This is a genomic window from Pantoea sp. B270 (assembly GCF_018726825.1).
GTDB classification, from domain to species: domain Bacteria; phylum Pseudomonadota; class Gammaproteobacteria; order Enterobacterales; family Enterobacteriaceae; genus Pantoea; species Pantoea dispersa.
Genome location: NZ_JAHCSX010000001.1, coordinates 1,250,203 through 1,306,007 on the forward strand (window position 1 = coordinate 1,250,203; position 55,805 = coordinate 1,306,007).

A 55,805-nucleotide genomic window follows, 5' to 3' on the forward strand; every position below is an offset into this window, starting at 1 on the left:
TCGCCAGAGAGATCGCTCGGCACGCCAATCGCCGCCGCTTCGCGCACCTTGGCGTGCTGCATCAGCACATCTTCGATTTCGTTAGGATACACGTTAAAGCCGGACACCAGAATCATGTCTTTTTTACGATCGACGATGCGGATAAACCCTTCAGCGTCCACGGTAACAATATCACCGGTGTGCAGCCAGCCATTTTTCAGCACTTCCTCGCTGGCATCCGGCCGCTGCCAGTAGCCAACCATGACCTGCGGCCCGCGAATGCACAGTTCACCCGGCTCGCCCGGCGGTACGTCGCGGTCTTCATCATCGACAATACGCACGTCGGTGGACGGAACCGGCAAACCGATGCTGCCGGTGTGGCAGGTAATATCATACGGATTAACCGACACCAGCGGTGAGCATTCAGTGAGTCCGTAGCCCTCCAGCAGATAGTGTCCGGTGAGTTTCTCCCAGCGCTCGGCCACCGCTTTCTGCACCGCCATACCGCCGCCGGCAGACAGACGCAGCGTGGAGAAGTCCAGCTGGTTAAAATTGGCATCGTTCAGCAGGGCGTTGAACAACGTATTAACACCGGTGATGGCGGTAAAGGGAAATTTGCTCAGCTCTTTAACGAAGCCGGGAATATCGCGCGGGTTGGTAATCAGCAGGTTGGTGCCGCCCAGGTCGAGGAACAGCAGACAGTTCACCGTCAGGGCAAAGATGTGATAAAGCGGCAGCGCGGTCACCACCTGCTCCTGACCGGCGCGCAGCAGTTTACCGTAGGTGGCTTTGGTCTGCTCCAGATTAGCCTGCATGTTGCCGTGGGTCAGCATGGCACCTTTCGCCACGCCGGTGGTGCCACCGGTGTACTGCAGAAATGCCAGATCCTGATTATTAATCACAGGACGATGATAGCTCATCTGCTCGCCCTGCTGTAGCGCATGACGGAACGGTACCGCCCCTGGCAGATGGTATTTCGGTACCAGCTTTTTCACATATTTGACGACGAAGTTCACCAGCGTGGCTTTCACCGGCGCCAGCTGATCGCCCATGCGCGTCAGCATCACGTGCTTAACCGGGGTTTCCGCGACCACTTTTTCCAGCGTATGGGCGAAGTTGGAGACAATGACAATCGCACTGGCACCGCTGTCGTTAAGCTGGTGCTTTAGCTCGCGCGGCGTGTACAACGGGTTAACATTCACCACCACCATACCGGCACGCAGGACGCCAAACAGCGCCACCGGATACTGCAGCAAATTCGGCATCATCAGCGCGACGCGATCGCCCTGCTGCAAGCCTAATCCCTGTTGCAGCCAGGCCGCAAAAGCACGGCTCTGCTGCTCCAGCTGGCGGTAAGTCATTGGCTGGCCCATGTTAATGAAAGCCACCTGATCGGCATAACGTTGCGCTGCGTGTTCGAAAAGATCGACCAAAGAGGGATAACGGTCTGCGTTAATTTCCGCTGGTACATCTGGCGGATAGCGTTTCAGCCAAACCTTGTTCAAAGATTCACCCCGATATTCTTGTTGCGTAGCCATCGCCGCCTCTGCAATCAGTATTGTTAACAATATTTTAACTGATTGTACCAGTTTGCCTGTTCCGGCATTTTCAGGTTGCGAGGCGCATCACTAAATTTCGCGCATCGGTTGCGCGCCCAATAAAAAGGCCCGTTCGCGAGCACCGCGACCGGGCCGTAAAAAAACCTGTTTAGCGCTATTCGGTAAGAATGGTCTCGACCTGCGCCGGACCGCCGGTGTTCATGCCCCAGTAGGGGTTAGGACCCCAATAGCCGGGATGGCGACGCGTCGGCCCGTACCAAATCCACGGATCGATCGGTTGCGGCGGCGTCATCACCTGCTGAGTCAGATGCCAGCGCTGATAACCGCGCACATCAATCACCACAAAGTTGTAACTGGCTTTGCCAATTTCCCCTTTCTCAGTGCCTTTGATATTGCCCAGCACCGTGACGTATTGATTATTGACGTCGATCGGATCAACAAAACCATGAATGTCCGCATAAATGCGGCCAATGGAGGCAGCACCGAGGCGCGGTCGCGCGCTGTCATCCAGCGGCTGAGTGGCAATTTCCAGCCGGGTCAGGCCGTTGAGGTTGGTCACCTTCACGACTTTGCCGCCGAAGCGCGACTCCTGGCCGACATACAGCTGCGGCGCATTCATCACGCGTAATAAATCCTGCTGTGGAAGCTGAGAACTCCCTTTAATGGCATCCGGCACTGACACGCAGCCGCTGAGCAACAGCGCACAGGCTAACAGAGCGCCAGACATCCCTTTACGACTAATTGGCATAGCACTTCTCCTGTTATTTCTCCGTTAGACTGAAGGCGCAAAAATAAGTTGCGTGGGCGCCTAGCGTCCCGGCAACTTTTTCCATGCCACTTCATTGCGCAGATAAACCGGCTCAGCATTTTCCACCGCCACGCTATCGCCGCGCTGCCAGGCGCTGAGCGCCAGCGGCAGCATATCTTCTGCAGCTGGCAGCGTGACCGTGGTGGTCAGCAGTTGTGCCCCGGTCGTGCCAGCCAGCAGCTGCGGATAAGCCTGCCAGCCGGTGCCGACGGTGGCCCACTCGCCGCTCAGCTGCGCGATGCGCGCCTGTGCCGCTTCCGGCTTGAGTACGGCTTCGCTCTCAGCACCCTGCCACTCGCCCTGCTCATCACGCTGATACTCTGCCCAGTAGACTTCACCCATGCGCGCATCAATCGCCGCCAGCACGCGCGTTGCCCCGGTCAAACGCCAGGCGCCCTGCGCCATGGTTGCCAGCGAGGATACGCCAATCATCGGCAGATTTGCGCCCAGCGCCAGGCCCTGCGCGATGCCAATGCCGATGCGCACGCCGGTAAAACTGCCGGGCCCGCGGCCAAACGCCAGCGCGTCCAGCGCGCTCAGCGCCAGCGACTGCGCCTGCAGCAATTCCTGCACCAGCGGCAGAATACGTTGAGTATGATCGCGGGGCGCGATTTCGAAGCGGGCATCGATCTGCTGCTGATTCAGCAGCGCGGCAGAACAGGCTTCTGTCGCGGTGTCCAGGGCTAAAATTCGGGCGGACATAACAACCTCAGAGAATCAAAATGGCGCGCATCTTACCACAGCCTGGCACAAATTAGTGCTGCTCTGGCGGACGCACAAAGTCAATCGCACGCTGTAAATCGCGGGTGCGCGGTGTCGGCGGCAGGCTATTAAGGAACAGACCGCCATACGGACGCGACACCAGCCGCTGGTCACAAATCACCAACACGCCGCGATCGTCGGTATCACGAATCAGACGGCCCACGCCCTGCTTGAGGGTGATCACCGCGTCCGGCAGCTGCACATCGTTGAACGGATCGCCGCCGCGCAGACGACAATCCTCCATGCGCGCCTTCAGCAGCGGATCTTCCGGTGAGGTAAACGGCAGCTTGTCGATGATCACCAGCGACAGCGCATCACCGCGCACGTCAACGCCTTCCCAGAAGCTGCTGGTGGCCACCAGCAGTGCGTTGCCAGCATCAAGAAACTGTTTGAGCAGCTGGCCTTTGCTGGTTTCGCCCTGCAACAGCACCGGTAAGGTCATGGAGGCGCGGAACTCCGCCGCCAGCTCGCGCATCATTTTGTGCGAGGTGCACAGGAAGAAGCAGCGCCCTTTGTTGGCTTCAATCAGCGGTTTCATCATGCGTGCCAGCTGACGCGCACCGCCAGGATAGTTGGGTTCCGGCATGTTGCGCGGCACGCACAGCAAGGCCTGCTGCGCATAATCAAACGGACTTTCGAGGATCAGGGTGCGGGCATTATCCACGCCGAGCCGGCTGGCGAAGTGGCTCATCTGTTCGTTGACCGCCAGCGTCGCCGAGGTAAATACCCACGCCGCTTTGCGTCCGTCCATCACTTCGCGGAAGCGCTCCGCAACCGACAGCGGCGTCAGCGCCAGCGTAAAGTGCCGGCTGCTGCATTCGTACCAGTAGCTAAAGCCCGGTTCATCAATCGCACGTAAACGCTTGAGCCGGGTGCGATACAGCGCGGCACGCTCGAAGGCAGCGTCCAGCAGCGCGGAACGGCCCAGCGACAGCTTAATCACGTCGTAACACAGCTCGAGCGCATCATCCAGCAGCGTAAACATGCGCATGATGTTGTTGTCGCTCAGCAGGTCACGCAGATTGCCGCGAAAACCGGGCTCGCCCAGCGTCAGGCGGAAATCCTGTGCGCACTGCGCCAGCCGGTCGGCGGATTTCTGCAGCTGCTGCACATCGCGCACCTCGGTGCGGTAGGCAAGGATAATGTCTTTGGCGAGATCCTGCAGTTGCCGGCTCGACAGCTGCTGGCCAAAATACTGGCTGGCTATATCCGGCAGCTGGTGCGCTTCATCGAAGATCATCACGTCGGCTTCCGGGATCAGCTCGCCAAATCCCCCCTCTTTGACCACCAGGTCAGCGAGAAACAGGTGATGGTTCACCACCACCACATCCGCATCCATCGCTTTTTTGCGCGCCTTCACCACGAAGCAATCTTTATACAGCGGGCAATCGCTGCCGAGGCAGTTATCGTTGGTGCTGGTAACGTAAGGCCAGATCGGGCTGTCTTCCGCGACGCCGGCGCAGCTGCTGACGTCGCCATCAACGGTCTCCGATGACCAGCTGCGCACGTTAATCAAATCACCGAGCGCCTGCACGCTAAGATCGCCGCCGGTCTGATTTTGCTGCTCCAGCCGTTCCAGGCACAGATAGTTGGAGCGCCCTTTCAGCAGCGCGGTTTTGCCGCTGAACGCCAGGGCGCGGGCAATGGTCGGCAGATCGCGGTTGTAGAGCTGATCCTGCAACGCTTTGGAACCGGTCGACACAATGACTTTTTTCTTCGCCCGCAACGCCGGTGCCAGATAAGCATAAGTTTTACCGGTGCCGGTGCCGGCCTCGACCACCAGCTCGCCCGCCTGCTGCACCGCTTCGCTCACTGCCTGCGCCATTTCGCGCTGTGCCGCGCGCGGCTTAAAGCCGGGAATCGCCTGCGCTAACGCGCCATCCGCTGCAAAATCGTCTGCCACACATCCTCACCGATTGCTCTTAAAACTACTGTAATTATGTCAGGATTCACCGCAGGCGACCACAACAGATGACAGCCGGCCATGGGATATGGCAGGCTAACGCAGCAAAAATAAAGGAGAACAGCATGACCATTACGCGTATTGATGCCGAGCATCGCATGTCCGAAGCGGTTGTACATGACCAGACCGTGTATTACACCAGCGTGCCGGAGAATCTGGATGACGATGCGGAAGCGCAGACCGCCAACGCGCTGGCGGTGATTGACCGCATCCTGACGCGCGTGGGTTCGGATAAAAGCAAAATTCTCGACGCCACCATTTTCCTGGTGGACAAAGAGGACTTTGCCGCGATGAACCGCGCCTGGGATGCGTGGGTCTCGCCGGGTAATGCGCCGGTACGCTGCACGGTGCAGGCCGGCCTGATGAATCCGCGCTATAAAGTGGAAATTAAAATCATCGCCGCGCTATAACGCTCGCCGGGCGCTATTCGTCGTCTTCGTCCTCTTCGAAGCGCGCCCGAATCGCTTCGCCCTGATGGTTCTGGCGAATTTCCTGCGCCACCTGCGCAATCGCCTGCCCGCTGGACATGCCGCCGGCCATCAGTTCCTGAATACGTTCCACTGCCTGCTGCTGCTGTTCGTGCGATAAAGCCGGAAGACCTGAAAACATGATGCACTCCTGTAATGGGGGGACGCATTATTCCACGCTGAACAAACAGGTGCCAGCAGCAAAAAAATATGCCAGGCTACGCGCCTGCCTGCTGAACTGATTTAGCCAAACGAACGTGAAAACCCTCTCGCTACAGTATACGCCCGATACGCTTTTACACCGTTTTTCCACGCTGGCGCACCGCCCGTGGGCGATGCTGCTGACCTCAGGTCACGCCGAGCACGCGGATAACCGTTTCGATATTCTCACCGCCGATCCACGGGTAACGCTGACGACGCGCGGTGACAGCACCGCCATCGACGACGGCACCGGCATCAGCCACTCCACCGCCGATCCGCTGCAGCTGGTGCAGCAGCAGCTGGACGCGCTGGGCATCCGGCCGGCGTTTGATGCGAATCTGCCGTTCCAGGGCGGCGCGCTGGGTCTGTTTGGTTATGACCTCGGTCGCCGTTTCGAAACGCTGCCGCAGCGGACGCAGCAGGATTTACACACGCCGGATATGGCGGTCGGCATTTATGACTGGGCGCTGATTGCCGATCATCATCGCCAGACGCTGACGCTGATTGCCCTGCACGACGCGGAGCAGCGCTGGCAGTGGCTACAGGCGCTGGCGGTGCCGCAGCCCAAACCTTTTTCCCTGACCAGCAACTGGCAGGCCAATATGAGCTATGCGCAGTACGCCGCGCGTTTCCAGGCGGTGCAGGCCTACATTCAGGCGGGCGACTGCTACCAGGTTAATCTGGCGCAGCGTTTTCAGGCCAGCTATCGCGGCGATGAGTGGCAGGCGTTTTTACGTCTCAACCGCGCCAACCGCGCGCCGTTCAGCGCCTTCCTTCGTCTGCCGCACAGTGCCGTGCTGAGCTTGTCGCCGGAGCGTTTTCTCTCGCTGCAGCAGCAGCAGATTGAAACCCGGCCGATTAAAGGCACGCTGCCGCGTCTGGCCGATCCGCAGGCCGATCGGTTGCAGGCGGAGAAACTGGCTAGCGCCGAAAAAGATCGGGCGGAAAACCTGATGATTGTGGACCTGCTGCGTAATGATATTGGCCGCGTCGCCGAGCCGGGCAGCGTCAGCGTGCCGGAGCTGTTTGTGGTGGAGCCGTTCCCGGCGGTGCATCACCTGGTGAGCACGGTGCGGGCCAGACTGCCAGACGCGCTCTCCGCTACCGATTTGCTGCGCGCCTGTTTCCCCGGCGGCTCCATTACCGGCGCGCCCAAGATCCGCGCCATGGAGATCATCGAAGAACTCGAACCGCAGCGGCGCAATGCGTGGTGCGGCAGTATCGGCTACATCAGCCTGTGCGGGCGCATGGACAGCAGCATTACCATCCGCACGCTGATTGCCGAAAATCAGCAGCTGTACTGCGCGGCGGGTGGCGGTCTGGTGGCTGACAGCGATGCTGAGGCGGAATATCAGGAGACGCTGCACAAGCTCAACCGTATTCTGCCCTGTCTGCGTGATGAAGCGTGATATGGAGCTGACGCTGGCGCAGTTTCTCAGTCGCTTTGTGCTGCAGCCGCCGCTGGCGACCGCGCACAGCGTGATCAGCGGACGCCGTGCCGCGGTGCTGGTACCGGTGATTGATGGCGACCAGCCCGAACTGCTGCTGACCCGCCGCTCCGCGCTGCTGCGCAAACACGCCGGGCAGGTGGCGTTCCCCGGCGGCATGATGGATGCCACTGACGATTCGCTGATCGCCACCGCGCTGCGTGAAGCACAGGAAGAAGTGGGCATCGCGCCACAGCAGGTGCGGGTAGTCGGCGTGCTACCGCCGGTCACCAGCAGTACCGGTTTCGCCGTCACGCCCGTGGTCGGCATCATTCCGCCGCACCTGCCGCTGCGGCTTAACCCGGATGAAGTTGAAAGCGCCTTTTCCATGCCGCTCGCAGAGGCGCTGCGGCTGGGGCGCTACAGCGGACTAACGCTGCGCCGCGGTCATCGCCAGCACCAGGTGTGGCTGTCGTGGTATGAAGATTATTTTATCTGGGGCATGACCGCCGGTATCCTGCGCGCGCTCGGCCAGCAGATCGCCCTGCCCTGATCCCCCGTCCCGTTTCACCCTGGCCGAAAAATTGATCCCGTTCACATCCGGGGATACGGATAACTATTTCTGTGGTTTATAATTAGTTTATTTCATGCGAAAAGCTGCTCGCTGCCGCCCGCTGGCGATTACTATTAGCCGCATTAACGGCCTGCGCCGTAGAAAAGAAGATTTGTGAGGAGCGTCACCGGTGATAAGTGTTTTTGACATGTTCAAAGTGGGTATCGGCCCGTCCAGTTCGCATACCGTTGGCCCGATGAAAGCGGGCAAACAGTTTGTTGACCTGCTGATCGAACAGGGCAAGCTGCAGGACGTGACGCGCGTGGCGGTGGACGTTTACGGCTCACTGTCGCTCACCGGTAAAGGACACCACACCGACATTGCCATCATTATGGGTCTGGCCGGCTTTGAGCCTGCCAGCGTCGACATCGACAGCATTCCGGCGTTTATCAAAGATGTCGAAACGCGTGAGCGGCTGCTGCTGGCACAGGGCGCGCGCGAGGTCGACTTCCCGCGTGACGGCGGCATGGTATTCCGCAGCGAAAACCTGTCGCTGCATGAAAACGGCATGACTCTGTACGCTTTTGCCGGCGATCGTCTGCTTGAGCGCAAAACCTATTACTCGATTGGCGGTGGCTTTATTGTCGACGAAGCGCACTTTGGTCAGTCCGTGCTGGATGAGGTCGCCGTGCCCTATCCGTTCCATTCAGCCAAAGAGTTGCTCAGTCATTGCCGCGATACCGGCATGTCGCTTTCGGGGCTGGTGATGAAAAACGAGCTGGCGCTGCACAGCCGTGACGAGATTTACGCCTATTTTGGCAACATCTGGCAAACCATGCAGGCGTGTATCGATCGTGGCCTGAATACCGAAGGGGTGCTGCCGGGCCCGCTGCGCGTGCCGCGTCGGGCGGCGTCGCTGCGACGTCTGCTGGTCTCCTCAACCAAACATTCTAACGATCCGATGAACGTCATCGACTGGGTCAATATGTTTGCGCTGGCGGTGAATGAAGAGAATGCGGCCGGTGGTCGTGTGGTCACCGCACCGACCAACGGTGCCTGCGGTATCGTGCCGGCGGTGCTGGCGTATTACGATCACTTCATCGAAACGGTCACGCCGGATATCTTTATCCGCTACTTCCTCGCCTCGGGCGCGATTGGCGTACTGTATAAAATGAACGCCTCGATTTCCGGTGCCGAAGTCGGCTGCCAGGGCGAAGTAGGCGTGGCCTGCTCAATGGCCGCCGCCGGCCTTGCTGAACTGCTGGGAGCCAGCCCGGAGCAGGTGTGCGTTGCCGCTGAAATCGGCATGGAACACAACCTCGGACTGACCTGCGATCCGGTCGCCGGTCAGGTACAGGTGCCATGCATTGAGCGTAACGCCATTGCTTCGGTGAAAGCGATCAACGCCGCGCGAATGGCGCTGCGCCGCACCAGCGAGCCGCGCGTATCGCTGGATAAGGTGATCGAAACTATGTACGAGACCGGCAAAGACATGAACGCTAAATATCGTGAGACCTCGCGCGGCGGTCTGGCGATCAAGGTGCAGTGCGACTGACCGGCAACGTCGCGTTTCGCTGCTGACAATTGCAGCGATCAGCCATTATTTCTGCAATGGCCTCTACCTCCGCGTTATCAAACCAGATACATTATTTTTGCGCGCGACCTCTACCGGTCGCGCGATTTTTTAGTGCCGCTTTTTTTCTCCAGCCGCGCTAAATTTGGCCGCCGCCATGCCGATAACCTTCACGTTAATTTGGCCTCATTCTTTGTCTTAGCAAGGTGGTTACTGATGCTCCTTCCCCAGCAATTTGTGGGTCAATTTCGCCGTAAGCGCCTGCTTATTGCGTTGGTGATCGCGTCGCTGGTTCTCATTCTTACGCTGACTTTTCGCTACATCGAAGAGAAGTCACGCATTGAGCAGCAGTCCCTTAACTTTGCCACCCGCGCGATTGAACGCTTTGACCGCATGTTTTCGCCGCTGGACGTCTCCGCCAACAACACGCTGGGGCTGGTGGGCGTGCCCTGCACGCAGGTGCGCTACCCGCTGATTGAGAAGATCGCCGCGCTGCAAACCGTGCGCACCGTGCTGCTGGTGCAGGACGATAACATCTACTGTTCGAGTATTTATGGCCCGCGCCACATCTCGTTCAGCCAGACCTATCCCGAGCTGGCGATCAACAACCAGCGCATGATGCTGTCCACCGACGACTACCTGCTAAAAGGTTCGCCGGTGCTGCTGCTGTGGACGCCAAAGTCGCTGGATAACCAGGACGGCCTGCTGCAGATCATCAACATTGAGCTGATGACCAACTATCTGCTGGAGCCGCAGCTGCCGTGGGTGGAACGCGCGATCTTCAACGTAGGCGGACAGAGCCTCGAGTACGGTAATCCGCTGATCGAGCATACCGTGCCGTCCGATGACGAAGTGGCCTACGATCAGGCCTCGCTGCGTTATCCCTACAGCATTACGCTGTACGGCCCGTCCCCGGCGCGACTGGCGCTCAATACCCTGCCGTCTCAGCTGCCGCTGGCGGTACTGCTGAGCCTGCTGCTGGGATATATCGTCTGGCTGGCCACCGCCAATCGCATGAGCCTGAGCTGGCAAATCAGCTATGGCATCACTGCTAACGAATTTATGGTCTACTGCCAGCCGCTGATCAATGCCCGCAGCGGCGACTGCGATGGTATCGAGCTGCTGCTGCGCTGGCACAATCCGCGTCAGGGCTGGATTGCCCCGGACGTATTTATTCCGCTGGCCGAACGCCAGAACCTGATTGCACCGCTGACGCGCTTTGTGATTGCCAGAGTCGTCGCGGAGTTGCCTAATCTGCCACAGTACCCGGCATTTCATATCGCGATTAACGTCGCGGCCAGCCACTTCCGCGATCGCCTGATTGTTGAGGATTTACAGCGCTACTGGTGGCCCGCCAATCCCCTGCCGAAACTGGTGGTGGAGCTGACCGAGCGCGATGCGCTGCCGGTCATCGACCAGACGGTCGTGGCGCAGCTGCACGAAATTGGCGTGCGGCTGGCGATTGACGATTTCGGTACCGGCCACAGTTCGCTGGCCTATCTGAAAGACCTGAAGCCGGACGTGCTGAAAATCGATAAAATCTTTACCGCCGCGATTGGTACTGACGCGATCAACGCCACGGTGACGGATATGGTGATTTCACTGGCGCAGCGGCTGAATATCGCGCTGGTCGCGGAGGGAGTGGAAACCGCCGAGCAGGCGCATTATCTGCGCGAGCGCGGCGTGGATCATCTGCAGGGTTACTACTATGCGCGCCCGATGCCGATTGAGGACTTCCCGCAATGGCTGGCGCAGCATCAGGCGCAGCTGGGCGCCTGATGCCGGACGACATCAGGCGTCGCCCTCTTCCTCGTCATGGTGCGGCTTGTCTTTGGTGACGCGCACCAGATCGATACGGTAATCCGTGGCTTCGATAATCTGGAAGTGCAGCGGTGGCAAATCGATAATCTCGCCCGGCAGCGGCAGCTGCCCCTTCTGCTCAATCAACAGGCCGGCCAGCGACGCGTGATCTTCATCCGGATCGACCAGCTCATGGTGGTCGAGCAGCTGCTGCAGCGAGTGCAAATCGGTACCGCCCTTCACCAGCCAGCCGTCGCCATCCGCCACCACATCCGGCGTTTCGTCTTCGTCCGGGAACTCACCGGCAATCGCTTCCAGCACGTCCAGCGGCGTAATCAGGCCCTGCACCACACCAAATTCGTTGGTAACGATGACGAAGCTCCCTTTAGCGCGACGCAATACGCCCAGCAGGTTGATCGGATCCAGCGTTTCCGGCACCACAATCGGCGGCGTGTTGGCCGCGAAGGTCGCGACATCCATACCGTGCTCCAGCGCCACCAGCAGCTCTTTCGCGCGCACCACGCCGATGATCTCATCCAGCTCGCCACGACACACCGGGAACAGACTGTGAGGCGTATCCAGCAGCTGAATGCGGATCTCATCCAGCGGACGCGAGACGTCGACCCACGAGATATCGCCGCGCGGCGTCATGATGCTGCGAATCGAACGCTGTGACAGCGTCAGCACGCCGTTAATCATGTAACGCTCTTCGTCTTTAAACGCTTCCTGCGGTATCGCTTCGGTCAGTGACGCTTCTTCAGTATGCGCCGGCTGGTTACGCTGACGCCCGCCCATCAGACGCAGAATCGCTTCGGCGGTACGTTCACGCATCGGGCGGTGCGCCTGATGACGGATAAAGTTCCGGCGCGCAATCTGGTTGAACAGCTCGATCAGAATCGAGAAGCCAATTGCCGCGTACAGATAGCCTTTCGGAATATGGAAACCAAAGCCTTCCGCCACCAGCGACAGACCGATCATCAGCAGGAAGCTCAGACACAGCACCACCACCGTTGGGTGTGCGTTAACGAAGCGGGTCAGCGGTTTTGAGGCCAGCAGCATCACGCCCATGGCAATCACCACCGCCGTCATCATCACCGGCAGATGGTTCACCATACCGACGGCGGTAATCACCGCATCCAGGGAGAACACCGCGTCCAGCACCACAATCTGCGTCACGACCGCCCAGAAGCTGGCATAGGCTTTATTGCCCTGATGCTCCATGCCACGGTTTTCCAGCCGCTCGTGCAGTTCCATGGTGGCCTTAAACAACAGGAACAAACCACCAATCAACAGAATTAAATCTCGTCCGGAAAAGCTGAAATCGCCTACGCTGAATAGGGGTCGCGTTAGCGTCACCATCCAGGAGATCAGCGACAGCAGGCCGAGGCGCATCACCAGCGCCAGCGACAGACCAATCAGGCGCGCTTTATCGCGCTGTTTCGGTGGCAGCTTGTCGGCAAGAATGGCGATAAACACCAGGTTGTCGATGCCGAGCACAATCTCCAGCACGATCAGCGTCAGTAAACCCGCCCAGATTGAGGGGTCGAAGAGAAATTCCATCAATGACTCCTTGCTAAACGTAAGGGCGAACGCGACTGAGCCTGCGCCGGAAGGCGAGACGAGAGGGCGTTAACGGATGAGGCAACACCGGCAGGTGTCAGGGTGCGCGCTGAGCAGCGCGGGGAACAAGTGAAGCGACGTCGGTGACGGTCCATATAGGTGAGCTAAAGCCCGGTACTCCTGAGTAATAAACAGAAAGCTAATGTATCAGTTACATCAACAACGTCAAAAAATTTTCTTACATTTACAAATAACTGCGCCAGCGCAAGAAACTGCCATAAAAATGCCCGTTGCCGCCGGTACGCTCTGAATAGCAGAGCAACGTCACATATTTTATTTTTTCGCTCACTAAAATAAATCGCGACCTTACTGCTGTATCGCGGAATGTTTTGGGCCTTTTCCTGATGACTTTCTTCAATTTAGTCCCGGGCGATCCACAGAAAATAACAACGGTAATTCTCAATGATTCCCGGCCATGGTCGGGAACTCTCATGCGAACGGAGGTAGCAAGTGACCATTGCGCTTGTAATTGGTACACATGGCTGGGCGGCAGAACAGCTGCTGAAAACAGCAGAAATGCTGTTGGGCGAGCAGGAAAATGTCGGATGGATTGATTTCGTGCCCGGCGAGAATGCAGAAACGCTAATCGAAAAATATCAGGCTCAGCTCGCCCGACTCGACACGTCGAAAGGCGTGCTGTTTCTGGTGGACACCTGGGGCGGCAGCCCGTTTAACGCCGCCAGCCGCATCGTGGTGGACAAACCGGGCTATGACGTTATTGCCGGGGTCAACATTCCCATGCTGGTGGAAACCCTGATGGGGCGCGATGACGACCCATCGCTGGAAGAGCTGATCCACATCGCCGTCGAGGCCGGCCGCGAGGGGGTTAAAGCGCTCAAAACCGAATCCGCCGCGCCGGCAGCGGCAGCGCCCGCCCCGAAAGCTCCTGCCCAGCCGCAGAAACCGCTGGCACCGGGCGAACACATGAAAATTGGCCTGGCCCGTATCGATGACCGTCTGATCCACGGCCAGGTGGCCACGCGCTGGACCAAAGAGACCAACGTGACGCGCATCATCGTCGTCAGTGATGAAGTGGCTAACGATCACGTACGCAAAACCCTGCTGACTCAGGTGGCGCCGCCGGGCGTGACCGCCCACGTGGTGGATATCGCCAAGATGATCCGCGTGTGGAACAACCCGAAGTACGGTTCCGATCGCGTGATGCTGCTGTTTACCAATCCGACCGATGTTGAGCGCGTGGTGGAGCAAGGCGTGGATATCAAGTCGGTGAATATCGGCGGCATGGCCTTCCGTCAGGGGAAAACGCAGGTTAATAACGCGGTGTCGGTGGATGAGAAGGACATCGCTGCCTTCCGCAAGCTGAATGAGCGCGGTATCGAACTGGAAGTGCGTAAAGTCTCCAACGACCCGAAACTGAAAATGATGGACCTGATTGCGAAGGTCAATGCCTGATTCGCCTGTGCCTGCGCGCGTGGGCAAAAAGTTCTGATCTTGCTGAGGAAAAATGCAATGGAAATAACCTCGCTACAAATAGTGTTGATATTTATTGTGGCCTGTATTGCCGGGATGGGATCGATTCTCGATGAGTTCCAGTTCCACCGGCCGCTGGTGGCCTGTACCCTGATTGGTGCAGTGCTGGGTGATATGAAAACCGGCATCATCATCGGCGGTACGCTGGAGATGATCGCGCTGGGCTGGATGAACATCGGTGCGGCAGTGGCACCGGATGCGGCGCTGGCTTCCATCATCTCCACCATTCTGGTCATTGCCGGCGGTCAAAGCGTCGGTGCCGGTATTGCGCTGGCCATCCCGCTGGCCGCAGCCGGTCAGGTGCTGACCATCATCGTGCGTACCATCACTGTCGCCTTCCAGCACGCCGCGGATAAAGCTGCGGAGAAAGGCAACCTGACGGCGATTTCGTGGATCCACGTCTCTGCCCTGCTGCTGCAGGCGATGCGTATCGCTATCCCGGCGCTGATTGTGGCGGTCTCGGTCGGTACCAGCGCGGTACACAGCCTGCTGAGTTCAATTCCGGAAGTGGTCACCAATGGTCTGAACATCGCCGGCGGCATGATCGTGGTGGTCGGTTACGCGATGGTCATCAACATGATGCGTGCCGGTTACCTGATGCCGTTCTTCTATCTTGGCTTTGTCACCGCCGCGTTCACCAACTTTAACCTGGTGGCGCTGGGCGTGATTGGCGTGGTAATGGCGGTGCTGTATATCCAGCTGGCGCCAAAATACAACCGCGTCGCAGGCGCTGCCTCGGCGGGCCCGGCTAACAACGACCTCGACAACGAACTCGACTAGGAACAGGTGACATCATGGTAGATACAACCAATACTCCAAAGAAACTCACCCCCGGTGACGTGCGCGGTGTGTTCCTGCGCTCTAACCTGTTTCAGGGTTCGTGGAACTTTGAACGCATGCAGGCGCTGGGCTTCTGCTTCTCAATGGTGCCGGTGATCCGTCGCCTGTATCCGGAAAACAACGACGAGCGCAAACAGGCGATTAAGCGTCACCTTGAGTTCTTTAACACCCATCCTTACGTGGCAGCGCCAGTGCTCGGCGTGACCATGGCAATGGAAGAGCAGCGCGCCAACGGGGCAGCGATCGATGACGGTGCCATTAACGGGATCAAAGTGGGCCTGATGGGGCCGCTGGCTGGCGTGGGCGACCCGATTTTCTGGGGGACCGTGCGTCCGGTGTTCGCCGCACTGGGTGCCGGTATCGCGATGAGCGGCAGCCTGCTTGGTCCGCTGCTGTTCTTCTTCCTGTTTAACATTGCGCGTATGCTGACCCGCTATTACGGCGTGGCCTATGGCTATCGCAAAGGGGTGGATATCGTCAGCGATATGGGCGGCGGCTTCCTGCAAAAACTTACCGAGGGGGCATCGATACTCGGCCTGTTTGTCATGGGGGCGCTGGTCAACAAGTGGACACACGTCAACGTGCCGCTGGTGGTATCCCGCATCACCGACCAGACCGGCAAAACCACGGTCACCACCGTGCAGTCGATTCTCGACCAACTGATGCCCGGCCTGATTCCACTGCTGCTGACCTTTGGCTGTATGTGGCTGCTGCGCCGTAAAGTTAACGCGCTGTGGATCATCGTTGGCTTCTTTGCCATCGGTATCTTTGGTTACTGGATCGGCCTGCTCGGTCTGTAATCTCACCGCCGGGAGTCAGACTCCCGGCGTTTTTTGAACGGCGTGACCTGAGCGCCAACGCTGAGGTCACTTCGGTTGAGGAAGAAGCCTGTATGTCACTGACTGACGCCCTGATTGCCCTGCTGATCGCCGCTCTCGCCCTGTTTGCGATTTACGACGATGTCATCCTGCCCCGCCGCAATGGACCGACCCGACTGCGCGTCACCCTGCGACGCCGCCATAAAATCGACAGTGGCATCTTTATCGTGCTGCTACTGATTCTGCTGTGGAACAACGTCAGCCATCATGGCCCGCAGCTCACCACCACTTTGCTGATGGTGCTGTGCTTTATGGCTATCTGGCTGTTCTGGATCCGCAGCCCGCGGCTGCTGATGAAAAATGACGGCCTGTTTTTTGCCAGCGTGTGGATCGATTACCGGCGTATTCAGAGTATGAACCTGTCAGAGGATGGCATTCTGGTGATGCAGCTGGAGCAGCGTCGCCTGCTGATTGCGGTGAAACAGCTCGACGACCTGGAGAAAATCTATCATACGCTGGTGGAGGCGCGTTAAACGCGCTGCCACAGCGTCAGGGTGAAATCCGCGTCACAGCTAAAGGTGGCGCTGGAGGCCAGCTGCTGCCACACCGCTTCACGCGCACGCCAGGCAAAAGGGGTCATCTGCAGCAGGCTCACCGCTTCCGCCCCGTTCAGTGTCATCGTGTAGTGAAGGTTTTGCTGATCGATCTGTTCAAATCCCGCATAGTTTTTCTCTTCCGCCGTATGCAACTGCACTTCGCGATAGATCAACGCCTTAAACTGCTGCAGATGGTGCGGCCCCGGCGTCACCGTCAGCAAATAGCCGCCAGACCTGATGACGCGGCTCAGCTCCTGCTCGTTACAGGGCGCGTAAATGCGCACGATGGCGTCCAGTGAACCATCGGCAAACGGCAGGCGCTGGCTGGAGGCGACACAAAAGTTAACCGCGCGATAGCGCTTTGCCGCCATGCGCACCGCGGCTTTAGCCACATCCAGACCGTACAGCTGGCTGTCGGGCAACGCGGCAGCCAGGGCGGCGGTGTAATAGCCTTCGCCACAGCCGATATCCAGCAGCTGCGCGGGCCGGTTCTTGAGCGGCTGAGCCAGACGTTGCGCCACCCGATCGCGCAGCGGCTGATAGTGTCCGGCATCCAGAAAGGCCCGGCGCGCCTGAAGCATCTCTGCGCTGTCGCCCGGTTCCCGTGAACCTTTGTGCTGCACCGGCAGCAGGTTGACGTACCCCTCTTTCGCCTGATCGAACTGATGACCGGACGCACAGCGATAACTGCTGGCGTGCAGGTGCAAAGCGAGGTGGCAAAGTGGGCAAATCAACGACATAGATAACTCCGGGTTAGCGATTCGCGGCGCAGTTTACCCTGATCATCCGGTAACAGAAAGGATAAAGAAAAGCCCCGCTCATTGAGCAGGGCTTTTAAGATTCGATTCAGCGGTGCATGACACCGAGCCTGAGTGCGAAATCAGATAGCAGTAACGTTAACTGCTGCCGGGCCTTTCTGGCCGTCCTGAATTTCAAACTCAACTTGTTGACCTTCGGCCAGGGTTTTAAAACCGTTGCCCTGGATAGCAGAGAAGTGAACGAACACGTCTTTGCTGCCGTCAGCAGGAGTAATAAAACCAAAACCTTTAGACTCGTTGAACCACTTAACCTGACCTTTAATCTTTGCCATTTTTGCAAATTCCTTAGAGTGTTTATATTGCCCGCAGGCAGTCTTACAGAGAAACCAGAGACATTACTGAATGAGGCACTAATTTAAGGTTCGGCAAGGAAGCGGTATTCAACGTCAACGTCTTTACTCGTAACTTCTTTACTGAAGATGCCATACATAAACAGAACTGTACCTCGTTTGACCCACGATTCGTTATCACATATCCGCTAATTAATGGCAAGCCATTTTTAAACAGTGATCGACATGCCGCACATAATTGCCTGAAACCGGCAGCGAAAGGTGGATAACGTTATTGACAGCAACGCCTCGGCGTGTGCAAAAAAGTCTATGCGTCAGTATAGTTAGCGCCAGACTCGCGTTTCGTCAAGCGCAGCGGCAAACGCTGCTTTTTCACATTTAAACCGAATAATTCTAGGCAAAAAATATTGCATTAATATGGCACAGATAAGCTATTTCACTGGCCGTTGTGCAATGAGCAACATAACTGCGCAGCGCTTAAATCTTGTACAATAAATTCCTGACAGTACAAGTTAATAATAGTTTTGCACCAAAATCAGGAAAATATAATCGCCGTTGCCCCAAATATAGGCAGACTGCACGCTGGCATTTATCTCATTTTTTTCTAAACACCCAACAATTAAATGTTAAAAAGCGCGGAAGCCGCTGGCATTTAACAAAAATGGCTTAGGATAAATCTTAATCGTAATTCATCAGGCTGCGGCTCTCGCCAATTCGCCATGGGGCAAAAGGCGCATCGACCTCGCCCGCCTGCTGCAATGCTTGCGCCAGCACCGTCGGCGGATCGTCAAGCGACTCGTCCGCCAGCTCAAACACGCCCCAGTGAATAGGAATTGCCAGCGGTCGCCCTATCTGCTGCCAGAGTTGTACCGCCTGATCCGGGTCCATGTGCTGGCCGCGCATGAACCATTTTGGTGCATAGGCACCTATCGGTAACGCAGCCAGATTAAACGGCCCCAGACGCTGCGCGATGGCAGAGAGATTATCGCTGTAGCCGCTATCGCCGGAGAACCAGAAATTGAGCTGCGCATTACGCACTACCCAGCCGCACCACAGCGACCAGTTGCGATCCCAGAAGGTGCGCATGCTCCAGTGGCGCGCGGGAACGGCTGTGAAGCTAATATCGTCCAGTTGCACCTGCTGCCACCAGTCCAGTTCGGTGACGGTGCGCACGCCACGCCGGCGACACCAGTCGGCCATCCCCAGCGGCACCAGAAAGTGCGCGGCAGGAAAGCGGCGGGCGATGCGTTTCACTGTAGGCCGATCAAGGTGGTCGTAATGGTTATGCGAGATCAGCACATAATCAAGATGCGGCAGCTGCGCCACGCTGATCGGCGCCGGGGTTTTACGCTGCGGCCCGGCAAACGGCAACGGCGAAGCGCGTGCCGACAGCGCCGGGTCGATCAAAATATAGCGCTGATTGAGACGTAACAGCAGCGCGGCGTGGCCCAGCCACCAGACACGGTCATCTTCACCGCTCAGGTCGGCCTGCTGGCACCAGCTGGCGGTAAAGGCCGCATAGCCGGACTGCGGTGGCAGCGGCAGATTCTGCTGCTTACGCTCGCGCCGCCAGCGCTGTAGATCGCCAGGCTGACGCAACTCCTCTTCCGGGTTACGAAAGCCGTGCGGCGTATGATGGGCCAGCGAAGCGTCATACCAGGGATTTTGCCAGGCCATGGCCTCTCCGTTGTGGGCTTAACGTTCCGGGATCAGGCGAATAAAGTCGCGCTTGTCCCCGGTATCCTGCTCATCCTGCGCTTTTTCGGCCACCGGCTGCGCCTCAGCGATACGGCGCAGTAGCGCGTTCTGTTTCTTTTGCTCTTCCAGCAGCGCTTCCAGCAGCTGAAGCTGTTCACTGGCGCGCACGCTGGCCCGGTTAACAAAAAACCAGGCAATAAAGGCCACAACCACAATGATGGCCAGCACGCCATAGTTAAACAGCGGACCGGTACTGGCGGCTAATTCGTTCATAACTGCATCAATCCTCAAACATCATTCATGTACATCGCCGCTGATTCTACTCGTTGCGTGCGGAAAAGATATGGTGGCGGAGATAAAGCAGATTATCCCGCCTGCGTGCCGCTTTCAGTTATCTCTGATCGATCCGGCGAGAAAAGCGAGGCATGCTGCTACTATAGAGTTCGCAGCAATGCGGGAACAGCTGCGTTATGTAACACAAGGAGATAAAAATGAAACTACTGATTCGTGCGGTGATGGTGCTGGCTGTCTTGTGGCTGGCGATGCTGTTTACCGGCTACGGCGTGTTAACCGGCAGCAATAAAAACGCAGCCGGGCTGGGCTTACAGTGCAGCTACCTGACCGCGCGCGGCATGATTACCGCACAGTATCTGCACACCGACAGCGGCATTGTTGGCGTTACCGATTGTCCGCTGCTGAAGAAAAGCGGCGAAGTGGTCGATAACTAAATTAAGCCGCCTGCCGGGCTGCGCGTCAGCCCGGCAGAATTCAGAACGGATAGTCGTAATAACCCATTTGCTCCGACACCTTACGCGCGGCACGGTGCAGCATCGCCACATACTCTTTTTTTGCCGGTTCGGAGAAGCGCACCGTCGGGAACGAGAGGCTCATGCCGGCAATCACCACGCCGAAGCGATCAAATACCGGTACCGCCAGACAGCGAATTCCCGCTTCCTGCTCTTCATTATCCTCACCAAAGCCCTGTTGCCTGACCTGCTCCAGCACCGGCAGTAGCGCCTGCGCGCTGACGATAGTGTTAGCGGTGCTGCGACGAAATTCCACTTCACGCAGAATGTCGTTCACCTCCGCGCGCTCACGCCACGCCAGCAGCACTTTGCCGATGGCGGTAGTGTGCAGCGGATTACGCCGGCCGATGCGTGAATACATGCGCAGGTTATACAGCGAATCAATCTTGTGGATATAGACGATGCTGTCTTCTTCCAGCGCGCCGAGATGAATGGTCTCTTTGGTCTGGCGCGACAGTTCGCGCATTTCCACATCGGCGCTGCGAATCAGATCCACGTTCTGCAGCGCGTGCGCGCCAAGTTCAAACAGCTTGAGCGTCAGCGAATATTTTTCGCTCTCGCCCTCCTGCGCCACGTAGCCGAGCGATTTCATGGTCTGCAGAAAGCGGTAGACCGTGCTTTTCGACATCATAACCCGCTGCGAAAGCTCGGTGATGCCATGATCGCGCTCTTCGCCCAGCGCCTGCAGAATGCCAAACACTTTCATCACCGATGAAACGGCATCCGGCTGTTTATCGTTATCGCGGCTCGCCATGCGGGACTTCCTTAACGCTTTTGCAAAAAACGCCAGTATAGAGGTTACAGCCGGACGGCGGCAACGACACATCCACTTGTAATTTTTGTCCATTAATGCGGTGATTTCAGGCAGAAAATTGATTAGCATGATGATATTCACTTACTTCACTTCTCCCTGTTTATGTCTCCTACCGTGTCTCAGGATGGATTACCCGTTCCACAGCGCTACGGCGCGATAATTACCATAGCGCTTGGCATCATGATGGCGGTGCTGGACGGCGCAATTGCCAACGTGGCGCTGCCGACCATTGCGCGTGAGCTGAACGCCAGCCCGGCGGAATCGATCTGGATCGTCAACGCCTATCAAATCGCTATCGTGATTTCGCTGCTGTCGCTGTCGTTTCTTGGCGATATGTTCGGCTACCGGCGCGTCTATCAGGTCGGGCTGGTGCTGTTTGTATTCACCTCGCTGTTCTGCGCCCTTTCCTCTTCGCTGAATATGCTCACCGTGGCGCGCGTGCTGCAGGGCTTCGGCGGTGCGGCGCTGATGAGCGTCAACACTGCGCTAATCCGTATTATTTACCCGCAGCGCTTCCTGGGACGCGGCATGGCCATCAACTCGCTGATCGTGGCCGTTTCCAGCGCCGCCGGTCCCACGGTGGCGGCCGCGATTCTCTCCATCGCCAGCTGGAAATGGCTGTTCCTGATCAACGTGCCACTCGGTGTGGTGGCGCTGTGGCTGGCGCTGCGCTTCCTGCCGGATAACACGCAGAAAGCGAAGCAGCAGAAATTTGATGTGCCGAGCGCCATCATGAATGCGCTGTTTTTCGGCCTGTTGATTTCAGCGCTGACCGGCTTCGCGCAGGGAGAAAATGGCTGGCTGATTGCGGGTATGCTGCTGGCGCTGCTGCTGATCGGCGTGGTGTTTGTACGGCGTCAGCTGGCGATGCCGGTGCCGCTGTTGCCGGTGGATTTGCTGCGCATTCCGGTGTTTTCGTTGTCGATCGGCACCTCGATCTGTTCTTTCTGCGCACAAATGCTGGCGATGGTGTCGCTGCCGTTTTTCCTGCAAAACGTACTGGGCCGGGATGAGGTCGCGACCGGTCTGCTGCTGACGCCGTGGCCGCTGGCTACCATGGTGATGGCACCGATTGCCGGCCGTCTGATCGAGAAGATTCATGCCGGGCTGCTGGGTGGGCTGGGGCTGGCGCTGTTTGCCGCCGGGCTGTTCCTGCTGGCGCTGCTGCCTGCACAACCCACAGATGCCGATATTATCTGGCGCATGATGCTGTGCGGTGCCGGCTTCGGGCTGTTCCAGTCACCCAACAATCACACCATCATCTCGTCGGCTCCGCGCCAGCGCAGTGGCGGTGCCAGCGGCATGCTCGGCACCGCGCGACTGGTCGGGCAAAGCACCGGTGCCGCGCTGGTGGCGCTGATGTTTAACCTGTTCAACGACAGCGGCACGCATGCCTCGCTGCTGCTGGCCGGAACCTTTGCCAGCGTGGCGGCGATCGTCAGTATGCTGCGCATGACGCAAAGCCGTCAGCCGGCAGAGTCATAAAAAAAGGGCGCCCGCAGGCGCCCTGTTCATTTTCTATGTGGCTTACTTAAGATAAGCACCGCTGCGCAGCGCTTCGATACGCTTGTCGAGCGGCGGGTGCGACATAAACAGCTCGCTCAGCGACTTACCTTTACCGTTAATACAGAACGCCATCATGCTGCTGGGTTCCTGCGGTTCGTAGCTGGTTTTCAGGCGCTGCAGCGCGGCAATCATCTTTTCACGACCCACCAGCTTCGCTGAGCCGGCATCGGCGTGGAATTCGCGATGGCGCGAGAACCACATGGTGATGATGCTGGCGAGAATACCAAACACCAGTTCCAGCACCGTCGCCACGGCAAAATAGACCAGCGGATTGCCGTTGCTGCTCTCTTCACCGTCGCGGTTGCCGGACAGGAAGCCAGACGCCACCTGCGCAATGATACGCGAAATGAAGATCACGAAGGTGTTCACGATACCCTGAATCAGTGTCATGGTGACCATGTCACCGTTCGCGATGTGGGCGATCTCGTGCGCCAGCACCGCCTCCGCTTCGTCGCGGCTCATGTTCTGCAGCAAACCGGTGGACACCGCTACCAGCGAGGCGTCACGGCGTGCGCCAGTGGCAAAGGCGTTGATATCGGGCGCGTGGTAAATCGCCACCTGCGGCATCGCAATGCCGACCTGCTGAGCCTGGCGGCCGACGGTTTCCATCAGCCAGCGTTCCGTCTCGTTACGGGGTTGTTCAATCACTTCACCGCCGACCGAGCGTAACGCCATCCATTTGGACATCAGCAGTGAAACAAACGCACCGCCAAAGCCAAACAGACCTGCCATAATCATCAGACCCTGAACACTGCTTGACTGGATTCCTGTCAGACTCAGAATCAGTCCGAATACCAACATCACCGCCAGGTTGGTGACCAGGAAAAGCGCAATACGCATCATAAACGTTAATCTTCCTCAGTTGTGCTCGCGCTCATGCGCGGATATACATCCTATGTCCATTGTGGCGCTTTTCAAGCGACCTTAATCTTTAAGTGCCTAAAAAGACATAACTTTACATTTGGTAATGGTAGCGGCTGCAGCCTGCCGGGCGGCGAGTTGCAGGCAAAAAAAAGCACCGCCGCAGCGGTGCTGTGATTTCAGGCCGAAGGGTTACTTCGCTGCCGCCGGCGCTGGCTGGTCTTTTTCCAGCTGGGCCAAATCGTTAGCGATTTTCACCGTTTCATCCAGATATGGATCCGGCTCTTTGTAGTCTTTCGGCAGATCGTCCAGGCTCTTCAGCGGCGCTTTGCCTTCCGCCTGGTAGCGCGCATTGATACGTTCCAGACGCAGCGCATCTTCTTCGTGATTCTCTTTCTCGCGCTGGGCCAGATTGAGCGACACGATGTTACGCTTATCCTTCATCGCGTTGAAACGCGCGATGTCTTTCATGATGTACTGGAACTCGCGATCTTTGGCGATGCGATCGGCGTGCTCTTTGGTCAGCTGCGGCACCAGCGGCGTGATATCGCCAGTTTTGGTGTAGGTCGCCGCGTTGATGCTGTCCCACGGCAGCGCGTTATCCTCAAACTTCTCGCCGGTCTCTGCCGCTTCCACACCGGTCGGCATCAGCAGGTCCGGCGTGACGCCTTTCCGCTGAGTACTGCCACCGTTGATGCGGTAGAACTTCTGAATGGTGTACTGGACTGAGCCCAGCGCTGGCCATTCCGGACGCAGCATCTGATCGTAGATGCGGTTGAGTGAGCGATACTGCTGCACCGTGCCCTTACCAAAGGTCGGTTCGCCGACAATCAGCGCGCGGCCGTAATCCTGCATCGCCGCGGCAAAGATTTCCGACGCCGAGGCGCTGAAGCGATCGACCAGCACCACCAGCGGACCTTTGTAGTAAACGATGCCGTCATTGTCGCTGTCCTCGCGCACGCGACCATTATTGTCACGCACCTGCACCACCGGGCCACTCGGAATAAACAGGCCGGAGAGCGATACCGCTTCGGTCAGCGCGCCGCCGCCGTTGGTACGCAGATCGATGACGATGCTGTCGACGTTCTGCTTCTGCAGTTTCTGCAGCTGCACTTTCACATCATCGGTCAGGCCAACATAGAAGCCCGGGATATCCAGCACGCCGACTTTCTCTTTGCCGACGTTGTGCACGGTGCCCTTCACCGCGCGATCTTCCAGACGGATTTTCTCACGCGTCAGCGTCACGGTACGGGTTTTGGTGCCCTTGCCGGCTGGCAGGATCTCGAGGCGCACTTTGCTGCCCTTCGGCCCTTTGATTTTGGACACCACATCATCCAGACGCCAGCCAATCACATCTTCCATTGGCTTGCCCGGCTGGCCGACGCCCACAATGCGGTCGCCCACGCTGATGGATTTGCTCTTGGCCGCCGGACCACCGGCCACCATCGAGTTGATCACCGTGTAATCATCATCCATCTGCAGCACGGCACCGATGCCTTCCAGCGACAGGCTCATTTCGGTGTTGAACTGCTCGGTGTTACGCGGTGACAGATAGTTCGTATGCGGGTCGATTTCATGCGCGAACGCGGTCATCGCCAGCTGGAACACATCTTCGCTGTTGCTTTGTGCCAGACGACGGATGGCAAAGTTGTAGCGCTTGGTCAGCGTCTCGCGAATCTCTTTGTCATCTTTCCCGGCCAGCTTCAGGCTCAGCTCGTCATACTTCACCTTGGCATCCCACAGCGCGTTTAGCTCATCCGTGCTTTTCGGCCACGGTGCTTTGGCACGATCGATATCGATGGTGTCATTGCCGGTGAAGTTCATCGGGCGGTTCAGCACGCTGAGCGCATACTGATAGCGCTCGAAGCGGCGCTTCTGCGCCAGATTATAAAGATCGTAAAACACATCCAGCTTGCCGCTGCGCAGCTCATCACCGAGCGTGGTTTTCTTGTCGGCGAATTGTGCCACGTCCGATGCCAGCAGCACGTTATGGCTGTAGTCGAGCAGATTCAGGTAGCGGTCAAAAATTTTCGCCGAAAAATCCTGATTCAGATCGAACTGACGATAGTGAGAGCGGGTGAAACGCGAGGTGACGCGTTCACTGACGGTAGGATGCTGTGCTTCTTCGTGTAACTGGGGAATCTGGTCGGCGCGGGTAATGTTGTCCGCGCCAAAGGTGGGGCCTGCCAGCAGCAGGCCCGCGATCATACCGATCTTAAAAATGCTGTTCATGCCAGGGTCGGGCCTCCGTTTCAGAACTGCAAGTGTTCTGCGCGCACAATCATTGCCAGGCCGGAAGCGAGCTGGACCCGGACGCCATCTTTGGTAATCTCCAGGATGGTAGCGTCCATTGCACTTTTGCCTGCTTTGACTTTGATGTTTTGACCCGCTTGCAACGTTGAAGTGTCAGTGACGGGCTTTGCCCGCGGTGGACGCGGAGCAGCCTGACGCTCACCGGCCGCAGCACGTGGGGCCTGTGGACGTGGCTTACGCGGTGCGTCACCCTCCGCCGCTTTACGGGCAGCAGGTTTGCGCGGACGACGCTCAGCGGTCTCTTCACCGGCTTCACGTTTTTTCGCTTTTTGCTGCTCGCGCTGCGCCTGCACGCGCGCTTTGGCTTCTTCCAGCTGCTTGCGCGCGTGTTCTACGTGCTGCTCATCCAACACGCCACAGGCGTTGCCGTCGAGATCGACACGGGTGGCACCGGCTTTAATGCCGTAAAGATAACGCCAGCTTGAGGTATAAAGGCGTAAGGCCGAACGCAGTTGCGTCTTGCTCAGGCTGTTTTCGCCCTGAACGCGCTCCACCAGATCCTGAAAGATACCGATTTTGAGCGGACGCGCTTCACCTTCGGCGCTAAAGCAGTGCGGAAAACGCTGCGCCAGAAAGGCGATGACTTCTTTACTGCTGTTCAACTTAGGTTGATTTTCCATGAAATTTCCTGATTACAACGGGTTTGCCGACCAGAGCAGGCATGAACAGGCGACATTATAATGACAACATCGCCAAATGCTATGTGATCCAGTCGATTAGCTGCGCGTCAGCTGAAGAAATTTTTCAATGTCGCTGTTCGCCAGCACTGCACAAAGCCCGTCGGTAAGGGCTACCAGCCCCGCTTCATCCTCGCTATCGAAGCGAGAATAAACCGTACTGTCGATGTCGAGAACACCGACTATCGTGCCATTCACTTTCAGAGGAATCACGATTTCCGCGTTGCTGGCGGCGTCGCAGGCAATGTGCCCCGGGAAAGCGTGTACGTCTTCAACCCGCTGCACGCTATCCTCCGCAACCGCGGTGCCACATACGCCTTTACCCACCGGAATGCGTACGCAGGCGATTTTGCCCTGGAACGGACCCAGCACCAGCGTCTCCGGCTCGGTCAGCAAATAGAAGCCTGCCCAGTTAACCCCTTCCAGGCGTTCAAACAGCAGCGCACTGCAGTTGCCCAGCGCCGCCAGGAAAGAAGTTTCGCCCGCTAACAGTGCGCGGACATCGCGATTTAAATCCTCGTAAAAGGCTTTTTTGTTCATTGTTTAACCATAACTCATCACTGGCGTGACCTTGTTGTCACTCAGTTGTTAAAATAAGCACTAATAATCCAACCCCACAAGGTGAATCATTGTGTTAGTTACTATACCCTTAGCACGCTATGCTTGAGACTATTCTCGTACCACAGATTGATGCAGACAGACGTGCTCTGCTCCGCATGCCGGTAACTGTAACGAACAATGGGCCCCTTGCGTCATTTATGAAAATTCACGCCATCAGCCAGACGTTGCCCCACGCACGTTATCAGCGTTGCCCGCAATGCGATACCCTTTTTTCCTTACCGGATGTGAAATCGCATCAGTCGGCTTATTGCCCGCGCTGTCATGCCCGTATTCAGAACGGTCGCGACTGGTCAATGACGCGGCTCACCGCCATGGCCGTCACGATGATCGTACTGATGCCGTTCGCCTTCAGCCTGCCGCTGGTGGATATCCGCCTGCTTGGCATGCGCATCAACGCCAGCCTGCTGGAGGGCGTGCTGCAGATGGCGCAACAGGGCAACGTGCTGACAGCCGCCATGGTGGCGTTTTGCACGATTGGCGCGCCGGTGACGCTGGTGGCCGGCATCTGCTATTTGTGGATTGGCCACGCGCTCGGCATGAACCTGCGCCCGGTCCTGCTGATGCTGGAGAAGCTCAAAGAGTGGGTCATGCTGGATATCTATCTGGTCGGCGTGGCGGTGGCGTCGATTAAGGTGCAGGATTATGCCGCGCTGGAGGTCGGCTACGGGCTGGTCGCCTATATCGCGCTAACAATTATGAGCCTGCTGACGCTGATTCATCTCAACGTGGAGGAGCTGTGGGAACATTATTACCCGCAGTCGGTGCCGCACGAACCGCCCGAGCGGTGGCAGGTTTGCCTGAACTGCCACCATACCGGTATGCCCGATGAACGCGGACGCTGCACGCGCTGCCATACGCCGCTCGATTTTCGCCGCCGCCACAGCCTGCAAAAATCCTGGGCGGCGCTGATCGCCTCGATTGTGCTGCTGATCCCGGCTAACCTGCTGCCGATTTCGGTGGTGTACGTCAACGGTGCGCGGCGCGAAGACACCATTTTCTCCGGTATTCTTGGCCTCGCCTCCGGTAACGTGCCGGTGGCCGCGGTGGTGTTTATCGCCAGTATTCTGGTGCCGTTTACCAAGGTGTTAGTGATGCTGACGCTGTTGCTTAGCATCCATTTTAAGTGTGAACAGGGTTTGAAAACCCGCATCCGTCTGCTGCGTGCCGTCACCTGGGTGGGCCGCTGGTCGATGCTGGATCTGTTCGTCATTGCTTTAACCATGTCGCTGGTCAATCGTGACCAGCTGCTGGCTTTTACCATGGGACCTGCCGCCTTCTACTTTGGCGCGGCAGTCATCCTGACCATTATGGCCGTTGAGTGGCTCGATAGCCGCCTGATCTGGGATGCACATGCAACAGGAAACGCCGACTACACCGACTAGCGCTAATCTGCGTAATAAACGCAAGATTTCGCCGTTCTGGCTTTTGCCCATTATCGCCCTGCTGATTGCCGGCTGGCTGTTATGGACTAACTATCAGGAGCGCGGCACCACCATCACCATCAACTTCCAGACCGCGGACGGCATCGTGCCGGGCCGCACGCCGATTCGCTATCAGGGCGTGGAAGTGGGCACCGTGCAGGGCATTGTGCTGAGCGATGACTACCGCAGCATTCAGATCAAAGCCAGCATCAAGAGCGACATGCGCGATGCGCTGCGGGAGAACACCCAGTTCTGGCTGGTGACGCCAAAAGCCTCGCTGGCGGGCGTCTCCGGTCTGGATGCGCTGGTGGGCGGTAACTACATCGGCATGATGCCCGGCGACGGCAAAGAGCGCGACCACTTTACCGCGCTGGATACCCAGCCGAAATACCGGGTAAACACCGGCGAACTGCTGATTCACCTGCACGCGCCCGATCTCGGCTCGCTCAACACCGGTTCGCTGGTCTATTACCGTAAAATTCCGGTCGGCCGCGTCTATGACTACAGCATCAACGGTAATACCGATGGCGTGACCATCGATGTGCTGATTGAGCGGCGCTTTACCAACCTGGTAAAAAAACAGAGCCGCTTCTGGAATGTGTCGGGCGTTGACGCCGATGTCAGCCTGAGCGGCGCCAAAGTGAAGCTGGAGAGCCTGGCCGCGCTGGTGAATGGCGCAATTGCCTTTGACTCACCGGACAGCGGCGAACAGGCCAACAGCGATCAAAACTATCAGCTCTATTCGGATCTGGCGCACAGCCAGCGCGGCGTGCTGATTTCGCTCGATTTGCCCAACGGCGACAACCTGAAAGCCGACAGCACGCCGCTGATGTATCAGGGGCTGGAAGTGGGCACCCTGACCAAACTGACGCTGCTGCCGGGCGGTAAAGTGTCCGGTGAGCTGACGATCGATCCCTCCGTCACCGGCCTGATGCGCAGCGGCACGCGGATTGAGATGCGCGCGCCGAAACTCAGCCTGACCGACACCAGCCTGAGCAGCCTGCTGACCGGCAATACGCTGGAACTGGTTCCGGGCGAAGGTGAGCCGCAGGATCACTTCAGCGTGCTGCCAGCCAGCGAAACGCTGTTGCAGAAGCCGGATGTGCTCACCGTTCAGCTCAGCGCGCCGGAAACCTACGGTATCGACGCCGGACAGCCGGTGATGCTGTATGGCGTGAAGATCGGCCAGGTCATTTCGCGCCGGCTGGATGAAAACGGCATCAGCTTTGTGGCGGCCATCAATCCGGAGCACCGCCAGCTGGTACACGCCGACAGTAAGTTCATCGTTAACAGCCGTCTCGACGTTAAATTTGGCCTCGACGGCATGCAGGTGCTGGGTGCCAGCGCGCGCGAATGGGTCGACGGCGGTATCCGGCTGGTGCCGGGTGCGAAAGGTCAGCCGTCCAGCCGCTATCCGCTGTACGCCGACTCAGAGCGCGCGGCGGAAGGCATTACCGGCGATCAGCCGCCGACCACGCTCAAACTCACCGCTAACAGCCTGCCGGATGTACAGGCCGGCTCGGTGGTGCTGTACCGCAAGTTCCAGGTCGGTGAAGTGGTGGATGTGGTGCCGCGCGCCGATGCGTTTGAGATTTCGGTCCATATCCAGCCGCAATATCGCAAGCTGCTGACCAGCGAAAGCGTGTTCTGGGCCGAAGGCGGTGCCAAAGTCCAGCTCAACGGCAGCGGTCTGACCGTGCAGGCTTCGCCGCTGAACCGCGCGCTAAAAGGCGCAATCAGCTTTGATAACCTGACGGGCGCGCAGGCAGCGAAAGGCGTTAAGCGCGTGCTCTATCCGTCAGAAACCGCCGCACGTGCGGTCGGCAGCCAGATTACCCTGCACACCTTTGATGCCAGCAAACTGTCGGCCGGCATGCCAATCCGCTACCTCGGCATCAACGTCGGTCAGGTGGAGTCGCTGGCGCTGAGCCAGGATAACAACCAGGTGGTGGCGAAAGCGGTGCTCTATCCGGAGTATGTGCAGGACTTCGCGCGCATCGGCAGCCGCTTCTCTGTTGTCTCGCCGGAGATTTCGCCCGCCGGCGTCAATCACCTGGAAACGCTGCTGCAGCCGTATGTGAACGTGGATCCGGGCAAAGGCGCGCTGGCGCGCAGCTTTGAGCTGCAGGAGAGCACCATTACCGACTCGCGTTACCTTAACGGACTGAACATCTATGTGGATACCACCGAAGCCGGATCGCTGTCGATTGGCACGCCGGTGCTGTTCCGCGGTGTAGAAGTCGGCACGGTAACCGGCACTTCGCTGGGTAACATGGCCGACCGCGTGCAAATCGCGCTGCGCATCAGCAAGAAGTATCAGCATCTGGTGCGTAACAACTCGGTGTTCTGGCTGGCCTCCGGTTATAACCTCGACTTTGGCCTGATTGGCGGCGTGGTGAAAACCGGCACCTTCCAGCAGTTCATTCGCGGCGGCATCCAGTTTGCCACGCCACCGACGGTGCCGCTGGCGCCGCAGGCCGGTGCCGACAAGCACTTCCTGCTGCAGGATGAAGCGCCAAAAGAGTGGCGCAACTGGGGCACGGCGATTCCGTCGCCAAACTGAGACAACGGGCAGCCTGCGGGCTGCCCGACTTATTTGCGCCAGGGATATTGCGCACGGCTGTACCTGAGCCGGGCTCGGCGTTACACTTCGCCCTCACTTTGTTAGTCCGGTAGATATCCGTGTCCGATCGTTTTCCTGAAGATTTTCTCGCGCTGATGCGCGCCAGCCTGGCCGACGAGGCCGAACTCGAACGCTTTCTCGCCATCAGTCAGCAGCCGCTGCGCCGCAGTCTGCGCGTCAATACGCTGAAAATCAGCGTGGAGGATTTTCTCACGCGCGTGGCGGGCTATGGCTGGCAGCTGACGCCGATTCCGTGGTGTCGGGAAGGCTTCTGGATTGCGCGTGATGACGAATCGCTGCCGCTCGGCAGCGTCGCGGAACACCTCAGCGGTCTGTTCTATATTCAGGAAGCCAGCTCAATGCTGCCGGTCAGCGCGCTGTTTGACGCCGCGCCGGATGCCCGCCAGGTGATGGATGTGGCCGCTGCGCCGGGCTCTAAAACCACGCAGATGGCCGCGCTGATGCGCAATCAAGGCGCGATCCTCGCCAATGAATACTCCGCCAGTCGGGTGAAAGTGCTGCATGCCAATATCAGCCGCTGCGGCGTCAGCAATGTGGCGCTGACCCATTTTGACGGGCGCGTCTTTGGTGCCGCGCTGCCGGAACAGTTCGATGCCATACTGCTGGATGCGCCCTGCTCCGGCGAAGGCGTGGTACGGAAAGATGCTGACGCGCTGCGCAACTGGACGCTGGCCAGCACCGAGGCCATCGCCGCCACCCAGCGCGATTTACTCGACAGCGCTTTTCACGCGCTGCAACCGGGCGGCACGCTGATTTACTCGACCTGTACGCTTAATACTATCGAAAACCAGCAGGTGATTGCCTGGCTGCAGCAGCGCTATCCGCAGGCGCTGGAAATTGTGCCGCTCAACGATTTGTTCGCTGGCGCCGAACGCGCGCTGACGCCGGAAGGCTTCCTGCACGTGTTTCCGCATATCTTCGACAGCGAAGGCTTTTTCGTCGCGCGGCTGCGCAAAACTGCCAGCGTGCCGCCATTGCCGGCGCCGACCTACAAACTCGGCAAGCTGCCCTTCTCGCCCGCCAGCCGCAAGCTGGTGGCGGAGGTGGCGCAGGCCGCGCACAAGGTGGGGCTACACTGGGATGAGAGCCTGACACTGTGGCAGCGCGACAAAGAGCTGTGGCTGTTCCCGGCGGCGCTGGAGAGCTGGCTCAGCAAAGTGCGTTTCTCGCGTATCGGTCTCAAACTGGCGGAAACCTTCCCGAAAGGCTTTCGCTGGCAGCATGAAGCGGTGGTGGCGCTGGCGCAACCGGACAGCGCGCTGGCGTTCGAACTGGACGAAGCGCAGGCGGAAAGCTGGTATCGCGGACAGGATATCCATCCCGACACACCGCCCGTGCGCGATGAGGTGATTGTCACTTACCAGCAGCAGCCGCTGGGCCTGGCGAAACGCGTCGGAAGCCGCATCAAAAACAGCTATCCGCGTGAACTGGTGCGCGACGGCCGGCTGTTCCGTTAACAACCATTACTGCAACTGCACCAGCGTCAGCCGGTTGCCAAATACCGCGCCGGTATCAATGTAATGCTGATTCGCGGCGTTAAGCGGCTGCTCCAGCGGCGTATGGCCAAAGTAGAACGCACTGGCGCCGGCGATCGGCTGCGAACGACCGCGCTGATGGCGAGCGAGCCGGTCGCGGCTCCAGACGACCTGATGCCAGTCGACATCCTGTCCCAGTGCGTAGACACTGGCAGGATAGTCGGCATGAGCAATGACAATGACGCGCTCTTCGAATTGCAGATGTAAAATCAGCGGCAGATCGGCACAGCGCTTCAGCGCATGACGCGCGGCAATCAGCCGCGCACCGCTCAGCTGCCAGAACCAGTCCCCGCCGTTCATCATCCATAGCATCGGATCGTCGCCCTGCAGCGCATCGAGCGCCATCTGCTCGTGATTACCGCGCACGCAGCGGAACCACGGCTCTTCCAGCAGTTGCAGACAGCCGAGGCTGTCCGTCCCGCGGTCGATTAAATCCCCGACCGATAGCAGCAGATCCTGTTGCCGATCAAAGCCCTGCCGCAGCAGCTGCGCATCAAGCTGCGCGCGGCAGCCGTGCAAATCACCGACCACCCAAATATTGCGCCAGTTATTTGCACGCAGCGTCTGATAAAACATGTAATCTGCCCCGGTTGACTGGAAGTTTAGTAAACCCGGCATAAAGTATAGTCCGGTGAGGGGTAGCCGCGGAGGCATCAGCGTGAGCAGTCGGAAACAGTTTGTTGGCATCCTCGTGATGATTTTTATTGGCAGCCTGCTGCTGCTGGAGTCGCTCGCGCGTCTGGTGCATCTGCTTTTTGTTGGCTGAGCGGTGTTTCATGCCGCGCTAAACGCTTACACTCCTTTGCGTATCACTGAAAGGAGTCTCCATGAGTCAGAATATCTACGATAACCCCGATTTTTTTGCTGGCTACGCCACCCTGCCGCGTTCGGTCAACGGCCTGGACGGCGCGCCCGAGTGGCCCGCGCTGCGGGCAATGCTGCCTGAACTGCGTGACCAGCGCGTGCTGGATTTGGGCTGCGGCTACGGCTGGTTTTGTCGTTACGCGCAGCAGCAAGGCGCGCGTGAAGTTGTGGGGCTGGATGTGTCAGAAAAAATGCTGGCGCAGGCCGCTGCCATGACCGATCGTCCCGGCATCACTTACCAGCGCGCTGATCTCGAAACCCTGCAGCTCAGTAGCACCTTTGACGTGGTGTACAGTTCGCTGGCGCTGCACTATCTCAGCCATATCGACGCCCTGTTTGCCACGATCTTTCATGCGTTACGTCCCGGCGGCGCGCTGGTGTTTTCATGCGAGCATCCGATTTATACCGCTCCGCGTCAGCAGGAGTGGTTCATTGATGATGCCGGGCAGCGCAGCTGGCCAGTCAATCAGTATCAGCAGGAAGGTGAACGGGTCAGCAACTGGTTTGCCGCTGGCGTGAAGAAGCAGCACCGCAAGCTGGCAACGTGGATCAATGCGCTGATTGCCGCCGGTCTGGTGATTGAACGGCTGGATGAGTGGGGTCCGGATGTACAGCAGGTAGCGGAGAATCCGGCGCTGGACGAGGAGCGCGAGCGTCCGATGCTGTTTTTGCTGGCGGCGCGCAGGCCGCTGTAAGGTTTTCAGCAGTGGCTGCATCCTGCAGCCCTGTGAAAATTCCCCCCGGCGCTTATCTCCGGCACTCAATCAAGGTGTTAGCTCTGTAAGGGACGGCACCTACTGTAACGCTTAAGATAATTCCGAACAAGTTAAATGATATTAACTATCATTCTCAACTATTGATCTGGCACGCTGTCTGGCTGAGTCAACGGTGCATATCACAATCACACTACTGCTATGACCAATCTATGCCTAACGCGTGATTAAAAAGATCGCCAGCATAAAACCGACAAACAAACCGGCAAAGGTCAGCAAACCGGTGCGCGGCGTTTTGGCCTGACCGACAATCGCGCCGATAAAAATGCTCAGAATGGTGAGCGTGCCAATCATTACCCAGAGAAGATAGTGTGTATTTGCTGCCATGCGAAATCCTGTTAAGCGGCCATCAATCAATGCGCCCTGTTATACCATTTTTCGCTGTGGCTGGCTGCTGCAAATATCCGCTGCGTTGCGCTCAGCATGACAATGCATCAAATGTGACAACGTCACTTGCGTATTATCTCACGCAATGTTATCGCGCTTAATAAATGCGCTAATTGAGCAAATAAAGTCCGGCAACAAGGGTACCGACGGAAATAATATGGAATAGCTCAGTCATGGTAGCGACCTCAATTTAATGCCTGTACGACTCAGTCAAGAACAGCATCTGGCGTTCGTCAAATCATCACCCGCCTGCAATAAGCGCAGCCGATGGCATAAATACCAATCGATGCTTAACTGAATACGTACCCATAAGACAGGAGGAAAGCCATGAGCCAGTCTGCATTAGCCACCTACCTTGCGTTAAGCGACGAGGACCTCAATGAGATGGGCATCCGTCCGGACACGCTGTTCGAAGCGCAGCCCGACGATAACGGCGCAGCCGGTTACTATTTCAACGTACCGGACACCACGCCGCAGCGCGTGCTGGGGCAGAAACGCTGGTCGCTGGGCGATCGCATCGACATTCCGGCCAGCGTGCTAAATAACGATTCAGCGTAACGGCCCCCGCGATGCGCGATCCTGTGCCAGGCTTAAGTCATTGTGGAATGTTGCAATCAAGAGGGAATGATTATGATGAAAAAAACGGTACTGGCGTCACTGCTGATGGTGTTTAGTCTGGGCGCTATCGCTGAACAGGGCGGCTTTGAGGGCGGTAAAACCCCGCCGCCGCAGAAACAACAGGACGCCGGTTATAAAGGTTCTGAAGATACCGGCCAGACACATATCGAACAGATTCGGGATTTTCGTCAGGGCGGCTATGTCACGCTGGAAGGTTATATCGTTAAAAAGTTAAGCGGTGATAATTATCAGTTTCGTGACAGCACCGGCACCATCACTATTAAAGCCGCTGCCGATACCTTCAAAGGCAAAACCTATAACGCTGAGGATCAGGTACGGGTAAGCGGCAAAGTGTATGGCCGGGGCGAAAATACCCGTGTGGATGTTGCACGTATCGAAGAACCTTAATGCATTATCGTCCGGTCCGCCGTCGCGTGTGCGGCGGGCATTATCATCCCCTTCGCAGGAAATCATCGCATGAAGAGCCTGTTTGCCAGTCTGTTAATCCTCTCCACCCTGACCGCGCTGGCTGGCTGTCAGCAACCTGAACGGCCAATTGGCCCGGACGGACGCCCTAATGTCCCTGCAGAACAACCGGTGCCCGGCGGTCCAATGAGTAAGGGGCCGGTAGGTCAGCCGCAGGCCTGACTGTTAGCGGCATCAGCACTTATCACGCCCTGCCCTGAAAATTTATCGTCCTTATTGCCGCCTGGTTTTATTCCCGGCGGCATTTTTACGTCTGGCTTAATTAAAGTTCACCGCCATTATCCTGATTAATTTTTCATAGCTATGCTTGGTTATTACGCTGAAATAAAGGATATGCTGATGCACAGTCTTGATCCACAAATGTTGCTGTTACTCTATTTTGTCTTACCGGTTTGGCTTATTGCTGGCTTTGCCGACTGGCTTTGCCATCGCGCAACCGAAATAGAGCACACCTCCGGCGTTAAAGAGACATGGATACATATTTTAATGTTTCTGGAGATGGGCACTCCGCTGCTGCTGGCATTATTTCTTGAGGTCAATGCGCTGATTATTGCGCTAATGATCGTGCTGTTTTTTTGTCATGAAGCCACTGCGTTATGGGACGTCAGCTACGCGGTGAAAAGCAGAAAAGTGACGCCGGTCGAACAACACATCCACAGTTTTCTCGAAATGGTGCCGCTGATGGCGCTGCTACTGGTGATCTCCCGTCACTGGCCGCAATTTCTCGCGCTGTTTGGGGCCGGCAATGAAACGCCCCGGTTTACTCTTACGCTGCGTGCCGATCCGCTACCGCAGGGTTATATTATTGGCGTACTGTGCGCAATCGTGGTGTTTGAACTACTGCCTTATCTGGAAGAATATCTGCGTACCCGGCGCGTGAAGAAAAACGCCCCAACATGAACAGCATCAACCACCGCGCTTAACGGAAATGTGGATGATTGGGGGAACTATTGATTCCACCACAGCCAGTACCGGCAAGATAAAAAAAACCTCCCGCAGGAGGTTTATCGATTAGATCGGTTTTTGCCCATCGTCTTCAGGCAATCCGGTGTCGGTATCATCATCGTCATCAAGCGGCTCTTCGCCGGGTACCTGCGCATCGTCAGGCAGCGGAGTGACATCATCGGGTCGTTCTGACATAAGCACCTCCATACCCCACATTGGGTAATAACTATTTTAGTTGCGTTATCCTTCAGCCCGGCGGGTTTATCACGCATCTGTGAATTAAGCGTAAGAAGTAAATTAGTTATGGGTTAACGCTTTGCTTATCGCCTGCCCTCGGCTAACGCGATAAACAAAAAAGGCCACCCGAAGGTGACCAATAATAGGGTACTCGCTGCGTTAGTCATCAGGTGTGGTTATTAATTTATTTCGCCACATGAATAACACAACTGAATTAATTCGCTTCTTTCATCACATACAACGACGAGGCGATGGCAATCATAATCGACTTACAAAAAATACATTTTGCGCCGAGTGGATTTTGCCTGTTCCTGTCAAAAATGGACTGGCGATATTGAGAGCCCTGACATTGTGGGCATCTCATAGCATTAATTACTGTAATAATCAGAGACCTGTAACGTTAACAGCTGACGGACCTTTAGGGCCGTTTTCCACAGAGAATTCAACTTTCTGACCGTCATCGAGTGAACGGAAGTCAGTTCCCTGAATGGCAGAGAAATGGACGAAAACGTCTTTGCTGCCGTCTTCCGGAGAAATGAAGCCGAAACCTTTCTCAGCGTTGAACCATTTTACTGTACCGAGCATTTTATTTGACATGTTTATACCTTGATAATGAGCCATATGGCATTAGAGGCTGAACCGCAGCGACACATCAGAACCTGAGATAAAACTCAAAGAGAAAGGCACAGGAAAGGCACTAACACAGATGAGAGATACAAAACGAACTAACTATGGGACTGTCTGCTTATCAGACCGGAGATGCATTAACGCACGTCTGGCGGATAAACACAAGGGGTAATAAAATTTATTGATAAATTCCGGGTATGACGAAGCGGTGACTGCGCCGCGTTTAAAATTTTAAGTGGATAGATTTGGACACTTTTTTCCTTTTTGCAGCATCAGGCTTTAAAAACAATCGTCTTTTGCGGCCATGGCTGCAATTCTGCATGATGAACAATAAGATAAGACGAAGCAGACACAAAAAAGACACATAACACATAAAAATAAAAAACCAGTCTTTTATGTTAGTATTTGACGACAACTTACCATTGAAAGAGATTCAATTACTAATTCCAATCACCACAATTTTTAAGTCTGACATACATGGCATCAGATTATATTCATTGAACGTTAATAGCATAGCTCAACTATCATTAATTAAGAAATAAATCTAACCGATGAATAACCAAGGTCAAGTTGATGCTTATTTTTAAAGTGGCTCTTTTTTGTAAAAATTATAAATGGGTATAGCGGCATACCCATCATAGATTATACATTTATATCTGCATGAAGAACTGAATTTGAGAATATATCCCTGATAATCTCTAAAAGTAAATGCTCTCCGAAATCAGAAACAAAACTTTCATCATTATAACTGAATATATATTCTCCTATTTTATTGTGTGCGATACAGCATCTCATCCTATAGATCCAATAACTGCACAAGTTAACTATAAATTCATTGAAAACTTCTTGAGAATTTTTGTTGATAAGCCTCACAGTCGATCCATTAACTGGTTGATAAGTCGAGCAAGAAGTAAGATCAAGTGAACTTCTAGATAGTAAGTCAATTAAAATAATCCACTCGTCATGACTTTTTAAGGGATTTTGTTCCTTACCAAGCACAAAGAACATATCGTTAGCAATACCAAGATGATTTTGCACGAGCTTCATCTTTTCAATTATAGAATTATAATCAACCAAATATTTTTTGAGAATGTACTTAAATGTCTCCAATTCGGTTTTTTTGCCATAATTAAATTCTTTTATTAATCCAGCGTAATCTCTTAAATCAGCCGAATTTATATTTTTTAACCTCGAAATAAAGAGGGGGTCGAACAATAGTTCGATTTGATGGTAATATTTTAAAAACCGTTCAAATGAGCTAGATGAATGAACAGCTAGCACCATACTTTCTTCGTGATTTGTTGACGACACTTTAATTTCTTCACGAATTTTTATTTCACTAATCACTCTGGAACTAGTAGAGTTCAGGTTTTTATGAGTATATCCCCCCCAATATTCAGATGTGCCCATAACCGTCTTGTAGTAAGAAAAGGCGCTTAATTCAATCAACACATAATGATTAATGAAACCATAGCTATCACTTTGTTGAGTATGTACTAGATTATCAACAAAATATGCAAAAAGTCTTTTTTCATTAAGTCTAGCAATGATATGTTCATTTTCCGGGTAGGCTAGAGGGCACAAAACACCAATCAAGTTACCAGTAGACGAATATATCTCAATATCATCAGCCATAGAGATGTTTATCGAACTTTCTATAGCTCTTACAGGAATAACGACATGATCATTGAAGCAGTGAAATTCATTATCTACTAACTGATATGATAACTCACCCTCATTATCAATGAACTCTTCATATAAATCCTTAAACTCTAATATTTTAGTCGCGTCCATTGATTATTCCGCCGCTTGTGGCCAACAGTCAGCGAGAGATGTATCACCACAATCTCTAAAATATTCTTTAAATCCAGTATGAATAAGTTTCCTAGTAACAAATCCCATATTTGCTTTTTTGTAAATCAAACCAATTTTAACCTGATTGAACACATTTAATCCCAGAGGATCCTGCTCCCCCGCTTCAATGATTTTGAACAGTTTATCAAATGCTTCATCTACCCTAGCTTTTTTTTCAGTTTTCAAAAATTGAGCTATTGCACTAAAAATAGATACTATCACATTTTCTGAGCCAAGCCAGTTTTGCGAATCTCCTAAATCGATTTCTTCACCATTTTCGTCTAGTTGATTTGCGGTGTAAAGGTTCCAGCACATTTCATCAAGCTTAATAAAGATACCAAGATAAAACATATAATCTTCAAATTGCGCCGTTAGCTCATCCTCTGATGAGTCAAATGCACCATCATCAATTAACTTCTGCGCTACTAAATTTTCTTTATCTGTTTCATGGGACGCGGTAATAAAAGCATTATAAGATGCAACAATAGAACTGAGATGATACTTTTTAACTTGCGTTCTACGCTTTGAATCTTTTTCTTTTATTATTTCAATACCTTCCAGCCTTGAGGATATGGTTTCTTGCAACGATAGGAAAAGAAGTTCGATCTGATGTCTCATAGACATGGCTTTTTGACCTGAATTAAGGACTATCATTCGATAAATCAATTTGCTAAGATCTGGTTCTAACCAATATTCTAACAGTAATTTTTGACCTTCTTTAAAGACCACACCATTTCTTTTCAAATCACTTATAATATAAGTTCTCTGCAGCCCATCCAAGATATCAACCACATCATCCCTAGAAAGAAGATCTGTCAAAGCCTTATTATCATCAATATGACAAATTATATCCTCTACGAGATGATGCTTAACAGACAGGGTTATTGATGGAAGTAATGCCCCCCCAACGATATCTTCTCTAAGTCTTTTATAAGCTTTGTGAGACTCTCTTTTTCGTTGCAAAGAAAACTCACCAAAGTCTTCACCAACAATATCCAAATATTTATCTAAAGATGCCTGGCAATAAATGACATGAGTGCCACTTTTCAAATCTATTGTTGTACCAATCACTTCAAATGACATACTTAATCCTTTTTATCAATAAGAATACTCTAAACTATCAATAATTTAACTATTTATGATGATTCTTAGTTAGTAGAATCTTACCAGTCCTTCTAACTTCATCGGTATTACAGTCTAAACCAACAGGCTTAACGCTAAGGTTGAACAGTTTGCATATTGAGTTTACTTTTTCATATTCACCAGCTACTAGCCAATTTATACTAGCGCCAGTGTCAACAAAGTATTGTAAAATCACATTATTCGGGACCTGACCACGTACGACCCAGCTGGCAACTTTGCTCTTACCAATCTTCCGCTTTTCGCTTGATTCTTTCAGCATGGTAAAGCCATATGATGTGAGGATTCGCTCAAAATCACCGCTCGCAACTGCATTTTCAAAGCGCATTATTTTTACCAATAAATGCTACATTATGTTGAAAGTAACTAAATGTTGTTTAGAGTGTTTATCGATCACTTGCAACACCATAGAATACATATAACAACAGGAGATATTGCGTTATGTATACTGAAAATGCAAACAATTAGGCCGAGTTTGAATTAGTGCAATTGCAAGACTTCATTGTCTACCTCGCAGTGATTTTAATACCAGCTATCAGCCAAGCAGTGAACTAAGCCCCTTCTAACAATGCCTAAGCAGGACTTAGCTGCAGCAAAACGCACCGGCCCTAAACTGTGCAAAATTGAATTGCTAATGGGGTTGTGTTACTCAACTTCACTCCCCTTTTAACCTACACAAAACTACCACGTACATAAGCGCATCAATCATAAGAATGCTAAGCGGTTAAAACTACCTTGACCAAACATTGCAATCCGCTTATCAATGTTGCTGTATAGCTTGAGAAGAATAGCCAGCATACAATTAAATGCTGCTGATCAAACCACAACTGGATTCTGCAAATTAAGAGAGATCCAGCATGTTTATTGCTAGATTTTAACCATGCCTATTACAACGATGAACTCCGTAAATTAGCGTTGATTCATAACAGAAAAAACATTGCAAAAGAATACGTTATCCGTGCCTAAACGCTACGTTATACGTTTAATACAGTCTAGCCGCAAAAAAATAACCGTTTTGAGGTACTTACTCTTACTGATTTCACTGAAAATTTAACGCTCATTGATGGTCTTCTGGCGCAAATCCAATGGCTGCATTGTGCGCCAATAAAAGCAGTGCCAATGAAAAAATTATCTTTATTTACCATTAAGGATACTGCGGAAGTTGGCCAGTTGTTAGCAGGTGCTACCTATATATAGCTAATGACAGCCGGCAACAAACGTGATCTTCTGCAAAAGCTCAAGAGGTATTCACTACTCAACGCTGGCCGCAATGTCAGCACTGACGCGTGCAGAGGCTAATCCGGCCTTGCCCTCAATCGCCGATGCTATAAGCGGTATCGGTGCATCATCCAGAGTGAGTTGAAATCTATTAATAATCTCAATAACAGTAAGGTTTAAACACCAAAACCCATCCAAATTTTTTCTTATGGCGAGTGCATCAAGACGGATTTAGAGACAAACCACCTTATGCAGCCAAAGATATACAATATAATGTTTGCTTCTTTAGGGAGTATCCACGATTGATCAAAACAATAAGTTCTAATAAAAAATGCAAGCTTTAGAGCAAATACATCGGGCTTATCCCCAGACATTCGCTGACGACACATCATAAAAGTAAACCTCCAAGGTTTGTTTTTTCCGAGTTAATGCCATTTTATTGGCACGCCTAATTATCCTCTTATTATCATTTGAATTAGGATTCCCAAATATACCAATATAAAGCTGTCTTATTCTTCCATTTTCAATTACAGTAAGAAAATGCTCATCATTTTCTGCTAAAGAATGCCCATAAATGAACAAGGCTCCTGTTATCGCACTGAAGCTTCTATAAGCTTTAGCAAGGTAGTCGTTGTGTCTAATTTTCTCAATTTTTTCTTTGGATGTTCCTTCAGAAACAAAAACAGGGTAAAGATCTTTACTCATTGCATTACGAATCTGCTCAATGAGTCTTACCTTGGTATTGACCCATGTGAACTTTCTTAACTCATAACCAGCATCAAAAAGATGTAGCGCACCGTGTAGAAAGAAAAGACTCTGCCCATGAGCATTATTCGGTTCCCAAGTAACATAATCAGCATCATAATTGTCTGCAGGTTTTCTAAAACCATCATCACTTGTTGGACTTTGACCTTCTTCGCAATGCATGCATGTCCAGTAAAGGAGCAAATCATAATTAAGAGTATAGATGTGTTCGAAATTATTGAGAAATAGCCTGCAAGACTGATATTGCAATTCACTGACTTCTCCGGGATGTAACGGATGGCTTGCAGCCAGTGTTTCAACAAGTAGATCTTTAAGAGCTTCAGAATCATCTAATAACTGTTCTACTATACTTATATTAGCATCGTCATATGCTTGAAGTACATCGCTTGAATCTCTCAATACCTTAATTATTTTTTCAAAGTCCTCAGTCCCCATTATATCAAAAACTTTTTTCGTAGCGGGAGAAAGTTTATCAAACCTTGCCTTTGCAAATAAACGGCCATAAATAAATATATCTGGCTTGCAAGCTATACTAAAACCGTTACCCAAAAGAATGTGTTTTTTCTTCTGACTTCCCGCCTTTTTTAATGCCTCACTAAAACTCATTAAATCCATGGCAACCCCCTTCCTACAATTATTTAAGGAGCCAGGGCTCCTTAAATATCTTAACCTCTATGGACAATTGATTTATTTAAAGCATCTATAACCTGATCAATATACGATACATCTTTACTTTTCAATGCCTGACTTTCACCTGATGAGCTATTTAAATAAACGCTGTATTCAGCCTTCATTTTACGGAATACAATAATTCCAGCGATAATTAATACACCGCCTAAAATTTTCGTACCAGTTTGGTCAGCACCAAAAGTCATTAATACACCAATAAAAATCATTAAAATTGCTGGTAATTTATTAGCATCTTTTTTTGCACGCTTAACCGATGTGACGCCCTGCATTGCATAGGTGCTTGCACCAACACGAAATCGTGCGCTTGTGACGCTAACGTTACCATCGTTGAAAAACTCAACTTCTTCCATGATTCCCTCACAAGATAAGTAGTATTGCCCACACACATTAACAAATCTTTACTTTTAATCAATCAATAAATATAAGCTATTTTTGCCCTCTGTTTGTCCTGTTACAGATCAATAAACAGCATCATTTTTGCAAGGCTTGATGTTTGAAGCATTATCTTGCTATGAACGAACACCACTCCGAAACCCTGCGCCTTCTGGCATGTAGCGAAGATCATGTGTGTATGCTGACGACGATGTATTCCAGCGAAGCAGCCGCAATGCGCGCCGTTAAAGCCTTGTGGGAAAGATGTAGCGAGATGTAGCTGAATTCTCGTTCACGTTGGCAATGCGACGCTCTACCTTAACCTGAAACACTGGTTAAGGTTCATGGCTTTAAGTCAGTGATCGACGCGAAGCAGTGGCTGCTCAGCAAGGTACCGCACAATCTCAATAGTCGCCGTTATACCATGCAGTTAGAACTTGCGAGCCTGCTTTCGTACGTCCAGTATCGGTCAATGCAAGAGGGTAAAACTGAAACCGGCTAATTTTACTTATGTCAATTTTATACAGTACAGGATGGAGAAAAATAGTGTGTTTATTCAACTCACCTTGAGTAAAATAATAAAAACACTATGAGATATACCCCTATGCAATCTGAACCAAAGGCAAGTAAGCCAACCATAAATTTTTTTGTCATGCTGCCTCTTTTATGTGCAGTTGGAGGCGGTGCATGGGCAATTCAAGAGTCAAGAGTAAGTAAATTGAAAGAGCAGCTTGAAGCCTACCAGACGTCAGAAAAATGGGAGTTACCAAGCACTCTAAAAAAAATGAATACGCTTTCCTCTCAGCTATCATTGGATATAGATGAAAGGAACCAACTGGATAAGTACAAAAAAAGCACAGAGAATTTTGAATCTAAGAATAAAAAACTGCAACTACAATTGAATGATGCCATTAGTAGGCTAACATCTGCCACTAATGCTTTGAATACTTTGGCAATGAAGAATGATAATTTTTCAATAGGGCTTTCGCAGAGCTTTCCATTAGTAAATAACACAACTTACCTATCAGTAACATCGATTTACCCATCGTGGATAACGGGAACTTTCCAGGAAAAAGGCATTAACCTTGATATTGGACAGGCTGTTAACTATGCGATCGGAACTTTAAATTGTCATGTAGTGTTAACCCAAATTGATGCCTATGAAAGAAGAGTCATTTTCACACGAAGCTGTTCTGAGCATACATTCTAATGGATTGGATGCCATGTAGTTGCACTTCTGATTTATGGTCCGCTGAGTGGCGTCAAAATCATGGCAGACATTCTAGCAGGGTGATAGAGAAGATTAAGAATGCGTAGTAACTAATTGATCTTATGATAATTTATTGATGACAAACGGCAGACAAAAAAAGACCCAATACGATTCCTGTATCGGGTCCAGGGAAATGGCTCGTTGAGAGCCGTGCGCTAAAAGTTGGCATTTTTGCAGGCGAGGACGCCTTGCCTTTTAAAGGTAGACCAGCATTGGTGATTTTCCAGCCAGTGGACAACGCCGCAGGCAAAAGCTGCCAACTCTGTGATCGGGCTGGCACTAACGGCTGGCAGGCGCAGCGGCAAAAATGTGCGCTACGCCTGAAAATGCAGGGATTATTTACCGCACAGCTGCTGGGCGCGATCGACGATCGGCTGCAGGCTCATCTTTTGTCCCGGATGCGCTTTATCGGCGGCAAGGATGGTATCGATGGACTGCAATGTGCCCTGCCCGGCATTGCCGCGCGCCAGCGCTTTATCATTAAGCGGATACTGCAGCAGCGTGCTGGGGTTGATGGCAAACAGCGCGCCATCTTTCTCGCAGGTCAGCATCACCTCTTCGCGGGTGAACGGCCACTTATCTTTGCCAATTTCAAAACGACTGACGGTGATAATCTGCCCGGCGAACGCCTGGCTGCACAACGCCATCAGTAACCCAGCTGGAATCAGTTTCTTCAGCAAAATCTCGACCTCATCTCATCTTTTAAGATTCAGGCCGGCGACAGCGTAGCAAACACGCTCACCAGCCCGATAACAATCAACGCCAGCAGCAGCTCGAGCTGCGTCAGACGGATAAAAAGTTTCGGTGCCCGGCTGGCGGCCAGGCGGAAACGCGGCACCAGCAGATAGCGATTAAGCAGCGCAATCAGCACCATCAGTGCCACCAGCAACGCTTTGCTCACCAGCAGCTCGCTCCACAGCGTGGCGGCCCAGTTGAGCGGCGTACCGGCAATCAGCAGGCTGTTGACCGTGCCGGTAACAATCGCCAGCGCCACGGCCAGATGACCATAGCGTGAAAAGCGCATCATGCTGCGAATGGCATCGGTGCGCCAGGCAATGTTACGCGCCTCGCGCATTAATAGCAGCAGCGGCAGCAGACCACCGGCCCAGAAGGCGGCCGCGATCAGGTGCAGCGCATGATTCCCCTGCTGCAGCAGTCCCGCCATGCCGTCGCGCATCGCCGCATGGCCGACGCCCGCCAGCGCCACCAGCTGCAACAGCGCGCTCACCAGTAACGCCTGCTGGCGCAAATTACCACGCAGGCGCAGCGCCAGCGTGCTGAGCAGGGCAAACAGGATAACCCAGCGCCACACCGCGCCGAAGCGCGTGCCCAGCACCGCCAGCCAGACGTCGATGCTGGCGATACTGCGCCAGTCGCCGCTCATCAGCCCGGTCTGCGTAGCCAGCATCAACAGCGCACTGAGTAAACTCAGCACGGCGCTGTATCCCATCAGCCATCGCCAGCGCTGTGCCAGCACCGGTCGGTAGCGCGCCGGCGCCAGCAGCGCGGTATAAAATGCACTGCCGGTCAGCAGAAACAGCGCCAGAAAATGCAGCGCCCGCAGGCCGATCCAGAACGCGCTAAGACTCATTACTTCACGCTGAAACTGTAGCTACCTTTGGTTTTGTGGCCGTCCACTGACAGCACGTGCCAGTTGACCTGATAATGACCCGACGCCAGCGGCTGGGCGATCGGCACAATCAACTGATCGTGCTGCTGCGGATTCAGCTGGGCTTTCTCCAGCGCCACCGGCTGCTGCTGCGCGTTGGTCATTTCAACGCCGCTGAATGCCGGTTCAATATCTTCGGTAAATGTCAGGGTGAGTTGCTGCGGCGCGCGCTCCACCACGGCGTTATCCGCCGGCACCGGGGCTTTGAGGTGGGCATGTGCCATAGCCAGCTGGCTGAAGCCCAGCGTCGCGCCCGCCAGCAGTAGCGCGATAACGCGCCTGGATGCAGTTTTCATCATCACGTCTTCCCTTTTAACTGCGGCACTGCGCCGCAAATGTGGCAGCAGGATACGCCGCTGCTTTTAGGCTGTCGAGACTTGCGGTGCGATCCAATTCCCTTGATCCAGCAGGGCGAAACCATTATTTTTGCCCCTGTTTATCAGGAGAAAAGCATGAGCCAAAACCTTGCCCTGCTGTCGCAGGAAGAGAAAGACAAAGTTAACGTCGATCTCGCCGCCGCTGGCGTGGCGTTTAAAGAGCGCTACAACATGCCGGTGATTGCCGAGATGGTGGAGCGCGAGCAGCCGGAAGCGCTGCGCGACTGGTTCCGTCAGCGCCTGATGGCCTATCGCCAGGCATCGCTTAGCCTCTCCCGCCTGCCCTACGAACCTAAGCAGAAATAATTTATGTTACGCGTAATCGATACGGAAACCTGTGGCCTGCAGGGCGGCGTGGTGGAAGTGGCGTCAGTGGATGTCATTGACCGCCAGATCGTCAATCCGATGAGCGATCTGATCTGCCCGGATCGGCCCATCAGTCGTCAGGCGATGGCGGTGCACCGCATCACTGAAGCCATGGTGGTGGGCAAGCCGACCATCGAAGAGGCGATTGGCCGCTATCACGGTAGCCCGCACTATGTGGCGCATAACGCCAGCTTTGACCGGCGCATGCTGCCGACGATGCCGGGCGAATGGATCTGCACCATGACGCTGGCACGCCAGCTGTGGCCGGGCATTAAATACGGTAATCAGGCGCTGCGCCACAGCCTGAAACTTGAGGTGTCGCCGCCGGATGATCTGCACGCGCACCGCGCGCTGTACGATTGCTACGTCACCGCCGCGCTACTGATCCGCATTATGGAAACCTCCGGCTGGAGCGCCAGCGAGATGGTGAGTCGCTGCCAGCCGGCGCCGGTCAGCGACGAAGTGTTCCCGTTTGGTAAATATCGTGGTCAGAGCATCGGCAGCATCGCGCGTAAAGATCCGGGCTATCTGCGCTGGGTACTGGAAAACGTACGTGATTTGCGCGCGCCGCTGCGGCAGACGCTGCGCAAATACGTTAAGGACACTCAGTAATCGCTGCGCGGCGGCAGCGAGCCCTGCGCCAGGGCGATCAGGAAAGTGAACTCCTGCGCCACGCCTTCATAGGATTTATAACGTCCTGATTTGCCGCCGTGGCCGGAATCCATATCGGTGCAGAGTAACAGCAGCGCATCGTTGGTGCGCAGCTCACGCAGCTTTGCCACCCACTTCGCCGGCTCCCAGTACTGTACCTGCGAATCGTGCAGCCCGGTGGTTACCAGCAGGTGCGGATACGCCTGCGCCGTCACGTTGTCATACGGGCTGTACTGGCGGATGTAGCGATAGAATTCCGCCTGCTCCGGATTGCCCCACTCATCATATTCACCGGTGGTCAGCGGAATCGACGGATCGAGCATGGTCGTGACCACATCGACAAACGGCACCTGAGCGATCACGCCGTGAAACAGCTGCGGTGCCATATTCAGCACGCCGCCCATTAGTAAGCCTCCGGCACTGCCGCCCATGGCGTACAGCTGCTGCGGGTTGCCGTAGCCTTTCGCCACCAGCGCTTCAGTCACATCAATGAAGTCGGTGAAGCTGTTCATTTTATGTTGCAGCCGGCCATCGTCATACCACTGCTGGCCCAGCTCGCCGCCGCCGCGCACGTGGATAATCGCGTAGATGAAACCGCGCTCCAGCAAACTGATGCGGCTGGTGCCAAAACTGGCCTCCATGCTGCTGCCATACGCGCCGTAGCCGTACGCCAGCAGCGGATTGGCGCCGCGCTGAAAGTGTTTGCGGTGATAAACCAGTGAGACCGGCACTTCCGTACCGTCGCGCACCGTGATCCACAGGTGTTCACTTTTGTAGTCGGCAGAGTCAAAGCCCGGCACCGGGGTTTGCTTGAGAATGCGCCGCTCGCCGGTCTCCATGTTCAGTTCGAACAGCGTGGTCGGCGTCGTCATCGACGAGTAGCCGTAGCGCAGCGTGTCACTTTCCGGCGTGGGGTTGTAGGCCAGCCAGGTGACGTAGGCCGGATCGTCAAAGGCAATACCGTAAATCTCGCCGCTGGCCCAGTTAATCTGGCGCAGGGTATTTACCCCGCGCTGACGCTCTTCAACCACCAGCCAGTTACGAAACAGCTGAAAATCTTCCATCACCACGTGGTCGCGTGGCGGAATCAGGGTTTGCCAGCGAACTTCAGCCAGCCACGCGCTGCGGTACAGGCCGAAATTTTTGCCGTCGCGGTTGGAGCGAATGAAGAACTGGTGATTGTAGTGATCGATGCTGTATTCATGATCGCGCCGCCGCGGACAAAACACCTGCGGCTGTGCGTCCGGATATTCCGCGTCAATCAGCAGAATTTCACTGGTGGTGGTGCTGAACAGCGCGATCAGGATGAAGTGTTCCGAGGTGGTTTTATGCACGCTAAGGTGGAAAGACTCATCCTGCTCTTCATACACCAGCTGATCTTCCGACTGCGGATGCCCCAGTTCGTGACGCCACACCTGATAAGCCAGCAGCGTTTTCGGATGCTTGCGTACGTAGTAGAGGGTGCGTGAGTCGTTGGCCCATGCCACGCTGGAGGACGCGTCGCGCAGCACCTCCGGATACCAGCTGCCGCTGTTGAGATTACGAAAGCGGATGCCGTACTGGCGGCGCGATAAAAAATCTTCCGCCAGCGCCATCACCTGGTTATCCGGGCTGATATCCAGCGTGCCCATGGTGTAAAAGTCACTGTGCGCGGCGCGCTGGTTGCCATCCAGTAGCAGCTGCCACGGCTGGTCGGCGGGCGCATCCACCGGCTGGCGGAAATAGGCCGCATACTCATTGCCGGCTTCGTAACGGCTTTGATAGCGGTAGCCGCGTTTAACGTACGGTACCGAATGATCCTGCGCCGGCAGCCGATCGATGATCTCTTTCAGTACCCGATCCTGCAACGCATCCTGCGAGGCCATCATCGCTTTACCGTAGCGGTTTTCCGCCTCCAGATAAGCCAGTACCTCGGGGTTTTGCCGGTCATCATCACGCAGCCAGAAATAGTTATCGGTACGCGTTTCGCCGTGTAACGTCATGTGGTGGGGGATTTTTTTCGCTTGCGGCTGATTCATTACAGAGTTTCTCCCTGAAAGACGACATCCTGCAAGCGTGGCACTTCTGGCAGAGGAAGCCAAGCCGGAAACGCACGCGAAGTGTAACCGGAGGCCGCCGCAACCGCCTCCGGCGTGACTCAGGCCGCTTTTTCCGCCGCGATGTCGCGCTGAATACCGTCGCGCACGTCCTGAGGAATTTTTAGCGCATCGCCGAGCGCGGAGAGGTAGCTGCGCTCCATGAAATGATCGACATCGATCGCCGCACAGCTAAGGAAATAGAGTTCCAGCGCTTCCTCTTCGTTTTTCACGTCGGCGGCCAGCCATTGCGGATCGAGCGGACGGTTCATTGCCTGCTGAATCAGCGCTTCCGCCTGCGCACCGTAACCGGCCTGATGGATATTCTGTTCGATGGCCGTGCGCTCGAGATCGTCAATGTGCCCGTCGCTTTTCGCAGCAAACACCAGCGCGGTTACCAGTCGCTCCGCGCGCTGGTCGAGCGGCGTCTGCAACTGGCCAAACGCAGGCTCATCCTGATGGGTTTCCCGCACGCGCTGCTTGTATTTATTCCACAGCACCGCGCCTGCCGCCGCCCCGCCGCCGACCAGCAGCGCGGTGCCGCCGTATTTGGTTAACAGCTTGCGCGACGATTTGCTGGCAACCAGTAAACCCGCCAGGCCACCCAGCGCGCCGGGTGCCAGCATATCGCTCAGGCCGCCTGATTTGCCGTCACCGCCCTTCTTTGCCAGAACCGATTGAATTTGCTGCAGCCAGTTACTCATCGTTTAACTTCTGTTTAAGTTTCCGCTCACTATGCTGCCGCACGCTGTGTCAGTTAACGTCAGAGCCGGCAAAGTATGGCAAAGCCGGACGTGCGCAATGCGTGAGTACGCAAACGTTTTCGTTTATACTGCGCGCGCATTTTGACTGCTAAGGTGAAATTATGACGACTCTCGGAACCGCGCTGCGACCTGCCGCAACGCGTGTCATGCTGTTAGGTTCAGGTGAATTGGGCAAAGAGGTGGCGCTGGAGTGTCAGCGTCTCGGGGTGGAAGTGATCGCCGTCGATCGCTATGCCGATGCCCCGGCGATGCACGTTGCGCATCGCAGCCACGTCATTAACATGCTGGACGGTGACGCACTGGCGGCGCTGATTGCGCAGGAGCAGCCCCACTTTGTGGTGCCGGAAATTGAAGCCATCGCCACCGAAAAACTGCTGGAGCTGGAAGCGCAGGGGCAAAAAGTGGTGCCGACGGCCCGTGCTGCGCGTCTGACCATGAACCGCGAAGGCATTCGCCGTCTGGCGGCAGAAGAGCTGGCGTTACCGACCTCAACCTACCAGTTTGCGGATAGCAAAGCGCGTTTCGTCGCGGCCGCGCACGAGATCGGTTTCCCCTGCATCGTAAAACCGGTAATGAGCTCCTCCGGTAAAGGCCAGAGCTTCATTCGCGAAGCCAGCCAGCTGGATCACGCCTGGGATTATGCGCAGCAAGGCGGACGCGCGGGCGCGGGCCGGGTGATCGTCGAGGGCGTCGTGAAGTTCGATTTTGAAATCACCCTGCTGACCATCAGCGCGGTGGACGGCATCCATTTCTGCGCGCCAATTGGTCATCGTCAGGAAGACGGTGATTATCGTGAATCCTGGCAGCCACAGCAGATGAGCGAACTGGCCCTGCAGCGCGCGCAGGACATCGCCGCTAACGTGGTGAAAGCGCTCAGCGGTTACGGCCTGTTTGGCGTGGAGCTGTTTGTGTGCGGCGACGAGGTGGTGTTCAGCGAAGTCTCTCCGCGTCCGCACGATACCGGTATGGTGACGCTGATTTCGCAGGATCTCTCTGAGTTCGCGCTGCACGTGCGCGCCTTCCTCGGCCTGCCGATTGGCGGCATTCGCCAGTATGGACCGGCAGCGTCGGCGGTGATCCTGCCACAGCTCGATAGCCACAACGTGCAGTTTGTGAATGTGGAAGCCGCACTTGGCGCCGGTTTGCAGCTGCGCCTGTTTGGTAAGCCGGAAATCGCGGGGCAGCGCCGTCTGGGTGTCGCGCTGGCGACCGGTGACAGCACCGATGATGCCGTGGCTCGCGCCATTGCCAGCGCCGCAGCCGTGCAGGTTCAGGGCTGATAGCCCGGGTGGTGACGCAGCGCCATCACCACCCGAAAAATTGACCGCTGCCGCGTTGCAGTTACGCGGCAGCGCTATTCGCGATCAGCGGGGTGAAGCCGCACCTGTCACTGCCTCACGCGCCAGCTGCGTAATGCGATCCCAGTCGCCGCTCTCCAGCGCATCGTTTGGCACCAGCCACGAACCGCCAATACACAGCACGCTTTTCAGCGTCAGATAGTCACGATAGTTGGCCGGTGAAATGCCGCCGGTTGGGCAGAAACGCACCTGCGGGAATGGACCACCAATCGCCGCCAGCGCTTTGACGCCACCGTTAGCCTCTGCCGGGAAGAACTTGAACTCGCGCAAACCATAATCCATGCCGACCATCAGTTCTGACACGGTGCTGATGCCTGGAATCAGCGGCACCGGGCCTTCCACCGCCGCCTTGAGCAGCGGTTCGGTGAGCCCCGGGCTAATGACAAACTGCGCACCGGCGTCGGTCACTTCTTTCAGCTGCTGGGTATTGATCACCGTGCCGGCACCCACAATCGCTTCCGGAACTTCTTTGATCATTGCCCGCAGCGCATCCATTGCTACCGGCGTGCGCAGCGTCACTTCCAGCACGCGTACGCCACCTGCGACCAGCGCTTTGGCCATCGGCACCGCATGTTCCAGCTTGTTGATGACAATCACCGGCACAACCGGGCCGGTAGTCAGGATCTGTTCCGCACTCGTTTTCCAGTTCTTCATTACGTTTCCTCAGGAGAGACAACCCGACGCGCGGTCCGGCTGTCAGAAAGAGAGCCCTACCATACAAGATCGGCCGGACGGACGTCTATTGGATATCATCAATTTTTGAAACCGCGGTTCATTTTGGTCATGACCTGTATCCGCTCGCAAGTTGAGCCTGATGCCTGCGTCTGCAGTTTTAACCCAGCACCAGTGAGACAACCGCTAAAACAATTAATAAAAACACCAGTGCACTGACCAGAGCCATACCAGCCACGATGGCATGGAACGTCAGAGTGGCACCTGCGAAAAACAGCGCGCCGTAAATACTCCAGCGGCTCTCTTTGCGCATACCACCAAACGCGGCCAGCAGCAGGGCAATAGCCGCCAGCACGACATCCGTAATGGTAAGCAGCCCATCGATGTCCATCTTGCTGGCTTTCGATGTAGAACTTTGCACGTTCTCCCCTTTTAGTCCGGCAAGAACACCTTTCTTCACTGCGGCAACCTGTTCTGCTACCACCTGCTCAATTGAGGGACGATGTTGGAACGGGCCGAATGTAAAGTGAACTGCAACCAGCATGAATGCTATGGCCCCCAGCAGCATACCGACAGAACTCCATTTATTGCGCAATAGCGTTTCCATACGTTTCCTTAGCATTATCATTTGCGCATCATTGCGCACCATTCTGTAGGGTTGCCATTAATGGCAACCAGGATAAACCCTGCTGACTGAAAACAAAACGCCCCTGGCGAACAGCGCAGGGGCGTAAATATAAACTTCTCAGTCAGCGATGCAGTGGTGGTTATTCAAACTCGTTCCACGAGCGGCCGTCGCGGGTGATCATCGCCACCGAGGCGACCGGTCCCCAAGTGCCGGCCTGATACGGTTTGGAGGCGTCGCCATCCGCATTCCACGCTTCAATAATTGAATCGACATAGGTCCACGCCGCTTCAACTTCATCGCGGCGCACAAACAGTGCCTGAATGCCGCGCATGGTTTCCAGCAACAGACGCTCATAGGCATCCGCCAGATGCGACTGATTGAAGGTTTCGGAGTAGCTCAGATCCAGCTTGGTGGTCTGCAGCTTATGCTTGTGATCGAGACCCGGCACCTTGTTGAGGATCTCAATATCCACGCCCTCGTCCGGCTGCAGACGAATCGTCAGCTTGTTCTGCGGCAGTTCGGCGTAAGAGTCCTTAAACAGGTTCATTTCCGGGTTTTTGAAGTACACCACCACTTCTGAGCACTTGGTCGGCAGACGCTTACCGGTGCGCAGGTAGAAAGGCACGCCCGCCCAGCGCCAGTTATCGATATCCACGCGGATGGCGACGAAGGTTTCGGTGCTGCTCTGCTTGTTAGCCCCCTCTTCTTCCAGGTAGCCCGGCACTTTTTTGCCCTGCACAAAACCGGCAGTGTACTGACCGCGTACGGTTTTCTCGCGCACGTTGGTCTGGTCAATGCGGCGCAGCGAGCGCAGCACTTTCACCTTCTCATCACGAATCGCGTCAGCACTGAGATCGGACGGCGGCGACATGGCGATCATGGTCAGGATCTGCAGCAGGTGGTTCTGGATCATGTCACGCATCTGGCCGGCTTTGTCGAAGTAACCCCAGCGGCCTTCGATACCTACCTCTTCCGCCACGGTAATCTGCACGTGGTCGATGGTGCGGTTGTCCCAGTTATTGACGAAAATCGAGTTGGCAAAACGCAGCGCCAGCAGGTTGAGCACCGTCTCTTTACCAAGATAATGGTCGATACGGAACACCTGACTTTCATCGAAGAATTTACCGACGCTGTCGTTGATCTCCTGCGAGGTCTCCAGCGAGGTACCAAGCGGCTTCTCCATCACCACGCGTGCCGGTTTGGCGTTGAGTTTAGCGGCGCCCAGGCCTTCACAGATGGCGCCAAAGGTGCTCGGCGGCATGGCAAAGTAGTTGATGGTGACGCGGTTTTTCTGATCCAGCATCTTGCCCAGTTTCGAGAAGTGCGAGGTGTCGTTAACGTCGAGGTTGCAGAAGTCGAGACGGCCGCTGAGTTTGTCCCACAGCGCTTCGTCAATCTTCTCCTTCATGAAGGTTTCCAGCGCTTCACGCACCACTTTGGTGTAGGCCTCTTTGTCCCACTCCGCGCGACCCACGCCAATAATGCGCGTGGTATCGTGAATCTGACCGGCTTTCTCCAGCTGATACAGTGAAGGCAACAGTTTCCGGCGTGCAAGATCGCCTTTGGCACCGAAAATCACCAGATCGCATGCCTGGGCTGTTTGTGTTACCGCCATTTTCCTCTCCTCGTTGCAGGATATACCCGGCCTGAGCGTCCTCATCCTGCCGGGTCCTTATTGTAATTTTCTTACAGCACAATGTACTTTTTTCACCGCGCCAGGACAACCCGGCTGCGGTCGGTTACAGGTGATTATCCTGCACCGCCGGGGCGCATTTAACGTGTTGCGAAGTGCGCTAACGCGCCTTTTTCTGTTTCGATGTTTGTCGGGCGAAAACCCGGCAGCGATCAAAGTATGACAAAAAAAGCGCGGTTACATTTGTCCGCCGCTGCGTACGTCAGGCTATTACACGATATATTCCGCATAATTGGCAGCGATTTCACGCACGGGTGAACGCAAAAAAGTGATTGATGGTCATCGGGTTAACAACATGCTGGATCAAATACAGGCGCAGCTGGCCGCGCTGAGCAAATCAGAACGCAAAGTGGCAGAACAGATTCTGGCCGCGCCGCAGCAGGCGATGCACTCGAGCATTGCCACGCTGGCACAGGCGGCGCAGGTCAGCGAACCGACGGTGAACCGCTTCTGTCACCGCATGGGCACGCGCGGCTTTCCCGATTTCAAGCTGCAGCTGGCACAGAGTCTGGCCAAAGGGCCGAGCTGGGTTAGTCGCGATGTCGAAGAAAATGACAGCGTAGAACGCTACAGTCACAAGATTTTTGATTCCGCGCTGGCGGGACTCAGCCGCGTGCGTCAGCAACTGGATATGCAGGTGGTGGCTCAGGCGGTACAGGCATTATCGCAGGCGCATAAAGTGGCCTTTTTTGGTCTGGGCGCCTCGGCGGTGGTGGCGCATGATGCCACCAATAAATTTCTGCGTTTTAATCTGCCGGTCATCTGGTCTGAGGATATTGTGATCC

At 54.9% G+C, this 55,805-nt stretch carries 59 protein-coding genes (2 of these 59 only partly in view); 25 read left to right on the top strand and 34 right to left on the bottom strand.

The features are described from left to right. The 4 genes from fadD to KOL70_RS06055 all read right to left on the bottom strand — a co-directional run. On the bottom strand, positions 1 to 1,484 hold the 5' portion of the coding sequence (fadD, locus tag KOL70_RS06040; protein ID WP_146068791.1) for a long-chain-fatty-acid--CoA ligase FadD. 190 nt of this gene lie to the left of the window's left edge; the window shows 1,484 of its 1,674 coding nt (coding positions 1-1,484); it begins with the start codon at positions 1,482 to 1,484; its stop codon lies off the left edge, out of view. Between the two features lie 208 nt (positions 1,485 to 1,692). Beyond that, on the bottom strand, positions 1,693 to 2,286 hold the full coding sequence (locus KOL70_RS06045) for a Slp family lipoprotein (protein WP_010616392.1): 594 nt from the start codon (positions 2,284 to 2,286) through the stop codon (positions 1,693 to 1,695). A gap of 60 nt (positions 2,287 to 2,346) precedes the next feature. Beyond that, positions 2,347 to 3,048: a tRNA (adenosine(37)-N6)-threonylcarbamoyltransferase complex dimerization subunit type 1 TsaB gene (tsaB, locus tag KOL70_RS06050; RefSeq protein ID WP_058781824.1), complete on the bottom strand. Its 702-nt coding sequence runs from the start codon at positions 3,046 to 3,048 to the stop codon at positions 2,347 to 2,349. 52 nt (positions 3,049 to 3,100) lie between these two features. Then, positions 3,101 to 5,011: an ATP-dependent DNA helicase gene (locus tag KOL70_RS06055; protein ID WP_058771245.1), complete on the bottom strand. Its 1,911-nt coding sequence runs from the start codon at positions 5,009 to 5,011 to the stop codon at positions 3,101 to 3,103. Between the two features lie 125 nt (positions 5,012 to 5,136). On the opposite strand from KOL70_RS06055, the gene KOL70_RS06060 reads away from it, so the two are divergent. Beyond that, on the top strand, positions 5,137 to 5,481 hold the full coding sequence (locus KOL70_RS06060) for a RidA family protein (protein ID WP_058757734.1): 345 nt from the start codon (positions 5,137 to 5,139) through the stop codon (positions 5,479 to 5,481). A gap of 13 nt (positions 5,482 to 5,494) precedes the next feature. On the opposite strand, the gene KOL70_RS06065 is transcribed toward KOL70_RS06060, so the two are convergent. After that, a complete protein-coding gene (locus KOL70_RS06065) occupies positions 5,495 to 5,680 on the bottom strand; it encodes a YoaH family protein (protein WP_021510035.1) in 186 nt (61 codons plus the stop codon). 115 nt (positions 5,681 to 5,795) lie between these two features. Between KOL70_RS06065 and pabB the strand changes: the two genes are divergently transcribed. The 4 genes from pabB to KOL70_RS06085 all read left to right on the top strand — a co-directional run bounded on the left by pabB (position 5,796) and on the right by KOL70_RS06085 (position 11,071). Beyond that, a complete protein-coding gene (gene pabB / locus KOL70_RS06070) occupies positions 5,796 to 7,148 on the top strand; it encodes an aminodeoxychorismate synthase component 1 (protein ID WP_215480364.1) in 1,353 nt (450 codons plus the stop codon). A 1-nt stretch (position 7,149) separates the two neighbouring features. Next, entirely contained in the window at positions 7,150 to 7,719 is a 570-nt protein-coding gene (locus KOL70_RS06075) for a CoA pyrophosphatase (protein ID WP_021510033.1), read from the top strand. A 190-nt stretch (positions 7,720 to 7,909) separates the two neighbouring features. Next, complete coding sequence (locus tag KOL70_RS06080; RefSeq protein WP_058774595.1) at positions 7,910 to 9,274, top strand: L-serine ammonia-lyase; 1,365 nt, start codon at positions 7,910 to 7,912, stop codon at positions 9,272 to 9,274. Positions 9,275 to 9,508: 234 nt separating this feature from the next. Beyond that, positions 9,509 to 11,071 (top strand): EAL domain-containing protein, encoded by a 1,563-nt coding sequence (locus tag KOL70_RS06085; protein WP_215480365.1) that lies wholly within the window; start codon positions 9,509 to 9,511, stop codon positions 11,069 to 11,071. A gap of 12 nt (positions 11,072 to 11,083) precedes the next feature. Here KOL70_RS06085 and KOL70_RS06090 read toward each other — a convergent pair whose 3' ends face one another. Beyond that, on the bottom strand, positions 11,084 to 12,652 hold the full coding sequence (locus KOL70_RS06090) for a TerC family protein (RefSeq protein WP_215480366.1): 1,569 nt from the start codon (positions 12,650 to 12,652) through the stop codon (positions 11,084 to 11,086). A gap of 510 nt (positions 12,653 to 13,162) precedes the next feature. Here KOL70_RS06090 and manX point away from each other — a divergent pair. From manX to KOL70_RS06110, 4 genes are all read left to right on the top strand, one after another. Beyond that, on the top strand, positions 13,163 to 14,125 hold the full coding sequence (manX, locus tag KOL70_RS06095; RefSeq protein ID WP_058757739.1) for a PTS mannose transporter subunit IIAB: 963 nt from the start codon (positions 13,163 to 13,165) through the stop codon (positions 14,123 to 14,125). A 57-nt stretch (positions 14,126 to 14,182) separates the two neighbouring features. Further along, a complete protein-coding gene (locus tag KOL70_RS06100; protein WP_031280203.1) occupies positions 14,183 to 14,983 on the top strand; it encodes a PTS mannose/fructose/sorbose transporter subunit IIC in 801 nt (266 codons plus the stop codon). A 14-nt stretch (positions 14,984 to 14,997) separates the two neighbouring features. Beyond that, a complete protein-coding gene (locus KOL70_RS06105) occupies positions 14,998 to 15,843 on the top strand; it encodes a PTS mannose transporter subunit IID (RefSeq protein WP_021510027.1) in 846 nt (281 codons plus the stop codon). A 92-nt stretch (positions 15,844 to 15,935) separates the two neighbouring features. Then, complete coding sequence (locus KOL70_RS06110) at positions 15,936 to 16,394, top strand: DUF986 family protein (RefSeq protein ID WP_021510026.1); 459 nt, start codon at positions 15,936 to 15,938, stop codon at positions 16,392 to 16,394. Here KOL70_RS06110 and rlmA read toward each other — a convergent pair. The 5 genes from rlmA to KOL70_RS06135 all read right to left on the bottom strand — a co-directional run bounded on the left by rlmA (position 16,391) and on the right by KOL70_RS06135 (position 19,536). Next, a complete protein-coding gene (rlmA, locus tag KOL70_RS06115) occupies positions 16,391 to 17,197 on the bottom strand; it encodes a 23S rRNA (guanine(745)-N(1))-methyltransferase (RefSeq protein WP_215480367.1) in 807 nt (268 codons plus the stop codon). The two genes, KOL70_RS06110 and rlmA, sit on opposite strands and share 4 nt — an antisense overlap. A gap of 140 nt (positions 17,198 to 17,337) precedes the next feature. Beyond that, complete coding sequence (gene cspE / locus KOL70_RS06120) at positions 17,338 to 17,547, bottom strand: transcription antiterminator/RNA stability regulator CspE (protein WP_021510024.1); 210 nt, start codon at positions 17,545 to 17,547, stop codon at positions 17,338 to 17,340. 83 nt (positions 17,548 to 17,630) lie between these two features. Next, positions 17,631 to 17,705, bottom strand: coding sequence for a DUF2627 domain-containing protein (locus tag KOL70_RS06125; RefSeq protein ID WP_110866451.1), 75 nt, complete (start codon positions 17,703 to 17,705; stop codon positions 17,631 to 17,633). 538 nt (positions 17,706 to 18,243) lie between these two features. Further along, a complete protein-coding gene (locus tag KOL70_RS06130; protein ID WP_215480368.1) occupies positions 18,244 to 19,242 on the bottom strand; it encodes an MBL fold metallo-hydrolase in 999 nt (332 codons plus the stop codon). Between the two features lie 18 nt (positions 19,243 to 19,260). Further along, positions 19,261 to 19,536 (bottom strand): YebO family protein, encoded by a 276-nt coding sequence (locus KOL70_RS06135; RefSeq protein ID WP_021510022.1) that lies wholly within the window; start codon positions 19,534 to 19,536, stop codon positions 19,261 to 19,263. Between the two features lie 218 nt (positions 19,537 to 19,754). On the opposite strand from KOL70_RS06135, the gene KOL70_RS06140 reads away from it, so the two are divergent. Then, entirely contained in the window at positions 19,755 to 19,991 is a 237-nt protein-coding gene (locus KOL70_RS06140) for a YobH family protein (RefSeq protein ID WP_021510021.1), read from the top strand. Positions 19,992 to 20,031: 40 nt separating this feature from the next. Here KOL70_RS06140 and kdgR read toward each other — a convergent pair whose 3' ends face one another. Next, positions 20,032 to 20,823, bottom strand: coding sequence for a DNA-binding transcriptional regulator KdgR (gene kdgR, locus KOL70_RS06145; RefSeq protein ID WP_215480369.1), 792 nt, complete (start codon positions 20,821 to 20,823; stop codon positions 20,032 to 20,034). A 162-nt stretch (positions 20,824 to 20,985) separates the two neighbouring features. On the opposite strand from kdgR, the gene KOL70_RS06150 reads away from it, so the two are divergent. Beyond that, positions 20,986 to 22,368: an MFS transporter gene (locus KOL70_RS06150; protein ID WP_215480370.1), complete on the top strand. Its 1,383-nt coding sequence runs from the start codon at positions 20,986 to 20,988 to the stop codon at positions 22,366 to 22,368. A gap of 42 nt (positions 22,369 to 22,410) precedes the next feature. Here KOL70_RS06150 and htpX read toward each other — a convergent pair whose 3' ends face one another. From htpX to KOL70_RS06170, 4 genes are all read right to left on the bottom strand, one after another. Continuing rightward, complete coding sequence (htpX, locus tag KOL70_RS06155) at positions 22,411 to 23,292, bottom strand: protease HtpX (RefSeq protein WP_021510018.1); 882 nt, start codon at positions 23,290 to 23,292, stop codon at positions 22,411 to 22,413. A gap of 210 nt (positions 23,293 to 23,502) precedes the next feature. Further along, positions 23,503 to 25,542 (bottom strand): carboxy terminal-processing peptidase, encoded by a 2,040-nt coding sequence (gene prc, locus KOL70_RS06160; RefSeq protein WP_021510017.1) that lies wholly within the window; start codon positions 25,540 to 25,542, stop codon positions 23,503 to 23,505. 20 nt (positions 25,543 to 25,562) lie between these two features. Continuing rightward, the gene (gene proQ, locus KOL70_RS06165; protein ID WP_010616374.1) at positions 25,563 to 26,243 is read right to left on the bottom strand and encodes an RNA chaperone ProQ; all 681 of its coding nucleotides are present in this window, start codon (positions 26,241 to 26,243) and stop codon (positions 25,563 to 25,565) included. A 96-nt stretch (positions 26,244 to 26,339) separates the two neighbouring features. Then, positions 26,340 to 26,840, bottom strand: a complete 501-nt coding sequence (locus KOL70_RS06170; RefSeq protein WP_058781836.1) for a GAF domain-containing protein — start codon at positions 26,838 to 26,840, stop codon at positions 26,340 to 26,342. A gap of 218 nt (positions 26,841 to 27,058) precedes the next feature. On the opposite strand from KOL70_RS06170, the gene yebS reads away from it, so the two are divergent. The 3 genes from yebS to rsmF all read left to right on the top strand — a co-directional run bounded on the left by yebS (position 27,059) and on the right by rsmF (position 32,443). Continuing rightward, complete coding sequence (gene yebS, locus KOL70_RS06175) at positions 27,059 to 28,303, top strand: membrane integrity lipid transport subunit YebS (protein ID WP_058771236.1); 1,245 nt, start codon at positions 27,059 to 27,061, stop codon at positions 28,301 to 28,303. Continuing rightward, positions 28,272 to 30,905, top strand: a complete 2,634-nt coding sequence (locus KOL70_RS06180; RefSeq protein WP_058771299.1) for a PqiB family protein — start codon at positions 28,272 to 28,274, stop codon at positions 30,903 to 30,905. The genes yebS and KOL70_RS06180 overlap by 32 nt, the downstream gene beginning before the upstream one ends. 113 nt (positions 30,906 to 31,018) lie before the next feature. Continuing rightward, positions 31,019 to 32,443 (top strand): 16S rRNA (cytosine(1407)-C(5))-methyltransferase RsmF, encoded by a 1,425-nt coding sequence (gene rsmF, locus KOL70_RS06185; protein WP_031280200.1) that lies wholly within the window; start codon positions 31,019 to 31,021, stop codon positions 32,441 to 32,443. Positions 32,444 to 32,449: 6 nt separating this feature from the next. Here rsmF and KOL70_RS06190 read toward each other — a convergent pair whose 3' ends face one another. Further along, on the bottom strand, positions 32,450 to 33,097 hold the full coding sequence (locus KOL70_RS06190; protein WP_215480942.1) for a metallophosphoesterase: 648 nt from the start codon (positions 33,095 to 33,097) through the stop codon (positions 32,450 to 32,452). 251 nt (positions 33,098 to 33,348) lie between these two features. On the opposite strand from KOL70_RS06190, the gene KOL70_RS06195 reads away from it, so the two are divergent. Then, the gene (locus KOL70_RS06195) at positions 33,349 to 34,080 is read left to right on the top strand and encodes a trans-aconitate 2-methyltransferase (protein WP_215480371.1); all 732 of its coding nucleotides are present in this window, start codon (positions 33,349 to 33,351) and stop codon (positions 34,078 to 34,080) included. Between the two features lie 234 nt (positions 34,081 to 34,314). Here the strand turns inward: KOL70_RS06195 and KOL70_RS06200 are convergent, their stop codons facing one another. After that, positions 34,315 to 34,485 carry a hypothetical protein gene (locus KOL70_RS06200; protein ID WP_165899336.1) on the bottom strand — a complete coding sequence of 57 codons (171 nt, stop codon included), beginning with the start codon at positions 34,483 to 34,485 and terminating at the stop codon, positions 34,315 to 34,317. A 387-nt stretch (positions 34,486 to 34,872) separates the two neighbouring features. Here KOL70_RS06200 and KOL70_RS06205 point away from each other — a divergent pair, with 387 nt between their 5' ends. The 4 genes from KOL70_RS06205 (at position 34,873) to KOL70_RS06220 (ending at position 36,549) form a co-directional block, all read left to right on the top strand. Beyond that, positions 34,873 to 35,103, top strand: a complete 231-nt coding sequence (locus tag KOL70_RS06205) for a hypothetical protein (protein WP_125310105.1) — start codon at positions 34,873 to 34,875, stop codon at positions 35,101 to 35,103. A 75-nt stretch (positions 35,104 to 35,178) separates the two neighbouring features. Continuing rightward, entirely contained in the window at positions 35,179 to 35,571 is a 393-nt protein-coding gene (locus tag KOL70_RS06210; protein ID WP_127834767.1) for a YgiW/YdeI family stress tolerance OB fold protein, read from the top strand. Between the two features lie 69 nt (positions 35,572 to 35,640). Then, positions 35,641 to 35,811, top strand: a complete 171-nt coding sequence (locus tag KOL70_RS06215) for a hypothetical protein (RefSeq protein WP_058774586.1) — start codon at positions 35,641 to 35,643, stop codon at positions 35,809 to 35,811. Between the two features lie 177 nt (positions 35,812 to 35,988). Beyond that, positions 35,989 to 36,549 carry a diguanylate cyclase gene (locus KOL70_RS06220; RefSeq protein ID WP_215480372.1) on the top strand — a complete coding sequence of 187 codons (561 nt, stop codon included), beginning with the start codon at positions 35,989 to 35,991 and terminating at the stop codon, positions 36,547 to 36,549. 111 nt (positions 36,550 to 36,660) lie between these two features. On the opposite strand, the gene KOL70_RS23740 is transcribed toward KOL70_RS06220, so the two are convergent. The 6 genes from KOL70_RS23740 to KOL70_RS06240 all read right to left on the bottom strand — a co-directional run bounded on the left by KOL70_RS23740 (position 36,661) and on the right by KOL70_RS06240 (position 40,780). Continuing rightward, complete coding sequence (locus KOL70_RS23740; protein ID WP_256445323.1) at positions 36,661 to 36,789, bottom strand: hypothetical protein; 129 nt, start codon at positions 36,787 to 36,789, stop codon at positions 36,661 to 36,663. A gap of 256 nt (positions 36,790 to 37,045) precedes the next feature. Beyond that, positions 37,046 to 37,195: a hypothetical protein gene (locus KOL70_RS23560; protein ID WP_230857119.1), complete on the bottom strand. Its 150-nt coding sequence runs from the start codon at positions 37,193 to 37,195 to the stop codon at positions 37,046 to 37,048. Positions 37,196 to 37,215: 20 nt separating this feature from the next. Then, complete coding sequence (locus KOL70_RS06225) at positions 37,216 to 37,428, bottom strand: cold shock domain-containing protein (protein ID WP_021510003.1); 213 nt, start codon at positions 37,426 to 37,428, stop codon at positions 37,216 to 37,218. Between the two features lie 672 nt (positions 37,429 to 38,100). Further along, a complete protein-coding gene (locus tag KOL70_RS06230) occupies positions 38,101 to 39,252 on the bottom strand; it encodes a hypothetical protein (protein WP_215480373.1) in 1,152 nt (383 codons plus the stop codon). 3 nt (positions 39,253 to 39,255) lie between these two features. Beyond that, complete coding sequence (locus KOL70_RS06235) at positions 39,256 to 40,395, bottom strand: hypothetical protein (RefSeq protein ID WP_215480374.1); 1,140 nt, start codon at positions 40,393 to 40,395, stop codon at positions 39,256 to 39,258. A gap of 49 nt (positions 40,396 to 40,444) precedes the next feature. After that, entirely contained in the window at positions 40,445 to 40,780 is a 336-nt protein-coding gene (locus KOL70_RS06240; RefSeq protein WP_215480375.1) for a helix-turn-helix domain-containing protein, read from the bottom strand. Positions 40,781 to 41,523: 743 nt separating this feature from the next. On the opposite strand from KOL70_RS06240, the gene KOL70_RS23785 reads away from it, so the two are divergent. Then, complete coding sequence (locus KOL70_RS23785) at positions 41,524 to 41,649, top strand: hypothetical protein (RefSeq protein WP_371824664.1); 126 nt, start codon at positions 41,524 to 41,526, stop codon at positions 41,647 to 41,649. Between the two features lie 381 nt (positions 41,650 to 42,030). Here the strand turns inward: KOL70_RS23785 and KOL70_RS06250 are convergent, their stop codons facing one another. Together KOL70_RS06250 and KOL70_RS06255 are read right to left on the bottom strand one after the other, a co-directional pair. After that, on the bottom strand, positions 42,031 to 43,050 hold the full coding sequence (locus KOL70_RS06250) for a DUF4917 family protein (RefSeq protein WP_215480376.1): 1,020 nt from the start codon (positions 43,048 to 43,050) through the stop codon (positions 42,031 to 42,033). A 50-nt stretch (positions 43,051 to 43,100) separates the two neighbouring features. Then, complete coding sequence (locus KOL70_RS06255) at positions 43,101 to 43,475, bottom strand: DUF6232 family protein (protein WP_215480377.1); 375 nt, start codon at positions 43,473 to 43,475, stop codon at positions 43,101 to 43,103. A gap of 626 nt (positions 43,476 to 44,101) precedes the next feature. Between KOL70_RS06255 and KOL70_RS06260 the strand changes: the two genes are divergently transcribed. Then, complete coding sequence (locus KOL70_RS06260) at positions 44,102 to 44,707, top strand: hypothetical protein (protein WP_215480378.1); 606 nt, start codon at positions 44,102 to 44,104, stop codon at positions 44,705 to 44,707. A 395-nt stretch (positions 44,708 to 45,102) separates the two neighbouring features. Here KOL70_RS06260 and KOL70_RS06265 read toward each other — a convergent pair whose 3' ends face one another. The 3 genes from KOL70_RS06265 to copC are packed head-to-tail and all read right to left on the bottom strand — an operon-like array spanning position 45,103 to position 46,735. Then, positions 45,103 to 45,450 (bottom strand): YebY family protein, encoded by a 348-nt coding sequence (locus KOL70_RS06265; protein ID WP_031280196.1) that lies wholly within the window; start codon positions 45,448 to 45,450, stop codon positions 45,103 to 45,105. A gap of 26 nt (positions 45,451 to 45,476) precedes the next feature. Then, positions 45,477 to 46,358 (bottom strand): copper homeostasis membrane protein CopD, encoded by an 882-nt coding sequence (gene copD, locus KOL70_RS06270; RefSeq protein WP_215480379.1) that lies wholly within the window; start codon positions 46,356 to 46,358, stop codon positions 45,477 to 45,479. Continuing rightward, a complete protein-coding gene (gene copC / locus KOL70_RS06275; RefSeq protein WP_215480380.1) occupies positions 46,358 to 46,735 on the bottom strand; it encodes a copper homeostasis periplasmic binding protein CopC in 378 nt (125 codons plus the stop codon). The genes copD and copC overlap by 1 nt, the downstream gene beginning before the upstream one ends. A 153-nt stretch (positions 46,736 to 46,888) precedes the next feature. Between copC and KOL70_RS06280 the strand changes: the two genes are divergently transcribed. After that, entirely contained in the window at positions 46,889 to 47,119 is a 231-nt protein-coding gene (locus KOL70_RS06280; RefSeq protein ID WP_010616356.1) for a DNA polymerase III subunit theta, read from the top strand. Positions 47,120 to 47,122: 3 nt separating this feature from the next. Beyond that, the gene (gene exoX / locus KOL70_RS06285) at positions 47,123 to 47,791 is read left to right on the top strand and encodes an exodeoxyribonuclease X (protein WP_215480381.1); all 669 of its coding nucleotides are present in this window, start codon (positions 47,123 to 47,125) and stop codon (positions 47,789 to 47,791) included. On the opposite strand, the gene KOL70_RS06290 is transcribed toward exoX, so the two are convergent. Then, positions 47,785 to 49,848 (bottom strand): prolyl oligopeptidase family serine peptidase, encoded by a 2,064-nt coding sequence (locus KOL70_RS06290; RefSeq protein WP_215480382.1) that lies wholly within the window; start codon positions 49,846 to 49,848, stop codon positions 47,785 to 47,787. The two genes, exoX and KOL70_RS06290, sit on opposite strands and share 7 nt — an antisense overlap. A 119-nt stretch (positions 49,849 to 49,967) precedes the next feature. Next, the gene (locus tag KOL70_RS06295; RefSeq protein ID WP_215480383.1) at positions 49,968 to 50,609 is read right to left on the bottom strand and encodes a tellurite resistance TerB family protein; all 642 of its coding nucleotides are present in this window, start codon (positions 50,607 to 50,609) and stop codon (positions 49,968 to 49,970) included. A 161-nt stretch (positions 50,610 to 50,770) separates the two neighbouring features. On the opposite strand from KOL70_RS06295, the gene purT reads away from it, so the two are divergent. Beyond that, the gene (gene purT, locus KOL70_RS06300; RefSeq protein ID WP_215480384.1) at positions 50,771 to 51,949 is read left to right on the top strand and encodes a formate-dependent phosphoribosylglycinamide formyltransferase; all 1,179 of its coding nucleotides are present in this window, start codon (positions 50,771 to 50,773) and stop codon (positions 51,947 to 51,949) included. Between the two features lie 84 nt (positions 51,950 to 52,033). On the opposite strand, the gene KOL70_RS06305 is transcribed toward purT, so the two are convergent. From KOL70_RS06305 to zwf, 3 genes are all read right to left on the bottom strand, one after another. After that, positions 52,034 to 52,681, bottom strand: a complete 648-nt coding sequence (locus KOL70_RS06305) for a bifunctional 4-hydroxy-2-oxoglutarate aldolase/2-dehydro-3-deoxy-phosphogluconate aldolase (RefSeq protein ID WP_215480385.1) — start codon at positions 52,679 to 52,681, stop codon at positions 52,034 to 52,036. A 178-nt stretch (positions 52,682 to 52,859) separates the two neighbouring features. Further along, a complete protein-coding gene (locus tag KOL70_RS06310; protein ID WP_104188970.1) occupies positions 52,860 to 53,306 on the bottom strand; it encodes a hypothetical protein in 447 nt (148 codons plus the stop codon). Between the two features lie 160 nt (positions 53,307 to 53,466). Beyond that, positions 53,467 to 54,942 carry a glucose-6-phosphate dehydrogenase gene (gene zwf / locus KOL70_RS06315; RefSeq protein ID WP_021509979.1) on the bottom strand — a complete coding sequence of 492 codons (1,476 nt, stop codon included), beginning with the start codon at positions 54,940 to 54,942 and terminating at the stop codon, positions 53,467 to 53,469. Positions 54,943 to 55,315: 373 nt separating this feature from the next. Between zwf and KOL70_RS06320 the strand changes: the two genes are divergently transcribed. Further along, on the top strand, positions 55,316 to 55,805 hold the 5' portion of the coding sequence (locus tag KOL70_RS06320; protein ID WP_215480386.1) for a MurR/RpiR family transcriptional regulator. The gene runs 380 nt beyond the window's last position; only the first 490 of its 870 coding nucleotides appear in the window; it begins with the start codon at positions 55,316 to 55,318; the stop codon falls past the right edge of the window.

What these genes read in the sequence shown, in the direction of transcription:
- KOL70_RS06230 (WP_215480373.1), bottom strand. Translation starts at nt 39,252, where the DNA reads ATGGACGCGACTAAAATATTAGAGTTTAAGGATTTATATGAAGAGTTC.
- prc (WP_021510017.1), bottom strand. Translation starts at nt 25,542, where the DNA reads ATGAACAGCATTTTTAAGATCGGTATGATCGCGGGCCTGCTGCTGGCA.
- KOL70_RS06140 (WP_021510021.1), top strand. Translation starts at nt 19,755, where the DNA reads ATGAAACTACTGATTCGTGCGGTGATGGTGCTGGCTGTCTTGTGGCTG.
- KOL70_RS06075 (WP_021510033.1), top strand. Translation starts at nt 7,150, where the DNA reads ATGGAGCTGACGCTGGCGCAGTTTCTCAGTCGCTTTGTGCTGCAGCCG.
- exoX (WP_215480381.1), top strand. Translation starts at nt 47,123, where the DNA reads ATGTTACGCGTAATCGATACGGAAACCTGTGGCCTGCAGGGCGGCGTG.
- KOL70_RS06250 (WP_215480376.1), bottom strand. Translation starts at nt 43,050, where the DNA reads ATGGATTTAATGAGTTTTAGTGAGGCATTAAAAAAGGCGGGAAGTCAG.
- KOL70_RS06310 (WP_104188970.1), bottom strand. Translation starts at nt 53,306, where the DNA reads ATGGAAACGCTATTGCGCAATAAATGGAGTTCTGTCGGTATGCTGCTG.
- zwf (WP_021509979.1), bottom strand. Translation starts at nt 54,942, where the DNA reads ATGGCGGTAACACAAACAGCCCAGGCATGCGATCTGGTGATTTTCGGT.
- KOL70_RS06235 (WP_215480374.1), bottom strand. Translation starts at nt 40,395, where the DNA reads ATGTCATTTGAAGTGATTGGTACAACAATAGATTTGAAAAGTGGCACT.
- htpX (WP_021510018.1), bottom strand. Translation starts at nt 23,292, where the DNA reads ATGATGCGTATTGCGCTTTTCCTGGTCACCAACCTGGCGGTGATGTTG.
- KOL70_RS06060 (WP_058757734.1), top strand. Translation starts at nt 5,137, where the DNA reads ATGACCATTACGCGTATTGATGCCGAGCATCGCATGTCCGAAGCGGTT.
- KOL70_RS06110 (WP_021510026.1), top strand. Translation starts at nt 15,936, where the DNA reads ATGTCACTGACTGACGCCCTGATTGCCCTGCTGATCGCCGCTCTCGCC.
- tsaB (WP_058781824.1), bottom strand. Translation starts at nt 3,048, where the DNA reads ATGTCCGCCCGAATTTTAGCCCTGGACACCGCGACAGAAGCCTGTTCT.
- KOL70_RS06190 (WP_215480942.1), bottom strand. Translation starts at nt 33,097, where the DNA reads ATGTTTTATCAGACGCTGCGTGCAAATAACTGGCGCAATATTTGGGTG.
- KOL70_RS06195 (WP_215480371.1), top strand. Translation starts at nt 33,349, where the DNA reads ATGAGTCAGAATATCTACGATAACCCCGATTTTTTTGCTGGCTACGCC.
- kdgR (WP_215480369.1), bottom strand. Translation starts at nt 20,823, where the DNA reads ATGGCGAGCCGCGATAACGATAAACAGCCGGATGCCGTTTCATCGGTG.
- KOL70_RS06135 (WP_021510022.1), bottom strand. Translation starts at nt 19,536, where the DNA reads ATGAACGAATTAGCCGCCAGTACCGGTCCGCTGTTTAACTATGGCGTG.
- KOL70_RS06085 (WP_215480365.1), top strand. Translation starts at nt 9,509, where the DNA reads ATGCTCCTTCCCCAGCAATTTGTGGGTCAATTTCGCCGTAAGCGCCTG.
- KOL70_RS06260 (WP_215480378.1), top strand. Translation starts at nt 44,102, where the DNA reads ATGCAATCTGAACCAAAGGCAAGTAAGCCAACCATAAATTTTTTTGTC.
- KOL70_RS23560 (WP_230857119.1), bottom strand. Translation starts at nt 37,195, where the DNA reads ATGAGATGCCCACAATGTCAGGGCTCTCAATATCGCCAGTCCATTTTT.
- KOL70_RS06105 (WP_021510027.1), top strand. Translation starts at nt 14,998, where the DNA reads ATGGTAGATACAACCAATACTCCAAAGAAACTCACCCCCGGTGACGTG.
- KOL70_RS06215 (WP_058774586.1), top strand. Translation starts at nt 35,641, where the DNA reads ATGAAGAGCCTGTTTGCCAGTCTGTTAATCCTCTCCACCCTGACCGCG.
- KOL70_RS06130 (WP_215480368.1), bottom strand. Translation starts at nt 19,242, where the DNA reads ATGGCCTGGCAAAATCCCTGGTATGACGCTTCGCTGGCCCATCATACG.
- rlmA (WP_215480367.1), bottom strand. Translation starts at nt 17,197, where the DNA reads ATGTCGTTGATTTGCCCACTTTGCCACCTCGCTTTGCACCTGCACGCC.
- copC (WP_215480380.1), bottom strand. Translation starts at nt 46,735, where the DNA reads ATGATGAAAACTGCATCCAGGCGCGTTATCGCGCTACTGCTGGCGGGC.
- KOL70_RS06065 (WP_021510035.1), bottom strand. Translation starts at nt 5,680, where the DNA reads ATGTTTTCAGGTCTTCCGGCTTTATCGCACGAACAGCAGCAGCAGGCA.
- KOL70_RS06170 (WP_058781836.1), bottom strand. Translation starts at nt 26,840, where the DNA reads ATGAACAAAAAAGCCTTTTACGAGGATTTAAATCGCGATGTCCGCGCA.
- KOL70_RS06090 (WP_215480366.1), bottom strand. Translation starts at nt 12,652, where the DNA reads ATGGAATTTCTCTTCGACCCCTCAATCTGGGCGGGTTTACTGACGCTG.
- KOL70_RS06220 (WP_215480372.1), top strand. Translation starts at nt 35,989, where the DNA reads ATGCACAGTCTTGATCCACAAATGTTGCTGTTACTCTATTTTGTCTTA.
- copD (WP_215480379.1), bottom strand. Translation starts at nt 46,358, where the DNA reads ATGAGTCTTAGCGCGTTCTGGATCGGCCTGCGGGCGCTGCATTTTCTG.
- KOL70_RS06240 (WP_215480375.1), bottom strand. Translation starts at nt 40,780, where the DNA reads ATGCGCTTTGAAAATGCAGTTGCGAGCGGTGATTTTGAGCGAATCCTC.
- KOL70_RS06205 (WP_125310105.1), top strand. Translation starts at nt 34,873, where the DNA reads ATGAGCCAGTCTGCATTAGCCACCTACCTTGCGTTAAGCGACGAGGAC.
- KOL70_RS06295 (WP_215480383.1), bottom strand. Translation starts at nt 50,609, where the DNA reads ATGAGTAACTGGCTGCAGCAAATTCAATCGGTTCTGGCAAAGAAGGGC.
- yebS (WP_058771236.1), top strand. Translation starts at nt 27,059, where the DNA reads ATGAAAATTCACGCCATCAGCCAGACGTTGCCCCACGCACGTTATCAG.
- KOL70_RS06150 (WP_215480370.1), top strand. Translation starts at nt 20,986, where the DNA reads ATGTCTCCTACCGTGTCTCAGGATGGATTACCCGTTCCACAGCGCTAC.
- KOL70_RS06200 (WP_165899336.1), bottom strand. Translation starts at nt 34,485, where the DNA reads ATGGCAGCAAATACACACTATCTTCTCTGGGTAATGATTGGCACGCTC.
- cspE (WP_021510024.1), bottom strand. Translation starts at nt 17,547, where the DNA reads ATGGCAAAGATTAAAGGTCAGGTTAAGTGGTTCAACGAGTCTAAAGGT.
- KOL70_RS06305 (WP_215480385.1), bottom strand. Translation starts at nt 52,681, where the DNA reads ATGAAGAACTGGAAAACGAGTGCGGAACAGATCCTGACTACCGGCCCG.
- KOL70_RS06045 (WP_010616392.1), bottom strand. Translation starts at nt 2,286, where the DNA reads ATGCCAATTAGTCGTAAAGGGATGTCTGGCGCTCTGTTAGCCTGTGCG.
- KOL70_RS06180 (WP_058771299.1), top strand. Translation starts at nt 28,272, where the DNA reads ATGCAACAGGAAACGCCGACTACACCGACTAGCGCTAATCTGCGTAAT.
- proQ (WP_010616374.1), bottom strand. Translation starts at nt 26,243, where the DNA reads ATGGAAAATCAACCTAAGTTGAACAGCAGTAAAGAAGTCATCGCCTTT.
- KOL70_RS06100 (WP_031280203.1), top strand. Translation starts at nt 14,183, where the DNA reads ATGGAAATAACCTCGCTACAAATAGTGTTGATATTTATTGTGGCCTGT.
- KOL70_RS06210 (WP_127834767.1), top strand. Translation starts at nt 35,179, where the DNA reads ATGAAAAAAACGGTACTGGCGTCACTGCTGATGGTGTTTAGTCTGGGC.
- KOL70_RS06280 (WP_010616356.1), top strand. Translation starts at nt 46,889, where the DNA reads ATGAGCCAAAACCTTGCCCTGCTGTCGCAGGAAGAGAAAGACAAAGTT.
- KOL70_RS06225 (WP_021510003.1), bottom strand. Translation starts at nt 37,428, where the DNA reads ATGTCAAATAAAATGCTCGGTACAGTAAAATGGTTCAACGCTGAGAAA.
- KOL70_RS06290 (WP_215480382.1), bottom strand. Translation starts at nt 49,848, where the DNA reads ATGAATCAGCCGCAAGCGAAAAAAATCCCCCACCACATGACGTTACAC.
- KOL70_RS06255 (WP_215480377.1), bottom strand. Translation starts at nt 43,475, where the DNA reads ATGGAAGAAGTTGAGTTTTTCAACGATGGTAACGTTAGCGTCACAAGC.
- KOL70_RS23740 (WP_256445323.1), bottom strand. Translation starts at nt 36,789, where the DNA reads ATGTCAGAACGACCCGATGATGTCACTCCGCTGCCTGACGATGCGCAG.
- purT (WP_215480384.1), top strand. Translation starts at nt 50,771, where the DNA reads ATGACGACTCTCGGAACCGCGCTGCGACCTGCCGCAACGCGTGTCATG.